General features: G+C 61.7%; 53 protein-coding genes, 2 tRNA genes and 2 pseudogenes. 41 read left to right on the forward strand and 16 right to left on the reverse strand.

All coding sequences use genetic code 11. The features are described from left to right. Window positions 1-311: hypothetical protein (locus tag ACQKRQ_RS31670; protein WP_427481412.1), on the forward strand; the 311-nt coding region annotated here is incomplete at its 5' end. Here the strand turns inward: ACQKRQ_RS31670 and ACQKRQ_RS31675 are convergent. After that, a complete protein-coding gene (locus ACQKRQ_RS31675; protein WP_427481413.1) occupies window positions 284-748 on the reverse strand; it encodes a hypothetical protein in 465 nt (154 codons plus the stop codon). The genes ACQKRQ_RS31670 and ACQKRQ_RS31675 overlap by 28 nt on opposite strands. Before the next feature lie 434 nt (window positions 749-1,182). Then, window positions 1,183-2,031 (reverse strand): FadR/GntR family transcriptional regulator, encoded by an 849-nt coding sequence (locus ACQKRQ_RS31680; protein WP_132381392.1) that lies wholly within the window; start codon window positions 2,029-2,031, stop codon window positions 1,183-1,185. Window positions 2,032-2,306: 275 nt separating this feature from the next. On the opposite strand from ACQKRQ_RS31680, the gene ACQKRQ_RS31685 reads away from it, so the two are divergent. The 9 genes from ACQKRQ_RS31685 to dhaK all read left to right on the forward strand — a co-directional run bounded on the left by ACQKRQ_RS31685 (window position 2,307) and on the right by dhaK (window position 11,934). Continuing rightward, entirely contained in the window at window positions 2,307-3,515 is a 1,209-nt protein-coding gene (locus ACQKRQ_RS31685; RefSeq protein ID WP_342960070.1) for an ABC transporter substrate-binding protein, read from the forward strand. 92 nt (window positions 3,516-3,607) lie between these two features. Further along, complete coding sequence (locus tag ACQKRQ_RS31690; RefSeq protein WP_427481414.1) at window positions 3,608-4,468, forward strand: branched-chain amino acid ABC transporter permease; 861 nt, start codon at window positions 3,608-3,610, stop codon at window positions 4,466-4,468. Then, window positions 4,465-5,520 (forward strand): branched-chain amino acid ABC transporter permease, encoded by a 1,056-nt coding sequence (locus tag ACQKRQ_RS31695; RefSeq protein WP_427481415.1) that lies wholly within the window; start codon window positions 4,465-4,467, stop codon window positions 5,518-5,520. The genes ACQKRQ_RS31690 and ACQKRQ_RS31695 overlap by 4 nt, the downstream gene beginning before the upstream one ends. Continuing rightward, the gene (locus ACQKRQ_RS31700) at window positions 5,517-6,284 is read left to right on the forward strand and encodes an ABC transporter ATP-binding protein (RefSeq protein ID WP_132381396.1); all 768 of its coding nucleotides are present in this window, start codon (window positions 5,517-5,519) and stop codon (window positions 6,282-6,284) included. Before ACQKRQ_RS31695 ends, ACQKRQ_RS31700 begins: the two co-directional genes overlap by 4 nt. Further along, window positions 6,281-6,982: an ABC transporter ATP-binding protein gene (locus tag ACQKRQ_RS31705; RefSeq protein ID WP_132381398.1), complete on the forward strand. Its 702-nt coding sequence runs from the start codon at window positions 6,281-6,283 to the stop codon at window positions 6,980-6,982. Before ACQKRQ_RS31700 ends, ACQKRQ_RS31705 begins: the two co-directional genes overlap by 4 nt. 33 nt (window positions 6,983-7,015) lie before the next feature. Next, entirely contained in the window at window positions 7,016-8,296 is a 1,281-nt protein-coding gene (locus ACQKRQ_RS31710; RefSeq protein WP_427481416.1) for a Zn-dependent hydrolase, read from the forward strand. Then, on the forward strand, window positions 8,293-9,783 hold the full coding sequence (locus tag ACQKRQ_RS31715; protein ID WP_427481417.1) for a M81 family metallopeptidase: 1,491 nt from the start codon (window positions 8,293-8,295) through the stop codon (window positions 9,781-9,783). Before ACQKRQ_RS31710 ends, ACQKRQ_RS31715 begins: the two co-directional genes overlap by 4 nt. 78 nt (window positions 9,784-9,861) lie before the next feature. Then, window positions 9,862-9,938: transfer RNA gene (locus ACQKRQ_RS31720), tRNA-Val, on the forward strand. 292 nt (window positions 9,939-10,230) lie between these two features. Beyond that, window positions 10,231-11,934: a dihydroxyacetone kinase subunit DhaK gene (gene dhaK, locus ACQKRQ_RS31725; RefSeq protein WP_427481418.1), complete on the forward strand. Its 1,704-nt coding sequence runs from the start codon at window positions 10,231-10,233 to the stop codon at window positions 11,932-11,934. A gap of 179 nt (window positions 11,935-12,113) precedes the next feature. Here the strand turns inward: dhaK and ACQKRQ_RS31730 are convergent, their stop codons facing one another. The 5 genes from ACQKRQ_RS31730 to ACQKRQ_RS31750 form a co-directional block, all read right to left on the reverse strand. Continuing rightward, window positions 12,114-12,248, reverse strand: a complete 135-nt coding sequence (locus tag ACQKRQ_RS31730) for a hypothetical protein (protein WP_258194915.1) — start codon at window positions 12,246-12,248, stop codon at window positions 12,114-12,116. A 3-nt stretch (window positions 12,249-12,251) separates the two neighbouring features. After that, window positions 12,252-13,307: a permease gene (locus ACQKRQ_RS31735; RefSeq protein WP_427481419.1), complete on the reverse strand. Its 1,056-nt coding sequence runs from the start codon at window positions 13,305-13,307 to the stop codon at window positions 12,252-12,254. 24 nt (window positions 13,308-13,331) lie between these two features. Continuing rightward, window positions 13,332-14,399 carry a tRNA 2-selenouridine(34) synthase MnmH gene (mnmH, locus tag ACQKRQ_RS31740; RefSeq protein ID WP_427481420.1) on the reverse strand — a complete coding sequence of 356 codons (1,068 nt, stop codon included), beginning with the start codon at window positions 14,397-14,399 and terminating at the stop codon, window positions 13,332-13,334. 129 nt (window positions 14,400-14,528) lie between these two features. Beyond that, on the reverse strand, window positions 14,529-15,593 hold the full coding sequence (selD, locus tag ACQKRQ_RS31745) for a selenide, water dikinase SelD (protein WP_427481421.1): 1,065 nt from the start codon (window positions 15,591-15,593) through the stop codon (window positions 14,529-14,531). Window positions 15,594-15,790: 197 nt separating this feature from the next. Next, window positions 15,791-16,246, reverse strand: coding sequence for a beta-xylosidase (locus tag ACQKRQ_RS31750; RefSeq protein ID WP_427481422.1), 456 nt, complete (start codon window positions 16,244-16,246; stop codon window positions 15,791-15,793). 99 nt (window positions 16,247-16,345) lie between these two features. On the opposite strand from ACQKRQ_RS31750, the gene fdnG reads away from it, so the two are divergent. The 24 genes and pseudogenes from fdnG to ACQKRQ_RS31870 all read left to right on the forward strand — a co-directional run bounded on the left by fdnG (window position 16,346) and on the right by ACQKRQ_RS31870 (window position 42,170). Further along, complete coding sequence (gene fdnG, locus ACQKRQ_RS31755; protein WP_427481423.1) at window positions 16,346-19,414, forward strand: formate dehydrogenase-N subunit alpha; 3,069 nt, start codon at window positions 16,346-16,348, stop codon at window positions 19,412-19,414. Between the two features lie 9 nt (window positions 19,415-19,423). Then, complete coding sequence (gene fdxH, locus ACQKRQ_RS31760) at window positions 19,424-20,356, forward strand: formate dehydrogenase subunit beta (RefSeq protein WP_408259338.1); 933 nt, start codon at window positions 19,424-19,426, stop codon at window positions 20,354-20,356. After that, entirely contained in the window at window positions 20,343-20,999 is a 657-nt protein-coding gene (locus tag ACQKRQ_RS31765; protein WP_132381418.1) for a formate dehydrogenase subunit gamma, read from the forward strand. Before fdxH ends, ACQKRQ_RS31765 begins: the two co-directional genes overlap by 14 nt. 110 nt (window positions 21,000-21,109) lie before the next feature. Beyond that, window positions 21,110-22,105: a formate dehydrogenase accessory protein FdhE gene (gene fdhE, locus ACQKRQ_RS31770; protein ID WP_427481424.1), complete on the forward strand. Its 996-nt coding sequence runs from the start codon at window positions 21,110-21,112 to the stop codon at window positions 22,103-22,105. Window positions 22,106-22,140: 35 nt separating this feature from the next. Continuing rightward, a complete protein-coding gene (gene selA / locus ACQKRQ_RS31775; protein ID WP_427481425.1) occupies window positions 22,141-23,571 on the forward strand; it encodes an L-seryl-tRNA(Sec) selenium transferase in 1,431 nt (476 codons plus the stop codon). Further along, window positions 23,568-25,481 carry a selenocysteine-specific translation elongation factor gene (gene selB, locus ACQKRQ_RS31780; protein ID WP_427481426.1) on the forward strand — a complete coding sequence of 638 codons (1,914 nt, stop codon included), beginning with the start codon at window positions 23,568-23,570 and terminating at the stop codon, window positions 25,479-25,481. Before selA ends, selB begins: the two co-directional genes overlap by 4 nt. Before the next feature lie 30 nt (window positions 25,482-25,511). After that, a tRNA-Sec gene (locus ACQKRQ_RS31785) sits at window positions 25,512-25,607 on the forward strand. Window positions 25,608-25,733: 126 nt separating this feature from the next. Beyond that, window positions 25,734-25,958, forward strand: a pseudogene (locus ACQKRQ_RS31790) (transposase); the annotation flags it as partial. Between the two features lie 456 nt (window positions 25,959-26,414). Further along, window positions 26,415-27,455: a porin gene (locus tag ACQKRQ_RS31795; protein WP_427481427.1), complete on the forward strand. Its 1,041-nt coding sequence runs from the start codon at window positions 26,415-26,417 to the stop codon at window positions 27,453-27,455. Between the two features lie 181 nt (window positions 27,456-27,636). Beyond that, window positions 27,637-28,380 carry a GntR family transcriptional regulator gene (locus ACQKRQ_RS31800; RefSeq protein ID WP_132381458.1) on the forward strand — a complete coding sequence of 248 codons (744 nt, stop codon included), beginning with the start codon at window positions 27,637-27,639 and terminating at the stop codon, window positions 28,378-28,380. After that, window positions 28,377-29,156, forward strand: coding sequence for an ABC transporter ATP-binding protein (locus ACQKRQ_RS31805; protein ID WP_408291950.1), 780 nt, complete (start codon window positions 28,377-28,379; stop codon window positions 29,154-29,156). The genes ACQKRQ_RS31800 and ACQKRQ_RS31805 overlap by 4 nt, the downstream gene beginning before the upstream one ends. A 10-nt stretch (window positions 29,157-29,166) precedes the next feature. Next, a complete protein-coding gene (locus tag ACQKRQ_RS31810) occupies window positions 29,167-29,976 on the forward strand; it encodes an ABC transporter permease (protein ID WP_132381462.1) in 810 nt (269 codons plus the stop codon). A 96-nt stretch (window positions 29,977-30,072) separates the two neighbouring features. Continuing rightward, window positions 30,073-31,086 (forward strand): zinc-binding dehydrogenase, encoded by a 1,014-nt coding sequence (locus ACQKRQ_RS31815; protein WP_132381464.1) that lies wholly within the window; start codon window positions 30,073-30,075, stop codon window positions 31,084-31,086. Between the two features lie 16 nt (window positions 31,087-31,102). Further along, window positions 31,103-31,537: a PaaI family thioesterase gene (locus ACQKRQ_RS31820; RefSeq protein WP_427481428.1), complete on the forward strand. Its 435-nt coding sequence runs from the start codon at window positions 31,103-31,105 to the stop codon at window positions 31,535-31,537. Next, window positions 31,534-32,436, forward strand: a complete 903-nt coding sequence (locus tag ACQKRQ_RS31825; RefSeq protein ID WP_427481429.1) for a VOC family protein — start codon at window positions 31,534-31,536, stop codon at window positions 32,434-32,436. Before ACQKRQ_RS31820 ends, ACQKRQ_RS31825 begins: the two co-directional genes overlap by 4 nt. After that, window positions 32,423-33,958, forward strand: coding sequence for a class I adenylate-forming enzyme family protein (locus ACQKRQ_RS31830; protein ID WP_427481430.1), 1,536 nt, complete (start codon window positions 32,423-32,425; stop codon window positions 33,956-33,958). Before ACQKRQ_RS31825 ends, ACQKRQ_RS31830 begins: the two co-directional genes overlap by 14 nt. Before the next feature lie 38 nt (window positions 33,959-33,996). Beyond that, complete coding sequence (locus ACQKRQ_RS31835; protein WP_427481431.1) at window positions 33,997-35,592, forward strand: UbiD family decarboxylase; 1,596 nt, start codon at window positions 33,997-33,999, stop codon at window positions 35,590-35,592. A gap of 71 nt (window positions 35,593-35,663) precedes the next feature. Continuing rightward, window positions 35,664-36,668 (forward strand): ABC transporter substrate-binding protein, encoded by a 1,005-nt coding sequence (locus ACQKRQ_RS31840; protein ID WP_427481651.1) that lies wholly within the window; start codon window positions 35,664-35,666, stop codon window positions 36,666-36,668. Window positions 36,669-36,720: 52 nt separating this feature from the next. After that, window positions 36,721-37,308: a UbiX family flavin prenyltransferase gene (locus ACQKRQ_RS31845; protein ID WP_427481432.1), complete on the forward strand. Its 588-nt coding sequence runs from the start codon at window positions 36,721-36,723 to the stop codon at window positions 37,306-37,308. A 136-nt stretch (window positions 37,309-37,444) separates the two neighbouring features. Then, entirely contained in the window at window positions 37,445-38,173 is a 729-nt protein-coding gene (locus tag ACQKRQ_RS31850) for a GntR family transcriptional regulator (RefSeq protein ID WP_427481433.1), read from the forward strand. A gap of 142 nt (window positions 38,174-38,315) precedes the next feature. Next, window positions 38,316-39,311: an ABC transporter substrate-binding protein gene (locus tag ACQKRQ_RS31855; RefSeq protein WP_427481434.1), complete on the forward strand. Its 996-nt coding sequence runs from the start codon at window positions 38,316-38,318 to the stop codon at window positions 39,309-39,311. Window positions 39,312-39,384: 73 nt separating this feature from the next. Then, the gene (locus tag ACQKRQ_RS31860; protein WP_427481435.1) at window positions 39,385-40,659 is read left to right on the forward strand and encodes an aromatic ring-hydroxylating dioxygenase subunit alpha; all 1,275 of its coding nucleotides are present in this window, start codon (window positions 39,385-39,387) and stop codon (window positions 40,657-40,659) included. Continuing rightward, complete coding sequence (locus ACQKRQ_RS31865; protein WP_132381481.1) at window positions 40,652-41,155, forward strand: aromatic-ring-hydroxylating dioxygenase subunit beta; 504 nt, start codon at window positions 40,652-40,654, stop codon at window positions 41,153-41,155. Before ACQKRQ_RS31860 ends, ACQKRQ_RS31865 begins: the two co-directional genes overlap by 8 nt. Window positions 41,156-41,168: 13 nt before the next feature. Further along, a complete protein-coding gene (locus ACQKRQ_RS31870; RefSeq protein ID WP_427481436.1) occupies window positions 41,169-42,170 on the forward strand; it encodes a D-2-hydroxyacid dehydrogenase in 1,002 nt (333 codons plus the stop codon). 69 nt (window positions 42,171-42,239) lie between these two features. Here ACQKRQ_RS31870 and ACQKRQ_RS31875 read toward each other — a convergent pair whose 3' ends face one another. Continuing rightward, window positions 42,240-43,160: an AEC family transporter gene (locus ACQKRQ_RS31875; RefSeq protein ID WP_427481437.1), complete on the reverse strand. Its 921-nt coding sequence runs from the start codon at window positions 43,158-43,160 to the stop codon at window positions 42,240-42,242. A gap of 246 nt (window positions 43,161-43,406) precedes the next feature. Further along, window positions 43,407-43,655 carry a hypothetical protein gene (locus ACQKRQ_RS31880; protein WP_132381486.1) on the reverse strand — a complete coding sequence of 83 codons (249 nt, stop codon included), beginning with the start codon at window positions 43,653-43,655 and terminating at the stop codon, window positions 43,407-43,409. Window positions 43,656-43,962: 307 nt separating this feature from the next. Here ACQKRQ_RS31880 and ACQKRQ_RS31885 point away from each other — a divergent pair, with 307 nt between their 5' ends. Next, window positions 43,963-44,409: a DUF1772 domain-containing protein gene (locus tag ACQKRQ_RS31885; RefSeq protein WP_427481438.1), complete on the forward strand. Its 447-nt coding sequence runs from the start codon at window positions 43,963-43,965 to the stop codon at window positions 44,407-44,409. A gap of 67 nt (window positions 44,410-44,476) precedes the next feature. Here the strand turns inward: ACQKRQ_RS31885 and ACQKRQ_RS31890 are convergent, their stop codons facing one another. After that, window positions 44,477-44,881, reverse strand: a complete 405-nt coding sequence (locus tag ACQKRQ_RS31890; protein WP_427481439.1) for a GFA family protein — start codon at window positions 44,879-44,881, stop codon at window positions 44,477-44,479. A 387-nt stretch (window positions 44,882-45,268) separates the two neighbouring features. Beyond that, window positions 45,269-46,006, reverse strand: a complete 738-nt coding sequence (locus ACQKRQ_RS31895; RefSeq protein ID WP_408291966.1) for a hypothetical protein — start codon at window positions 46,004-46,006, stop codon at window positions 45,269-45,271. 401 nt (window positions 46,007-46,407) lie between these two features. On the opposite strand from ACQKRQ_RS31895, the gene ACQKRQ_RS31900 reads away from it, so the two are divergent. Continuing rightward, the gene (locus ACQKRQ_RS31900) at window positions 46,408-47,211 is read left to right on the forward strand and encodes a hypothetical protein (RefSeq protein WP_427481440.1); all 804 of its coding nucleotides are present in this window, start codon (window positions 46,408-46,410) and stop codon (window positions 47,209-47,211) included. Here the strand turns inward: ACQKRQ_RS31900 and ACQKRQ_RS31905 are convergent. Continuing rightward, window positions 47,132-47,775: pseudogene (locus ACQKRQ_RS31905) on the reverse strand (LysR substrate-binding domain-containing protein). The gene ACQKRQ_RS31900 and the pseudogene ACQKRQ_RS31905 overlap by 80 nt on opposite strands. Here ACQKRQ_RS31905 and ACQKRQ_RS31910 point away from each other — a divergent pair. The 3 genes from ACQKRQ_RS31910 (at window position 47,736) to ACQKRQ_RS31920 (ending at window position 50,243) form a co-directional block, all read left to right on the forward strand. Then, the gene (locus ACQKRQ_RS31910; RefSeq protein WP_427481666.1) at window positions 47,736-47,960 is read left to right on the forward strand and encodes a hypothetical protein; all 225 of its coding nucleotides are present in this window, start codon (window positions 47,736-47,738) and stop codon (window positions 47,958-47,960) included. The pseudogene ACQKRQ_RS31905 and the gene ACQKRQ_RS31910 overlap by 40 nt on opposite strands. After that, window positions 47,941-49,137, forward strand: coding sequence for an MFS transporter (locus ACQKRQ_RS31915; protein WP_427481441.1), 1,197 nt, complete (start codon window positions 47,941-47,943; stop codon window positions 49,135-49,137). Before ACQKRQ_RS31910 ends, ACQKRQ_RS31915 begins: the two co-directional genes overlap by 20 nt. 92 nt (window positions 49,138-49,229) lie before the next feature. Beyond that, on the forward strand, window positions 49,230-50,243 hold the full coding sequence (locus ACQKRQ_RS31920; protein ID WP_427481442.1) for an MBL fold metallo-hydrolase: 1,014 nt from the start codon (window positions 49,230-49,232) through the stop codon (window positions 50,241-50,243). A gap of 549 nt (window positions 50,244-50,792) precedes the next feature. On the opposite strand, the gene ACQKRQ_RS31925 is transcribed toward ACQKRQ_RS31920, so the two are convergent. The 3 genes from ACQKRQ_RS31925 to ACQKRQ_RS31935 are packed head-to-tail and all read right to left on the reverse strand — an operon-like array spanning window position 50,793 to window position 54,648. Continuing rightward, window positions 50,793-52,148: a c-type cytochrome gene (locus ACQKRQ_RS31925; protein ID WP_427481443.1), complete on the reverse strand. Its 1,356-nt coding sequence runs from the start codon at window positions 52,146-52,148 to the stop codon at window positions 50,793-50,795. Next, window positions 52,145-53,923 (reverse strand): GMC family oxidoreductase, encoded by a 1,779-nt coding sequence (locus ACQKRQ_RS31930; protein WP_427481444.1) that lies wholly within the window; start codon window positions 53,921-53,923, stop codon window positions 52,145-52,147. Before ACQKRQ_RS31930 ends, ACQKRQ_RS31925 begins: the two co-directional genes overlap by 4 nt. Next, window positions 53,923-54,648 carry a gluconate 2-dehydrogenase subunit 3 family protein gene (locus tag ACQKRQ_RS31935; RefSeq protein ID WP_427481445.1) on the reverse strand — a complete coding sequence of 242 codons (726 nt, stop codon included), beginning with the start codon at window positions 54,646-54,648 and terminating at the stop codon, window positions 53,923-53,925. The genes ACQKRQ_RS31930 and ACQKRQ_RS31935 overlap by 1 nt, the downstream gene beginning before the upstream one ends. Window positions 54,649-55,145: 497 nt before the next feature. On the opposite strand from ACQKRQ_RS31935, the gene ACQKRQ_RS31940 reads away from it, so the two are divergent. Both ACQKRQ_RS31940 and ACQKRQ_RS31945 read left to right on the forward strand, forming a co-directional pair. After that, window positions 55,146-55,412: a hypothetical protein gene (locus ACQKRQ_RS31940; protein WP_427481446.1), complete on the forward strand. Its 267-nt coding sequence runs from the start codon at window positions 55,146-55,148 to the stop codon at window positions 55,410-55,412. A gap of 142 nt (window positions 55,413-55,554) precedes the next feature. Continuing rightward, window positions 55,555-55,743, forward strand: a complete 189-nt coding sequence (locus ACQKRQ_RS31945) for a hypothetical protein (protein WP_132381510.1) — start codon at window positions 55,555-55,557, stop codon at window positions 55,741-55,743. Here the strand turns inward: ACQKRQ_RS31945 and ACQKRQ_RS31950 are convergent. Beyond that, entirely contained in the window at window positions 55,725-55,979 is a 255-nt protein-coding gene (locus ACQKRQ_RS31950) for an H-NS family nucleoid-associated regulatory protein (protein WP_408182014.1), read from the reverse strand. The two genes, ACQKRQ_RS31945 and ACQKRQ_RS31950, sit on opposite strands and share 19 nt — an antisense overlap. Between the last annotated feature and the right edge of the window lie 103 nt (window positions 55,980-56,082).

The following is a 56,082-nucleotide window of genomic DNA, read 5'->3' on the forward strand; positions in this document are numbered from 1 at the left end:
CCCGTGTGAAAGTAGGTAATCGTCAGGCTCCCCCGCAGCAAACAGAAACCCCACCCCAAAAAGGTGGGGTTTCTGCGTTTACGCAGCCGGAAAAAACAGGCGAAGAACGAACGGGAAAACCGCCCTCAATCCCTCCCCATCCGCAGCGCGTTCGCGTAGCCCGTCAATACATCTACGCCTTCGCGGCTCACCGCGTCGCGCCCACCCAGTACACTGTGCGCCTCACCAGTCGCATGAACCTCGTCGACGAGGCTTCCCTCGTCGTCTCACATCACGTGATCAATCAAGCCCGCTTACGCGCCGGCGTCTGATACGACATGCCCGCGGTAAACCGATCGAGTCGTTCGCTCGCATCGGTGATCGCCCAAAGGGGCGCGCTGTGCAACTGCCGGTCGTAATTCGTCGCGATCGTCGCAAAAAGCGCGAATCCGGCGTCATCCAGTTTCCAATTGCCGGTTTCACGGCCGATATCGAACACCGCCGATACTGCGCGTTCCGCCGCACCCAGTTGCTCACCGGTCGCCGAGCCGAAACCCGATTCCGCCAGAAAGCCCGTCAACAGCATGATCTGCGTGAGCGTTTGCGCGTCGGTCATGCCGCCGGCGCCGCGGCGCAAGGCGTCGAGTGCCAGATGGACCCGCAGTGCGAGGTCGTCGGCGGTCTGCCGGGCGATCGGCAACAGCATGGCCTTGGCATGCCGGGCACGCGCAGCGCCAGTGTGGCGGGAGAACGGAATAGGTTGTGCCATGAAGGTCCAATGTTTATGCCTGTGCAGATGCAATAACGGCGCGGCTCGCAAAAGATTGAGCCCTCCGTCGTGCACGCGACAGGCGGACCGACTGGAACGCCGACTAGCTGCTGCTTTCGCCACGATTCTTTCTCGCGGAGCCCGCCGCGTGCGCCCTTCTAACCTGAGCGCGATGCCTTTCGATCTTCCTTTATGCGAAAGGCATTTCACCCACCCGGATCCCGCGCTACGTGGCGCCGATATCGCGAGCGCGCCAAGCCTTCTGCCCTATGCCGGGCGCATCAAACCATTTGCATCGCTTCGTCAGAGCAGATGGTCTCCGCTCTCCCAGCAAGACGCCCAACCGGCATCCATAGCGGAATTGCCTTCGGCTTGAAACCCGCAACTCGCAACCCACCCGCAACCCACCCGCAAGCCGCATCGAAACCCCCGCTTCACTCCTCATCACCCTCATCCGCAGACGGCGCCACACTTCGCGCCCGCACGCGCCGCCGAATCTCCGAATCCAGGATGAGACGTCCACGCAGCTTCCCCTTCATCCGCTTCACATAGCGTGGCGCCTCGGTCATATGAATCACCATCAACTCACGCACCTTCTCCACATCACGCTCACGCGCTGCCTTCGTAATCGCTTTGTGAATCTTGACGTTGGCCTGACCGAACCGCTCATGCTCAGCTTGCGGCGTGTCGTTACGAAACTCGATGAGTTGACGGATCATTTCATTGATCAACTCGCAACTAAAACGCAGGAACGGATTCGGATTCGCCGCCGCGAGGATGTCGTGGAAATTCACGTCCTCCTGACGTTGCCGCACGATGTCCTGCCCGCCGTGTGACGAGGCCGGTCGATCGCAACACGCAATGCTCGCGTCGAGCGCCTCGAAGTCCTGCTCCGTCAGATGCGGCACGGCCCCTGCCGCGAGCTCGGGCTCCAGCAGTTTGCGCACGGTATAGATGTCGTCGATCGATACGTCCTTGAAGAACAGATAGTTTTGCAGAAGTTGCAACGTGCGATCGAGCGGCACTTCCACCACCATGCCGCCGCCGCTCGGGCCGGTGGTCACTTTGATGAGACCTTGCACCTCGAGCGATTTCAACGCCTCGCGGATCGTGCTTTTGCTCACCGAAAAGAGCTGCTGCAATTCCACCTCGCGCGGCAGCCGGTCGCCTGGCTTCAGGTCTTTCTCGGTGATGAGCCGCTTGATTTCTTCCGCGACCAGATCGCCGCGTTTTTGCTGTTTGATCTCAATCGCGGCGCCAGCCTTGGCGCGGTCCATGGCCATATTCGATGCTCCCAGTTTGTCCTGCACGATCGTCGACCGATTCGCCGGCGCAGTCGCAGCCCGGCAGGCTGCCTCGATGCCGCCAGGAATTTTGCCTTATTGACACCCGAATTTATTGTACCTACGATCAAGTCCAACCTATTTATCATGATAAATAGAACAAAGCCGATGCGGTGGAAAACTTCACGGCGGCCAGCAAGCTCAAGTAGTCGTTCGCGCAATGCGTGCAGTTTCGTAGTCGGTCAGTGCGTGTCTCTTTCCTAAGGAGCGTCATTTTGAATCGCCGAAATATGTTGAAGCTGGCCGCGTTGTCGGCCGTTCCGGGGACGTTGGGTTCGCTGGTCGCGCGAAGCGCGTTCGCGCAGGCCGGCACCTTGCAGTTCGCCTGTCCGGTGCCGATGTCGGGTCCATTCGCGGCGAACGGCAAATACGCCGACCTCGGCATGAAGCTCGCTATCGAGCAATACGGCAAGGTGCTGGGTCAACCGCTTGCATATACGGTGCTCGACACGGAAGGCAAGCCCGCAACCGCCGTGCGCCGTGTGCAGGAAATCGCGCAACAGAAGAATGCGCGCTTCTTTGCCGGCGGTATTCTGTCCTCCGAAGCATTGGCAATGGGCAAGGAAGTCCAGAAAGCAGGCGGCATTTTCATCACGACGGCAGGCGCGGACGAAATCACCGGCAAGGACTGCAACGACGCCACGTTCCGCTGGTCCGTGCCGACCTACGGCGCGATCGAGCAGACCGTGCGTCCACTGATCCAGATGATGCCCAAAGCGAAACGCTGGTACACCATCACGCCGCAATACGTGTTCGGCGACGGCTTGCTCTCGGCAGCCAAGGCGATCTTCAAAGAGAAGGGCATCGAGCATGTGGGCAACAGCTACCACTCGCTCAATGAGAAGGAGTTCAGCGGCTACCTGACGAACGCAGTCGCTGCGAAGCCTGACGTGCTGCTGATTCTGAACTTCGGCTCGCAATCGTCCGATACGTTGCGCCAGGCCGTGAGCTTCGGCATGAAGAACAATTGCACGATTCTGATGGCGTGGGCGTCCGGACTCGAGCAATTCGAATCGCTCGGCGCGGACCTGTGCGAAGGTGTCTATTTCGGCGCACAGTATTGGCACGATATCGATTCGCCGCTCAATCGCGATCTCGTCAAACGTTCGAACGCCGCATTCAAGGCAAACCCCAACTACAGCCTCGCAGGCTCGTATATTTGCACGAAGATCCTGCTCGACGGCATCGTAAAAGCAGGCAACGTCGATCCGAAGAAAGTGGTCGCCGCCCTCGAAGGCATGAAATACGACGGTTTGACGGGTCCGGAAGAAGTCCGCAAAGGCGACCATCAGGTGCTGAAGAACTATTATCTGTTAAAGGGCAAGGCGAAGAACAAGATGAAAAACGCCGACGACTACGCAGATATCGTGAGCTCGGGCCAATCGTTCCTTCCGCTCGACAAGACCGGCTGCAAGATGGCCTGACGCATCCGTGCCGCACGCGAGCGCGGCGTAGCGCGAAAAAATCGCAACACCGCACCGTGACTCCCCTTCGCACCACCCTTTAGACGGACGCCATGAACGTTTATCTCCTGCAGATCGTCAACGGTATCGGAGTGGGGATGCTGTATTTCCTGCTCGCCGTCGGTTTGTCGATCGTGTTCGGCCTGTTGCGCTTCGTGAACTTCGCGCACGGTGCGTTCTATCTGCTCGGCGCGTACTTCTGCTATCAGGCGATGCAGTGGTCGATGAGCTTCTGGACCGCGCTCGTGGTCGTGCCGATCGTCGTGGGCGCGCTTGCGTGGGTCGTCGAGAAACTGATTCTGCGCCACGTCTATGCGCAGCAGCATGAGTTTCATATTCTCGTGACCGTGGGTCTCGCGCTCGTCGTGCAGGAATGCGCGATCCTGATCTGGGGACCGCTCGGCGATAACGTGGCCGTGCCCGACGTGCTGAACGGCGTGGTGATCTGGGGCAGCTTCGTCTATCCGAAGTACCGTCTCTTCGTGATCGGCTTCACGGCGATATTGGCCGCGCTTTTGTGGTGGGTGCTGGAAGGCACGCGGCTCGGTAGCGCGGTGCGTGCGGGCAGCGAATCGACGGAGATGGTCTCGCTGCTCGGCATCAACGTGCTGCGCGTTTTCAGCCTCGTGTTCGCGCTCGGCGCTGCGACTGCCGCGTTGGCGGGCGTGCTCGCCGCGCCGATTCGCGGCGTCGATCCGTTCATGGGTATCGAAGCGCTCAGCGTCGCGTTCGTCGTGGTGGTGGTCGGCGGTATGGGTAATTTTCTTGGCGCGCTGGTCGGCGGATTGCTGGTGGGGATCGTGCAAAGCGTGATGAGCACGTTGTGGCCGGAAGGCGCGCGATTGATGATCTATGTCGCGATGGCCGCTGTCCTGTTGCTGCGACCGAACGGTTTGCTCGGGAGGGCGGCATGATCGATACGTCGAAACCTATCGTGCAGAGCGCTTCTTCCGCAAGGGCTCAATCGGGCCTGAAGCATTCATTGCATCGCTATCGTTTCCTGCTGCTGGCGTTGCTGGTCGTGTGCGTGTTGCCGCTGACGCTGCGCTCCGGATCGCTGGCTACTGAAGTGCTCGTGTTCGCACTTGCCGCCCTCGGCTGCAATTTGCTGCTTGGGCACACAGGCTTGCTTTCGTTTGGACAGGGCATTTTCTTCGGGCTCGGCAGCTATTGCGCGGGACTGGTCCTCACCAAAGCGGGCTTGCCGGTGTCTGTGGCGTTGCTTGCATCGGCAGTGATCGGCGCGGCGGCCGCGGCGTTGGTCGGCTGGTTTTCGATTCGCCAGCGCGGCACCTACTTCGTCATGCTGACGCTCGCGTTCGGACAACTGTTCTACTTCCTCGCCTACACCACGCCCGATCTGACCGGCGGCGACAACGGCTTGCTCGACATCCCGCGCCCGGCGCTCGGACTATTCGGCAAAACGATCGTGCCGTTGACCTCGCCGTGGCAGTACTACGGTTTCGTGGCCGTGTTGTTCCTCGTGGTGTTCTGGCTGTTGATGCGTGTATCGCACTCTGTATTCGGCCGCACGTTGCTCGCGATTCGCGACAACGAAGCGCGCGCCGCTGCGGTCGGCTACGACGTCAAACGTTTCAAGCTGATGGCGTTCGTGATCTCCGGCGCGGTCACGGGTCTGGCGGGCGCGCTGCACGCGCTGATGACCGGCATCGCGCCGCTCTCCAACATCGACTATCACACGAGCGAGATGATTCTCGTGATGACTGTGATCGGCGGCACAGGCAATCTGTTCGCCTCCGTATTGGGTGCCGCCTTCTACGTGCTGTTCGCCGACTGGCTTTCCACATTGTGGCCGCGCTGGCTGTTGCTGCTCGGCATCGTGCTGATTGCCGTCAGTCTGTTCATGCAGCGCGGTCTGTGGGGATTGGGCGAACGCATCTGGCAATCGCTACGCCGCAAATCATCCGCCGACGCAGGCAACGACGCAGACAAGGAGCCCGTATGAGCGAAGCCATTCTGCGAGCGAGTGGCGTTGTGAAGCGCTACGGCAAATTCACGGCGCTCTCCGATGTCACTTTGAACATCATGCCGCGCACGGTGCATTCCGTGATCGGTCCGAACGGCGCGGGCAAAACCACGCTTTTTCACGTGTTGACCGGCACGCTGCCGATCACCGAAGGCAAGATCGTTTTCGACGGCCACGACGTCACGCACGAGCCGGACCATAAACGCGTACGGCGCGGCGTCGCGCGTTCGTTTCAGGTGACGAGCCTGTTCGCCAATTTGAGTGTGCGAGAAAATCTACGGCTCGCCGCGCAAGGTGTCGACGCGGTGCGGGCGTTGAATGCGTGGACGCCGCCGCACGGCGCGCTCACGCATGCGGACATCGTCGACAGCGTGCTTGAGCGGCTCGCGTTGCAGCGGTTCAGCGAGGTGTCGGCGGGCGCGCTGTCGCACGGTCAGCAGCGACGGCTTGAAGTCGGCATGGCGCTCGCCGCGCGCCCCAAGGCGATCTTTCTCGACGAGCCGACCTCGGGCATGGGCATCGACGACCTTGACGACATGAAGCAGTTGATTCGTGGTCTGCGCGACGACTACACGGTCGTGCTGATCGAACACAACATGGGCATCGTGATGGACATCTCCGACACGATCACCGTCATGCAGCAAGGGCGAGTGCTGGTGGAAGGCCGTCCCGACGACATTCGCGGCGACGAGCGCGTACGCAGCGCCTATCTCGGCAACATGATCACCGGAGGCCGCGCATGATTCTCGACGTGCAGCAGATTCACGGCTTCTACGGCAAGAGCCACATCCTGCAGGGCGTGTCCTTGCAGATCAACGATGGTGAAACGGTCACGCTACTGGGCCGCAACGGCGCAGGCAAATCGACCACGCTGAAAGCGATCGCCGGTGTCGTCGCGCCGCAGCGCGGCACGGTCACGTTCAACGATGCCAGGATCAGCGGCCTGCCGCCGCACAAGATCGCGTCGCGAGGCGTCTGCTTTGTGCCCGAGCATCGCGGTATCTTTCGTCTGCTCACGGTCGAAGAAAACTTGCGGCTCGGCGCTCGCAAAGATTCGCCGTGGCAACTCGACGACATCTACCGCATTTTTCCGCGCTTAAAGGAACGGCGTACGAATGGGGGCGCGCAGCTCTCCGGCGGCGAACAGCAGATGCTCGCCATCGGCCGCGCGCTGATGAATCACCCGCGTTTGCTGATGCTCGACGAACCCGTCGAAGGCCTCGCGCCGGTGATCGTCGAAGAAATCGTCGCGCAACTCAAGCTGATTCGCGAGGCGGGCGTGGCGATTCTGCTGGTCGAGCAGAACCTCGAAGTCTGCACGCAACTCGCGGATCGGCACTACATCATCGAACAAGGCGTGATCGTCTATGCAGGCGACAACGCGTCGTTTGCCGCGGACGACTCGATCAAGGACCGTTATCTCGGCGTCGGCGTGGTCTGACGCGCACTCAGTCTTCAACATGAGGAAGCATCGATGCAAGTTCATGAATCAACAACCGTCGCGACGTTCGCCGATCTGCGAGTCGACGGCGCGCGGCTCTGGGACAGTCTCATGCAACTCGCGCGGATCGGCGCCACCGCGAAAGGCGGTGTGTGCCGGCTCGCACTCACGGAGTTGGACCGTCAGGCGCGCGACCTCTTTATCGCGTGGGCGAAGGAGATCGGCTGCAGCGTTCGGATCGACGCCATCGGCAATATCTTCGCGCGTCGCGCGGGTCTGCGTGACGACTTGCCGCCCGTGATGACCGGTAGCCACATCGACACGCAGCCTACAGGCGGCAAGTTCGACGGTAATTACGGCGTGCTCGCGGGACTCGAAGTGTTGCGCACGCTAACCGACGCCAACGTGCAGACGCTCGCGCCTCTGGAAGTCGCCGTGTGGACCAACGAGGAGGGCTCGCGTTTCGTGCCGGTGATGATGGGTTCCGGCGTGTTCGCCGGTGCATTCACCCTGGAGCATGCGCTCGAACAACACGATCGAGAAGGCATCACCGTACGTGACGCGCTATCTCAGATCGGATATGCCGGTGAAACCACAAAACCACATGCGGTAGGCGCCTATTTCGAAGCGCACATCGAACAAGGCCCCGTCCTGGAAGCACACGATAAAACAATCGGCGTGGTGCAAGGCGCGCTCGGCCAACGCTGGTACGATGTGACGGTACACGGCATGGAAGCGCACGCCGGCCCGACGCCGATGGAACTGCGCCGTGACGCGCTGCTGGTCGCCGCCGATCTGATTCACGCCGTCAATCGCATCGCGCTCGATCACGCGCCTCACGGCCGCGGCACGGTCGGCTGGCTCGACGTGCATCCGAATTCACGCAATGTGATTCCAGGCCGCGTGACGCTCACCGTCGATCTGCGCGCCGCCGACGATGCCTCGCTCACAGCAATGGACAGCGCGTTGCGCGCCGCATGCTCGGTGGCAGGCGAGAAAAGCGGCATCACGGTGGACGTCGAACAGGTGGTGTATTTCCCGCCGCAACCGTTCGCCGCGGAACTGGTCGGTGCCGTAAAGCAGGGCGCGGACACGCTCGGCTTTTCATCGATGGATGTGATCAGCGGCGCCGGCCACGACGCTGTCTATCTTGCGAGAGTCGCGCCCGCGGCGATGATCTTCGTGCCGTGCAAAGACGGCATCAGCCACAACGAAATCGAAGACGCACGCGCGGATCATCTCGAAGCCGGTTGCAACGTGCTGTTGCAGGCCATGCTGAGCGCCGCGCAGAAAGCGGGGAGCGCAGACGCATGAAGATCCTTATCGCGCGAATGAATCACGAGACCAATACGTTTTCGCCGGTGGCCACGCCGTTGGCGGCATTCGGCCGTAACGGTCCGACCTATGGCGAAGACGCGTTCGACGACAACAAAGGCATGCAGACGGCGATGGCCGCGTTCATCGACGCAGCCGAGCGTGAGCATGCCGACATCGTAACGCCTGTGTCGGCGTCGGCGAATCCGAGCGGGCCGGTCGAAGCCGCCGCTTACGATGCAATCTGCGAAGCGATCGTGTCGGCCGCGACAGGTTGCGACGCCGTCATGCTCGATCTGCACGGCGCGATGGTCGCCGAGAATTCCAACGATGGTGAAGGCGACTTGCTCGAACGCGTGCGCGCGTTGCTGCCGGATGCGCCGATCGCCGTCGCCCTCGATCTGCACGGCAACGTCACGCAAAAGATGATCGACAATGCGGACGTGATCGTCAGTTTCAAGACTTATCCGCACGTGGATATGTACGAGACCGGCGCACATGCGGCGCGTCTGATGTTCGATCTGATCCACGGCAAGGCGGAGCCCGTGATCGCATGGCGCCAGCCGCCGCTGCTCACGCATACGCTGCGCAGCGCGACTGCCGAAGGCGCGATGAAGCGCGCTGTGGATGCCGCGCGCGCCGCCGAGGCCGACGGCATGCTCGCGGTGTCGGTGCTGTCGGGCTTCTCGCTCGCTGATATCGAGGCGCCGTGCATCAGCGTCGTGGTGGTGGGCAATGGCGATCGCACTCACGCCGAAGAGGTAGCGGAGCGCATCGCGCGGCAGATCTGGAACGAGCGCGAAGACTTCGTGTATCGCAGCGCGCCGCTCGCTGAATCCGTCGCACAAGCCGCCGTGCTCGCGGTGGACGCCGACAAGCCCGTGCTGCTGCTCGATCACGGCGACAACTGCATGTCGGGCGGCACATGCGACACGATGGATCTGCTCGAAGAAGCCTTGAAGCAGAAGCTCGACGGCATCGTTAGCGGGCCGTTGTGCGATCCGCAAGCGGTCGCGGCGTTGATGTCGGCCGGCGTCGGCAGTACGGTGACGGTGACCATCGGCAACAAGGTCGCGAGCGATGCGCTCAAGCCACGTCCGCCGCTTGCCGTGACCGGCGTGGTGCGCGCGCTGACCGACGGCGAGTACGTGATCAGCGGCCCGACGTACACCGGACAGCGCGCCTTCATGGGACGCGCCGCGGTCCTCGACACAGGCACCGTCAAGCTCGTGATGACCGAACGCACGCACGAACCGTGGGACCTCGGCGTGTTCGAGAGCGTCGGCATCGATCCGCGTCGCGCGCGTTTCCTGTTGCTCAAATCACGCATGTACTGCCGGCCGGTGTTCGTGCCGATCGCCGCGGCGCTGGTGGAATGCGACAGCCGCGGCGTGACGAGTTCGGACTATGGCCTGTTCGCTTTCAAGCGCGTGAAGCGGCCGGTTTTTCCGCTCGATGGGCAGACCGAGTGGGCATCCACGAACTGAGTGCAACGCGCTAGTCGACAGAAGCGCCCTTAGGGGCTTGTGCTGAGCGTGCGGGTTCTCTATAATTCGCGCCTCTAAAGGCTCGTAGCTCAGTTGGTTAGAGCACCACCTTGACATGGTGGGGGTCGTTGGTTCGAATCCAATCGAGCCTACCAACGCATCCGTGACGTAGACGAAAGCGGCTTCGCTTTCGTCTACTGTCAGGTTCTCGCATCGCCTCGGCGCACAGTTCGTTGTGCCGCTGTCCTGTCAGTTTCTCCCCTCTCCATAGCCTTGAACTCGCCGCAGCGTCACTCGTGCGCCGCGAATGCCTTGTGCGTTCAACGTTGCCGTATCACGTCGTCTTTCGCCAATGCGCGGTACAGTTAAGCCTTCCTGTTTCGCCACTGAATAAACTGCCGTCAGCGCGGGACGAAAGCGCGGGCAGCTTAAAAGGAAGCTGACGCAATGAAGAAGCTCATCAACGAGGTCTCCGCGATCGTCCCGGACATGCTCGACGGACTCGCGGCGCTCAACCCCAATCTCTGCCTGTTGCAAGGCAGCACGATCGTCGTGCGGGCGGATGCCGAGGCCGCAGCGGCGCGCGGCGAAGTCGCGCTGATCTCGGGCGGCGGCTCGGGCCATGAGCCCGCCCACGGCGGTTATGTGGGCTCCGGCATGCTGAGCGCAGCGGTCGCGGGTGAAATCTTCACGTCGCCGTCCACCGACGCCGTACTCGACGCGATCCGTGCGGTGGCCGGTAAGGCAGGCGCCTTGCTGATCGTGAAGAACTACACGGGCGACCGCTTCAACTTCGGCCTCGCGGCCGAGATCGCGCGCGCCGAAGGCATCGCCACGGAAATGGTGATCGTCGCCGACGACGTCGCGCTGACGGCAAGCGGTGATCACGCGGGCCGTCGCGGGCTCGCGGGGACCGTACTGGTTCACAAGATTGCAGGCGCGGCTGCCACGGCGGGCCGCCCACTGGCGGAAGTCGCGCAGATCGCGCGCGACGTGGCGGCTTCGCTCGGCACGATGGGCGTCGCGCTCACCGCGTGCACGGTGCCGGCTGCGGGCAAGCCGGGCTTCGAGCTGGCGGACGGCGAGATCGAATGGGGTCTCGGCATTCACGGCGAACCGGGTGTGGAGCGCGGTGCGATGGAGCCTGCCGCCGCGATCGTCGACAAGCTGCTGGCGAAGATCGTCGGCGATCTGTCGTTGCAGGCCGGTGAGCGGGTGGCGTTGCTGGTGAACAATTTAGGCGGCACGCCGTCGAGCGAATTGAGCATTGTGGCCGGTTCCGCGCTGCGTTATCTGGCGAGCCGCGGCATCAAGGTGGAACGCGCCTGGGCCGGCACGTTCCTGAGCGCGCTGGAAATGGCGGGCATCTCGCTGACGCTGCTGCGCGTGGACGACCAACGGCTCCGCTGGCTCGACGCCGCCGCGCATACGAGTGCGTGGCCCGCGCTGAGCGGCCGCATCGCGCAGGTTTCCGTGCGGCCCGCGCCTGCCGAACCGGAGCGCGCAAGCGGTGCGTCGCTGTCGCGTGAAGCGACGTTGCGCCGCGTGATCGAAGCCGTTTGCGCGTGCCTGCTGAAAGCCGAGCCGGCGTTGACTGACATGGATCAACGCGTCGGCGACGGCGATCTCGGCATCAGTCTTTCGCGTGGCGCGCGCGCGATACTTCAGGAACTCGATGGCTATCCGGCTGAGACAATACCAGGCGCCGTATTGCGCGGCATGTCGGCGACGCTGCGGCGCGTGATCGGCGGCACGTCGGGCCCGCTTTACGCGGTGATGCTGGTGCGCGCGGCGGTCGCGCTCGAACGATCAGACGGATCGACGCCGAAGGAATGGGCGGCGGCGTTCAGCGCGGGTGTCGACGGCTTGATGGAACTGGGCGGTGCGCATCCCGGCGATCGCACGATGGTCGATGCATTGAAGCCGGCCGCCGACGCGTTGCAATCCGCTCTCGCGCGCCAGGAGGCATTGGATGCCGCGTTGAACGCGGCCGTCGACGCGGCAACCGAAGGTGCCTCGCAAACGGCGTCGATGCATCCACGGCGCGGGCGCTCGAGTTATGTCGGCGATCGCGCGCTAGGTCACGTGGATCCGGGTGCGCATGCGGTGGCGTTGTGGCTCGCTGCGATTTGCGAGGCGTTGAAGAAGTAAGCGAACTCGCGCAAACGCTCGATTGCGCGAAACAAAAAACGGCTAACAGCAGAGCAGAGGTCTCATGCTGTTAGCCGTGCGATCCGAGCGCCGACGCTCATGTCTCTACAAATAAGACGCGCCGTCGAAATACGCTTCGCGTAAGCGATCCACGCTCACGCTTTCGCATCAGCGCGCGATCATGGACGAAGCAGATCGAACCCAGCCAGCGCAACAACCCCGCTCACCACGATCAGCGCCACCGAATGCTGTCCGAAGTAAAGCAGGCCGGCAGCCGACCAGCACGTCAAAGCAAATGCGGCAATACGTTTCATGCTTTAAAACCCCAATGCGACAGCCAGCAACCCGCTGATCACACCACACACCACGACGGCCAACGCCACCACCGTCAGCACACGCCGCGGAAACGAGCGTCCGAGCATGGCCATCGACGGGACGCTGATCAGCGGCAGCGTCATCAGCAACGCGCCAGCCGGGCCGGCCGCCATACCGAACGAGAGCATGGCCTGGATGATCGGCACTTCGCCCGCTGTCGGAATCACGAACAGCGTGCCGGCGACGGACAGCGCGACGATCCACAGCAGGCTGTTGTCGATATCCGGTCCGACATGCGGAAACAGCCACGTGCGCGCCGCGCCGAGAATCAGCACGAGCACGATGTATTCGGGAATGAGCCGCAGCGTCATCGTGCCGAGGATTTTCACCCAGCGTGCGAAGGCAGTGCCGGGCACATCGCCGGTGACCAGTTGCGCCATCGCTTCGCGCGACGCTTCGGCTTCCTTCGGCGTAACCATCCGGTTCACCAGATAGCCGAGACCGAACACCATCACGATGCCCAGGGCGAGGCGCAGGCCCATCCACTGCCAGCCGAGCACGAAGCCCATGAAGATCAGCGTAGCCGGATTCAACGCGGTATTGCCGAGCCAGAACGCGATCGCCGCGCCCGGCGCCGCCTGACGCGCCCGCAAGCCCGCCACGACCGGCGCCGCGCAGCACGTGCACATCATGCCCGGCAACGACAGCAGGCCACCCTTCACGACGCTGCTGAAATCGGTGCGGCCGAGCGCGCGCGCGACCCATTGCGGCGGAATCAGCGCTTGCACCGCCGAACCGAGCAGCAGCCCGAGCACCATCGCTTGCCAGATCGCTTTGCCGTAGGCGAAGGCGTAATTGATGGCAGCCTGCCACGATGCCGCCGGCGCGCTCGCCGACGTGCCCATCAGGATGGATTTGCCGATGGAGTGCTGGCTCGCGGCCACGAACGCGCGGTTGTAGTACGGGAACCACTTCACATAGAAGAGGCCGACCACAGCGATCAGCAGAAAGACGATCCAGCCAAGAGCGACTCGTGGTTGTCGAAGGGTTGATTGCATGGTGGTCTTGAACGTTGGTTTTAATCAGTTGACAGCGAGCGCGCTGCTGTCGAGCTGTACGAGCAGTGCTTTTGCCTGGTCGACGACATCGGCGTCGTTGGGGCGGAAATTCCATTGCAATGCGCGCGGCAACTGGACGAAATGCTGATGGCTGCTGCGCGCATACGCCGGATCGTAGTGACGCCCGATCAACTCGTGCGCGAGCTCGGCACGGCGGTTGTCGTCGACGAGCTTTTGCCAGCCCGTGACACGTTCCCGGCTATGCAAACCGATCATCCGTTGCAGTTGCCCCTTCAGCGAATCGGGATCGTCGAACAGATGGGCGTAGTCGTGCAGCAGGAATGCCGCGCGATCTTCGCGGCTCGAGATCACCTCGACGCAGCGGCCCTGATGAAACGTCTCGAGCAGCGCGAGCGGCAGCGCGACGGAGCCGATGCGCCGGCTCTCCGCTTCAACGAACACCGGCCGTGCCCGATCGAACGTGCGCAACGCGCTCACGAGCAGCGTATCGAAACGCTTCTGCGACGGCTGCGCCACGCCGGCCCAGGCGCCGAGCAGCGAGCCGCGATGCGCGGCCAACGCTTCGAGATCCAGCGTCTGCGCGCCCGCGGCGTGCAGGGCCGCGAGCAGGCGCGTCTTGCCGCTGCCGGTCGGGCCCACCAGCGCGATGTACGAGAACGTCTTCGGCAAGGTGGCGAGCGTGTCGAGCGTGGCCCGCCGATAGGTTTTGTAGCCGCCATCGAGTTGGCGCGCCTGCCAGCCGATCATATTGAACAGCGTGGTCACCGAACCCGAGCGTTTGCCGCCGCGCCAGCAATAGATCAGCGGCCGCCAGTTGCGCGGCCGGTCGGCGAAAGTCGTTTCCAGATGGTGCGCGATATTGCGCGCGACCAGCGCCGCACCGATCCGCGTGGCTTCGAACGGCGATACCTGCTTGTACGTCGTGCCGACCAGCACGCGCTCTTCATTGCTCAGCACGGGCGCGTTGAGCGCGCCCGGAATATGGTCTTCCGCAAATTCGAGAGGCGTGCGCACATCGATGATTTCATCGAAATCACCTGCTTTTTCGAGGCTGACGAGTAGGTTTTTCAAGGAGTTAGGGACAAAACGGGCCGGCGGGAAGGGTGAAATTATCGCACGCGCCGTGAATAGCGGCCGGCGGAGCACTCAGCGCTGTTTCCCGGCCGCGCGCCCCGCATCCTTCCTTCTTCCGCTCGCGGCTCAGATGACCTCGACGCGTCCTTCTCCACTGACCATTTCGCCGATCACGCACGCCTCGCCGAACCCGTCGGCGCGGAACAGGGCGAGAACCTCGTCGACGGCTTGCGGCGCGCACGAGACCAGCAAGCCGCCCGAGGTTTGCGGATCGGTGAGCAGCGTGCGCGCCGTCGCAGGAAATGAGGAGGGCAGAACGATGTTTTTGCCGTATGCGTCCCAGTTGCGTCCCGACGCGCCGGTAAAAATGCCGGCTTCCGCGAGGCTCACCACGTCTGGCAGCCACGGCAGATCCGCATAGCGCACGCGCGCGGTCAGGTTCGAGCCGCGCGCCAGCTCTAGCGTATGGCCGAGCAGGCCGAAGCCGGTGATATCCGTGAGCGCGTGCACGCCGTCGAGTCTGGACAGGTCCGCGCCAGGCCGGTTGAGCTTGGTCGTCGCGCCGATCATGGCGGCGTAGCCGGCGGCGTCGAGCCGGTCTTTCTTCAGGGCTGCCGACAGAATGCCCACGCCGAGCGGCTTGCCGAGGATCAGCACATCGCCCGCTTGCCCGCCCGCGTTGCGTTTGACGCGCTTCGGATCGACCACGCCAATGGCGACGAGGCCGTAGATCGGCTCGACCGAATCGATCGAATGGCCGCCGGCGAGCGGGATGCCGGCCTCGGCGCACACGGATTCGCCGCCCTTCAGCACGGCTGCGATCACGTCGTGCGGCAGCACATTGATCGGCATGCCGACGATGGCCAGCGCCATCAGCGGCTTGCCGCCCATCGCGTAGACGTCGGACAGCGCATTGGTCGCGGCGATGCGGCCGAAGTCGAACGGGTCGTCGACGATCGGCATGAAGAAGTCGGTGGTGGCGACGATCGCCTGCTCGTCGTTGAGTTTATAGACGGCGGCGTCGTCGGCCGTGTCGTTACCGACCAGCAGATCGGGAAAGAACGGCAGCGGCGCGCTGCGCTTGAGCAGATCGGCAAGCAGGCCGGGCGCGATCTTGCAGCCGCAACCGCCGCCGTGCGACAGACTGGTCAGACGGGGCGAAGCGCTTGTGTGGCTGGGGGTATTGGTCATTGTGGCGGGCATTTCAGGCTACGAATGACCGCCATTATGATGGTTGTTCGTGCAATGCGCAGGGACCGGCGGTCGCCGAAGCGATCCGGACAGAACGCGAAACACGCCGTGCATTCCTCCGCGCCTGCCCACAAAGCGCCGCACGGTCGCAATGCGCTTGACGCAAAAGTGCGACAAAAGCGCGGCAAACTCACTCGCTATTTGTTGCTGCCGGCCCCGGTGCCATAGAGGCCGTTATCGAAGCCGCCCGCGCCTTGGGATTTGTGGCTCTTCCCGTCAGTCTTGCCGCGCGAGTTCGCCGAACCGCCATCTTTTGTCTGCGGCTTGTGCGATTCATGGACGGCGGACGCGGATGAATCGGGCGCCGATCCCATCGAAGAAGTGCGGTTCTCCTGCTGCGACGAACCGCTGCCTTGTGTGATCTGAGCAATACCGGGCGGACTCAGCGCGAGTATCGCGGCACCCAGCGCAAGCGAGACAACGCCGACCGACGCACACGATTTCACGGCGCCGTAAAGATTGCCTGCGAGAGAAGATTTGAGAAGGGGATAGGTCATAAGTGCCCAAAGATCTGGAGTAAGTGTCGGTGCGTGACTCACTGACTCAGCAATAACAATGCCTCGACTTTGTTGAAATCGGCTGTGGCATTTCATATTTAGTTGCACTGTAGAAGGCCTAAGTTCTCGCTGCAGGAATTCATACCGGTCTCTATAATCGTTATCAGTGTCCCCATAAAGAGCCGAGGCCATTCAATGACCCATATGTCCCGGCGACAATTTCTGAAGGTCTCCGCCACCACGCTAGCCGGATCGAGTCTCGCCCTCATGGGCTTCTCACCGACGCCCGCGTTAGCGGAAGTCCGTCAGTACAAGTTGTCGCGCACAACCGAAACCCGCAATACCTGCCCGTACTGTTCGGTAGGCTGCGGCATCCTGATGTACGGACTCGGCGACAACGCCAAGAACGCAAAGTCCAGCATCATCCACATCGAAGGCGATCCCGATCACCCGGTCAATCGCGGCACGCTGTGCCCGAAGGGCGCGAGCCTGATCGACTTCATTCACAGCCCGAGCCGTCTGAAGTATCCGGAGTACCGAGCGGCCGGCTCGAATGAATGGAAGCGCATGTCGTGGGAAGACGCACTCGATCGCATTGCGAAATTGATGAAGGAAGATCGCGACGCCAACTTCGTCGAGACAACGGCAGACGGCAAGAAGGTCAACCGCTGGCTGACCACCGGCATGCTCGCAGCATCGGCCGGTAGCAATGAAGTCGGTTATTTGACGCACAAGACTGTCCGCAGTCTTGGCATGCTCGCATTCGACAATCAAGCACGTGTCTGACACGGCCCGACGGTGGCAGGTCTTGCCCCGACGTTTGGCCGTGGAGCGATGACGAACCATTGGGTCGACATCAAGAACGCGGATGTGATTCTGGTGATGGGCGGCAATGCGGCCGAGGCGCACCCGTGCGGTTTCAAATGGGTCACTGAGGCCAAGGCGCATCGCAAGGCGAGGTTGATCGTGGTCGATCCGCGCTTTACGCGCACGGCATCGGTTGCGGACTATTACGCGCAGATTCGGACCGGCTCGGACATCGTGTTCCTGGGCGGGGTGATCAACTATCTGCTCACCAACGACAAGATCCAGCACGAGTATGTAAAGAACTACACGGACATGCCGTTCATCGTTCGTGAGGATTTCTCATTTACCGACGGTCTCTATTCCGGCTACGACGCCGACAAGCGCAAGTACGACCAGAGTTCGTGGGACTACGAACGCGGCGACGACGGCTTTGCCAAAGTCGATCCGACGCTGCAGCACCCGCGCTGCGTCTATCAACTGATGAAGCAGCACTACTCGCGCTACACGCCCGAGCAGGTCGAGAGCACCTGCGGCACGCCTAAGGAAAAATTCCTCAAGGTGTGCGAGATGCTCGCATCGACGGCTGTCCCGGGGCGCGCCGGCACGATCCTGTACGCACTCGGCTGGACGCATCACTCGATCGGCGCGCAGATCATCCGCACCGGCGCGATGGTGCAATTGCTGCTAGGCAATATCGGCATTGCGGGCGGCGGCATGAATGCGCTGCGCGGTCACTCGAACATTCAGGGTTTGACCGACCTCGGCCTGATGTCGAATCTGTTGCCGGGTTACATGACGCTGCCGCTGGAAGCCGAACAGGACTTCGACGCCTACATCGCGAAGCGCGCGAGCCAGCCGTTGCGGCCGAATCAGTTGAGCTACTGGCGCAACTATCGCGCTTTCCATGTCAGTTTCATGAAGTCATGGTGGGGCGATAACGCGACCGCCGAGAACAACTTCGGTTTCGATTACCTGCCGAAGCTCGATAAGTCATACGACATGCTGCAGGTCTTCGAGCTGATGAATCAAGGCAAGATGACCGGCTACATCGCGCAGGGCTTCAACCCTCTCGCCGCGGCGCCGAACAAGGCGAAGATCGGCGCGAGTCTGGCCAAGCTGAAGTGGCTCGTCATCATGGATCCGCTCGCCACCGAAACCTCCGAGTTCTGGAAGAATTTCGGCGAGTTCAACGACGTCGATCCCACTTCGATCGCGACCGAAGTGTTCCGTTTGCCGACCACCTGTTTCGCGGAAGAGCGCGGTTCGCTGGTCAGCTCCAGCCGCGTGCTGCAATGGCACTGGCAGGGCGCGGACGGCCCCGGAGAAGCGAAGAGCGATCTCGAGATCATGTCGGGCTTGTGGCTGCGCATCCGCGAGGCCTACAGGAAGAACGGCGGCAAGTATCCCGATCCGATTCTCAAGATGAGTTGGCCGTATGCCGACCCGGAAAGCCCGACGCCTGAAGAGATCGCCATGGAGTTCAGCGGCAAGGCGCTTGCCGACGTCACCGACCCGACCGACAAAACCAAGGTGCTTGCCAAAAAGGGCGAGCAACTGGCGAGCTTCGCACAGTTGCGCGACGACGGCAGTACCGCGAGCGGTTGCTGGATCTTCTGCGGCGCATGGACCCAGGCGGGCAACCAGATGGGCCGCCGCGACAATTCCGACCCGACCGGCATCGGCAATACGCTGAACTGGGCGTGGGCCTGGCCGGCGAACCGGCGGATTCTGTACAACCGTGCTTCGTGCGACGTCAGCGGCAAGCCGTTCGATCCGACGCGCAAGCTGATCGCCTGGAACGGCAAGGCGTGGACGGGCGCGGACATTCCCGACTTCAAGGCGGACGAACCGCCGGAAAACGGCATGAATCCGTTCATCATGAACGCGGAAGGCGTGGCGCGCTTCTTCTCGCGCGATGGTCTGGTGGAAGGGCCATTCCCGGAGCACTACGAACCGTTTGAAACGCCGCTCGGCTACAACCCGCTGCATCCGAACAACAAGGCGGTCGTCAGCAGTCCGGCGGCACGCGTGTTCCCCGATGACCGGGCCGCGTTCGGCACGCATGAGAAATTCCCGCATACGGCGACCACGTATCGTCTGACGGAGCATTTCCACTACTGGACCAAGCACGCGCGCCTGAATGCGATCGTGCAGCCGCAACAGTTCGTGGAGATCGGCGAGGATCTGGCGAAGGAGGTGGGCGTGGTGGCCGGGGATCGCGTCAAGGTGTCGTCCAATCGCGGGCACATCATTGCCGTGGCGCTCGTCACCAAGCGGATCAAACCGCTGATGATCGAAGGAAAGAAAGTCCAGACAGTCGGATTGCCGCTGCATTGGGGCTTCAAGGGACTCGCGAAGCCAGGCTATCTCGTCAATACGCTGACGCCCTCCGTGGGCGATGGGAATTCGCAAACACCGGAATTCAAATCGTTCCTCGTCAAGGTCGAAAAGGCATAGGGAGAAGAGATGGCACTGCAATCACTGGACATCAAACGCCTCTCGGCCACGACCTTGCCTGAACCGCAAGTGCGTGAGCCGGTCACGGGCACGGTCGCCAAGCTCATCGACGTGTCGAAGTGCATTGGCTGCAAGGCGTGTCAGACCGCCTGCATGGAATGGAACGATCTGCGCGATGAAATCGGCACGACAACCGGCATCTACGACAACCCGCGCGACCTGAGCGAGCATTCGTGGACCGTCATGCGGTTCTCGGAATACGAGAACACCGAAGGCGATCTCGAGTGGCTGATCCGCAAGGACGGCTGCATGCACTGCGAGGATCCCGGTTGTCTGAAGGCTTGTCCGTCGCCGGGCGCGATCGTGCAGTACACCAACGGCATCGTGGATTTTCACGAGGAAAACTGCATCGGCTGCGGCTATTGCATCACCGGTTGCCCGTTCAACGTGCCGCGCATTTCGAAGAAGGACAACCGGGCGTACAAGTGCACGCTGTGTTCGGACCGCGTGGCGGTCGGCCAGGAACCGGCTTGCGTGAAGACGTGCCCGACCGGCGCGATCATGTTCGGCACCAAGGAGGACATGAAGCAGCAGGCCGCGGACCGGGTTGAAGATCTGAAGGAACGCGGTTTCCAGAACGCCGGTTTGTACGATCCTGCCGGCGTGGGCGGCACGCACGTCATGTACGTGCTGCATCACGCGGACAAGGCCAACCTGTATCACGGTTTGCCGCAGAATCCGAAGATCAGCGCGATGGTTGCCGTGTGGAAGGGGCTGGCCAAGCCGCTGGCGCTGGCGGGCATTGCGTTCGCGGCCATAGCCGGGTTCTTCCACTACACGCGCGTCGGTCCGAATGAGGTGTCGGAGGCGGATGAAGCCGAAGCCCAGCACGAAGCCGACGAGGCACGCCGTTCGCGGGAGGCATCCAATGAAGCACCCTGAGCATACCGATCTGAAGGACGTGAAGGGCAACAGTCTGATCGTGCGCTACACGCCGAACGAGCGTACGAATCACTGGATCACCGCGATCACGTTCGTTCTGCTGGCGCTGTCCGGCCTCGCCATGTTTCATCCGGCCATGTCGTGGCTCTACGCGATCTTCGGCGGCGGGCAATGGACGCGGATTTTGCATCCGTTCGTCGGCTGCGTGATGTTCCTGTCGTTTCTGATTCTTGCGTTGCGCTTCTGGCATCACAACTATCTCGACAAGGCCGACCTTCAGTGGATGAGGCAGATCGACGACGTGCTCAACAATCGCGAGGAAAAGCTCCCCGCGATCGGTAAGTACAACGCCGGTCAAAAGCTGTTATTTTTCACCATGGTGATCTGCCTGCTGCTGTTGCTGGCGAGTGGTATCGTGATCTGGCGCCGCTATTTCTCGTTCTATTTTCCGATCGAGATCATCCGGCTCGCGGCGCTCGTGCATGCCGCGGCGGCGTTCGTGCTGATCGTCGGGATCGTCGTGCATATTTATGCGGCGCTGTGGATCAAGGGGTCGATCGGCGCCATGACGCGCGGCACGGTGACCTACGGCTGGGCGCGGAAACATCATCCGAACTGGTTCAAGGAAATCATCGGTAAATAGCGGGCCACGCATAGGCAACCCAGGCAGCGCGGATTCCGGCGCGCTGCACCCGAGCCGCCGTCCTTGTTCGATGAACGGCGGCGGCTCCTTAGTTTTCAGAGGTCGATACTGTGGTTCAACGTATTCTCGAAGCCGGCGATATCGAATCGCTCGATCATTCGGCGATTCCGCGCATTCGCACGCCGGAACGGCTCGCGGTGTTTTCCGCCCGCGCCGCGCGGCTGCGCCAGCTTGCGGCGCTCAACAATCCGATCGCCGGCTATTTGCGCCTGATGGCCGTGCTCGCCGATGCGCAGCAAGCCGTGATGACGAGCTTCAAGGCGCAGCCGCCCAGCCCCGAGTTGATCGCGAGTGCGCAGCAGCATTCCATGCCGCTGATTCCGGCGCTTTCCGGCGTGCGCGACCCGGCGTGGCGCCACGTGCTGCGCCAGTTGCTCGACAAGGTGGCAACCGCGGGCCCGCTCACGCCGCCGCTCGAAGCGCTGATTGCCAGGCTGCGCACGCTCGACACCGCTAGGCTCGAATTCCAGGCCGACGCAATCTTTGCGCAGCGCTTCGAAGAGGTCGATCCGGCGAGCGCGCCGTTCATCGTGGCCGCGCTGCAAGTGGTGTGGACCGACCTCGCTGCCGATATCGACAAGCGCGAGGTGCCGTACATCGAGACACTCGGCCTGTGTCCCGTGTGCGGATCGCATCCGGTGGCGAGCATCGTGCGTGTGGGCGGCGCGTATGACAATTACCGCTACCTGCAATGCGGCCTGTGCTCGACCGAGTGGCACATGGTTCGCACGAAGTGCTCGAACTGCGATTCGACCAAGGGCATCGCTTATCACACGGTCGGCTCGCCCGATGCCGACGAGGCTACGCGCGAAGCGGAATCGAAGAACGCCGCGCTGAAAGCGGAATCGTGCGACGAATGCCATACTTATCGAAAGATCGGCCTTCAGTCGAAAGACTACGATTTCGAACCGTTCGCGGACGATCTCGCCAGTCTCACGCTGGATCTGTTGATGGGGGCGGAAGGTTACCGGCGCGCGTCGCCGCATCCGTGGCTGTGGCCCGAACAGGGTGTCGGTGCGGATGACTCTTCCGGCGAGTCCGACTAGCAGCGAGTGGATGCGACTAGAAAAGGGATGGCCTCGTGAGCGATGTAAGCGGCTCTGAATTGCAGGCGCTGATGGCGCGCGTGCCGTCGGTGGAAAAGGTGCTGGCGTCGGTCGAGTTCGCGGCATTGATCGGCGAATACGGCCGCACCCAGGTGTTGAGCGCGGTGCGCGAAGCGCTCGACACCTGGCGCGCCGGCGCGCAGTCGGGCGATGCGTCTGTGAGCGCGCTCGACGTCGCGCAACTGAAGCGTTCAGTCGAAGCCGCGCTACGCAAGCGCAACGAGTCGCGCTTGCGCAGCGTTTTCAATCTGACCGGCACGGTGTTGCATACCAATCTCGGCCGCGCATTGCTGCCCGACGAAGCGGTGCAGGCCGTGATGAAAGCGCTCACGCAACCCGCCAACCTCGAGTTCGATCTGGCCACCGGCAAGCGCGGCGATCGCGACGATCTGATCGACGCGCTCATCTGCGAACTGACCGGCGCCGAAGCGGCCACCGTGGTCAACAACAACGCGGCCGCCGTGCTGCTCACGCTGTCCGCGTTGGCTTCGAAGAAAGAAGTCATCGTGTCGCGCGGCGAGCTGGTTGAAATCGGCGGCGCGTTTCGCATTCCCGACATCATGAGCCGCGCGGGCGCGAAACTGCGCGAAGTGGGCACGACGAACCGCACGCATCTGAAGGACTACGAGGAAGCCATCGGCCCGCAAACCGCGCTGCTGATGAAAGTCCACGCGAGCAACTATGCGATCAGCGGCTTCACCAAAGAGGTTGGTCTGGATGAAATCGCGCCACTTGCCCATGCGCGCGGTCTTGCGGTTGCAGTGGACCTCGGCAGCGGCACGCTGGTCGATCTGAGCCAATGGGGCTTGCCGCGCGAAACGACGGTGCGTGAAACCGTCGAAGCCGGCGCCGACCTCGTCACGTTCAGCGGCGACAAGTTGCTCGGCGGTCCGCAAGCCGGTTTGATCGTCGGGCGGCGCGATCTGATCGCGAAGATCAAGAAGCATCCGCTCAAGCGCGCGTTGCGCGTCGGCAAACTGACGCTCGCGGCGCTGGAGCCCGTGCTGCAGTTGTACCGTGCGCCGGAGAAGCTCACGGAGCGGCTCACCACGTTGCGCTTGTTGACCCGTCCAGCCGACCACATCCGGCTCGCCGCGGAGCGCGTGCAACCCGCGTTGCAGCGCGCATTCGGCGAACGCTATGCGGTGACGGCGGAGCCGATGTTCAGCCAGATCGGCAGCGGCGCTTTGCCGGTCGACGTGCTGCCGAGTTACGGCCTCGTCGTCAGAATGGCGGACGGCAAACGCGGTGGCCGTCAATTAGTCGCGCTTGAAAAGCGGCTGCGCGAGATGACGAGGCCCGTGATCGGCCGTATCGCGGACGATGCATTGCGCCTCGATCTGCGCTGTCTCGAAGCCGCCGATGAAGCGCAATTGATCGAGCAGCTGAAGGGCGTGCGCGCATGATCGTCGGTACGGCGGGACATATCGACCACGGTAAGACGAGCCTGGTGAAAGTGCTGTCGGGCGTCGATACGGACCGGCTCAAAGAAGAGAAGGCGCGCGGCATTTCGATCGAATTGGGCTACGCGTACGTGCCGCTCGAGAATGGCGACGTGCTCGGCCTGATCGACGTGCCGGGCCACGAAAAGCTCGTGCATACCATGACCGCGGGTGCGAGCGGCATCGATTTCGCACTGCTCGTGATTGCCGCCGACGACGGTGTGATGCCGCAAACGCGTGAGCATCTGGCGATCATCGAGCTGCTAGGTATTCGGCAAGGTGCCGTCGCGTTGACCAAGGTAGACCGCGTGGACGCGCAGCGTCTGCGCGAAGTGCACGACGAAGTCAGCGCGTTTCTAAGCGGAAGCGTGCTCGAGGACGCACCCGTGTTCGATACTTGCGCGGTGCGCACCGACGATCCCGGCGTGGCCGCGTTGACGGCGCACCTGCACGCGGCCGCCGCGGCGTGGCGGATGAAGCGCGACGACGGCCTGTTCCGTCTCGCGGTCGATCGTGTCTTCACGCTCTCGGGCCAGGGCACGATCGTGACCGGCACCGTGGTGTCGGGCCGCGTGGCGGTCGGCGACACGATGCTGCTCGCGCCGAAGAATCAACCGGTGCGCGTGCGCAGCATTCATGCGCAGAATCGTCCGGCGCAAAGCGGCCGCGCCGGTGAGCGCTGCGCATTGAACCTCGCGGGCATCGAGAAGAGCGCGATCGATCGTGGCGACTGGATCGTCGATCCGCGGCTTTCGCAGGCGTCGCAGCGAATCGACGTCATGCTGACGCTGCTTGCCGATGCACCGCTTACGTTGGAGCATTGGGCGCCGTTGCACGTGCATCTGGGCACGCAGCACCAGGTCGCGCATGTCGCGTTGCTCGATGGCGACACGCTCGGCGCCGGTCAGCGTGCCCGCGTTCAACTCGTGTTCGAGCGGCCGGTTTGCGCGCTGCCGGGCGATCGGTTCGTGGTGCGCAACGCGCAGGCCAATCGCACGATCGGCGGTGGCCATGTACTCGATCCGTTCGCGCCGTCGCGCAAGCGTCGTTCGGCCGAGCGGTTGGCGTGGCTCGACGCGCTTCAGACGATGCTCGACACCGGCACGCTCGACGCCATCTTTGCGAGAGCGCCGCATGGCTTGTCGCGCTCGCTGCTGGAAAGTTTGACGGGCATGCCGGCGGCCGTGCTCGCGTTGCCGTCCAACATGCGTGTAGTGGAACTGCCAGGCGAGGACGCATTGCTAGTCGCCGACGCGCTTTGGCAAGCGCTCAATAAGCGATTGACGACGACGCTCGCGCAGTACCACGAACGCTCGCCGGACGAGTTGGGCCCGGACATCTCGCGCTTGCGACGCATTGCCGCGCCGCTGGTGGACGACGCGCTGTGGCGCGCGCTTGTCGACGATGCCGCGACGCGTGGCGAGATCGTCAAACGCGGGCCTTGGCTTCATCTGCCGGGCCACACGGTGACGCTCGACGACGCTGATCGCGCGCTCGCGGCTACGTTGCTGCCCGCAGTCAAAGCGGGGCGTTTCGATCCGCCGTGGGTACGCGATCTGGCCAGCGCGCACGGCGTATCCGAGGAGCGTGTGCGTCAATTGATGCGCAAGCTCGCGCGGCAGGGCGAGCTGTTTCAGGTCGTGCGCGATCTCTTCTATCACCCGGAGATGATTCGCGAACTGGCTTCGATTGCGGCTGCCGAGGCGCAAAAGAATGCCGGCACGGTTGCGGCCGCACCGTTTCGCGACGTCACCGGATTGGGCCGCAAACGCGCGATTCAGCTTTTGGAATTCTTCGACCGGGTTGGGTATACTCGCTTCCACCGTGGCCTGCATCTGCTGCGCACGGATAGTCGCTGGCTCGATCTGCTCTGATCATCGGCAACGTGTAGTTCAATCACCGTAGGAAGGCATTCGTGTCCGGTGGCGCGGCTGGGCTTCAAACCCAGTTGAGGGCGTCAGACGCTCTCAGGTCGGTTCGACTCCGGCTGCCTTCCGCCAGTTAAGGCTTTAAAGGCCGGCAGAATTTCATTTCCCTTGACCCAGCTGTGCGCTTCCGCGCCAGCGAGCAGCAAGACTTGACCTATCCTTTGTGAGGCAGTTCGCAATTGGCCTCGACAACTTTCTGCTCATAGAAGTCATCAGCCGACGTGCGAACGCGAGCGACGCATGCGTGGCTTCCGCGATCCTGAAAGCACGCAGGTTTTCTTAGCCAGCTTCGGTCCGATGCGTCAGCACTTCGCGCTCAAGCGACACCTTCTACGCACCTCACTCTATCGCAAACAGCTCGCCGCACGCTTCACCACCAGGCATCGTTCACCGAGGCCACCCAAGTTCAGTCCATTTTTCTGAGCAAGCGTGTCCTCTCCGCTATGTGTCGCGCGCAATTTAACGTGACAGCGCCCCAACGGTTGCCCCTCCCAGTTGTTGCCCGGCTTTTAGGCGATGTTCACGTAATAGCCCGCCCAGTAGCAGCTCCGCGTGGCGGTCTCTTGCCGTGCAGTTCAACCTGCAGCAGCGAGCCACTCACCCGACACCGCGCGGAAAAATAGTGAAGCCTGATCGAGAGGGCGCGATCCGCGCGTAAGCATCTCACGCTTGAGATGTCCAGAAATAGTTGTTGTGCTTCTCTTTTTTGTCGTTCTAAAGTCAATTGTCGAGCGCTTACCGGTTATTTGTAAGCACCTCACGGATGTGCGTTTCTCCTACGCGTCACATGGAAATATTAATCGACAGAGCATTTCACGACGAGATGTTTAGTAATCCGACATTAACCATTTACCGAAACGGGAATTTGAAATGCGCAAGATGGCTTTGGCTTGTTCTGCAGCGCTCGTTGCACTCGGCACCGTGACAATGACGCCGGCCCGAGCCGATGTCACGCTGTACGGTATTCTCGATACGTACCTGGGTTACACGAACGCAGGCGGCAAAGGTGCACAGACTGCGATGCAGAGCGGCGGTTTGTCGGCAAGCCGCATAGGGATCAGAGGAAGTGAAGATCTCGGCGGCGGCCTGCGTGCGACGTTCGACCTAGAGAACGGCATTCTCACGAACTCCGGGGCCGCGACAGATTCCACGCTCGCCTTCAGTCGCAGTGCGTGGGTCGGTCTCGGCACGCCGTATGGCGAATTCCGTTTCGGACGCCAGAACTCGGTGCTGCTGCTGATGCACAGCAAGTTCGACGCATTTTCCGGCGGTACGTACGGCTCGTTTCTTCACAACGCTTCGATGTTCGTATTCCGCTACGACAACATGATCACGTACTGGTCGCCGAACGTCGCGGGATTCACGTTCTCCGCGGGTGCGAGCCTGGGCGGTCAGACGTCGCCGCATGACGCGTTGAACGCCTATGTCGGTTCGATCGATTATCAGCGCGGGCCGCTATACCTCGGCGTCAGCCACGCGGAACAGAATGGCGCGAACGGAAAAATCAATACGAAGACGACGTTCGCCGGCGGCAGCTATCAGTTCGGCAGTTTGACGGGTTATTTCGGCTACTACCGCGGCAACAACCTCGGCTCGAATACCGCAACCAATGTCGAAGGCAAATATCACAGCGTCTATTCGCTATCGACGACGTACAACCTCACGCCCGCGCTACGACTCGCGGCCGGCATCGGCTACGCGCAGGACAGCTCAGGCCAGCATAACAACGCGGGCGAAGTAAGCGTTGGCGCGTTTTACAGCTTGAGCAAGCGGACGCTCATCTATGGAACGCTTGAGCGGCTCGTGAACCGTCACGGCGCGACCTATGCGCTGATCGCCAACGGCCCCATCACACCGAACACGCCGGCGCGTGGAGACGGGGTGACGGGCGCACAGCTCGGCATTCTGCATTCGTTCTAAGGGCATGAGCGCGCCGTGAGCGTCATGCGTATATGGCATGCGATAGGGCTCAACGCATTGGCTGAACAGCTCAGAAGTCACGTTTTTTTTCCGTGCATTTTTTTAATGGCTGTTCTAAGTTAACTCATCACCTGCCCACGCAGATCCACGTGAGCAGCTTACGAGACGAAGGAGAGGTGTCGTGAAAGATCCTGCAGCTCCGACGGTGGAATTGATCGACTGTTCGAACGAAGCAAAACTTCTCAGTGAGCGGGCGTGTTCGGCGATCCGTCAGGACATTCTGTCCTGCGTAATCGAACCGGCCGCCACGCTGACAGAAAGCGCGCTGACCGCACGCTACGGCATCGGCAAGGCAACCTGCAGGGTGGCGCTGCAGCGTCTCGCGCAGGAAGGCTTTGTGCGCATCGTGCCGCGTCAGGGTTACGTGGTGACGCCGATTACGTTGAAGGACGTCGAAGAAGTGTTTGCGCTTCGCCTGGAACTCGAACCGCTATCGGCGCGCCTCGCCGCAGGCAAGGCCGATATCGACCTGTTGAACCGGCTGGAGCGCGCGTGTCGCAACGACGATACGTCGCTTGGCATCGGCAGCCGGATCGGCATCTTTATGGATGCGAATGCCGCTTTCCATATGGCGATCGCCGAATGTTCGGGCAACAGCCGGCTGGTTCGCATGCTGGGTGGCCTGCTCAACGATATGGCGCGGCTCGTGTCGCTCGGCTTCGGCGTGCAGAACACGAAGCCGGAGATCCGGCATGACCACACGGCGATGATCAGCGCGCTCGCGAGCGGCGACGGCAAGCGTGCCGAGCAGATCGCGCACCGGCATGTGGCGACGTTCCGCGACATGACGATGGAAAAGGTCATGGCGAGCCTGCGCGACACGCATGCAGGCGCACCGATCGTCCCGTTGCGAGGCGCACGATGAACGCGGTAACTACCCAGGCCATGTTTGAGAAGGCCGCCACCGCGCGCAACGCGGTGGAAGTCGAGCACGTCTCGAAGCACTACGGCAGGCTGGCGGTGCTCGAAGACATCAGCCTGACCGCGCCTTCGGGTTCGGTGCTAGCGATCGTCGGCGCGTCCGGATGCGGCAAGAGCACGTTGCTCAACATCATCGCGGGACTGGTGCAGGCGGACCAGGGCGGCGTGCGGATCGACGGAGTTGCCGGCGAGCCGACTCACGATACACGCGTGGTCAGCTACATGTTCCAGGAAGACCGCCTGCTGCCGTGGCGCACTATCGTGGCGAATACGGAGTTCGGTCTCGAAGCGGGCTCGCTCAACGCCGAACGGCGGCGCGAACGCGCGCTGGCCGCGCTGAAGATGACCGGCCTTGAAGGATTCGAACACGCTTATCCGCACGAACTCTCGGGCGGCATGCGTAGCCGGGTGGCACTCGCGCGCAGCCTCGTCGTGAAGCCATACATCCTGTTGATGGACGAGCCGTTTTCCAAGCTCGATCCGCAGATGCGCTCGCAGATGCACGCGGAACTGCTGCGAATCCGCGAGCAGTTGAAGATGACCGTCGTATTCGTCACGCACGACGTGGAAGAAGCCATCGTCCTTGCGGACAAGGTGGTTGTCCTGCGTCCGCGGCCGGGACGTGTGCGCGATGCGCTGATGATCGACCTGCCGCGTCCGCGCGATCCGCTCGCCGCCGAAGTCGCGGAAACGGTGCGCCGCGTGCGCGCCCTCATTTAAGGACGTTGCGATGTCTTCTGTTTCGACCGCCAGTACGGTTTTTCCCGCACGGTTTGGCCGCCTGACCCGCTTCGCGAAAGTCGCCGGTCAACGTCTTTCGCTGCTCGCCATATTCCTGATCCTGTGGTGGCTGGCGGCGCAACGCGTGCCTGCCTTCATCCTGCCCGGCCCGGGAAAAACGTGGAACGCGCTGCTTGACCTGATCGCCACCGGCACCTTTGCCGAGGACCTCGGCATTACGCTGTACCGCGTCGTTGCGGGCTTCCTGCTGGCCGCGCTCGTCGGCACGCCGCTCGGCATCCTGCTCGGCGCGAACCGGCGCCTCGGTAGTTTCTGCGAGCCGGTGCTGTCGGTGGTCAACACGGTCTCCGCCGCGATCTGGGCCATCTTCGCGTTGATCTGGTTCGGTATCTCGAACGGCACGACCATCTTCGTCGTGTTCATGGAAGCGATGCCGCTGATTCTCACGAACGTGTGGCAGGGCGCGCAAAGCGTCAACGCCGAATACGTAGAGCTTGCCCGCAGCTTTCAGATGTCGCGCAGCAAGGTGATGACCAAGATCTATCTGCCCACCGTGCTGCCGTATTTCTTCTCCGGTGCGCGCCTTGCGTTCGGCTTCGGCTGGCGGGTGTCGCTGGTGGCGGAGACGATCGGTTCGTCGAACGGCGTCGGCTACCGGCTGCGTCAGGCGGCGGACCTTGTTCAGACCGATCAGGTGTTCGCATGGACGCTCACCATGGTCGTGCTGATGGTGGTGCTCGAGTACGGCATTCTCAAGCCGCTTGAAAACCACCTGTTCCGCTGGAAGAAGCGAGCATAAAGAATGGCTCGCGGCGCACTGCTGCCGCGCCGCGGGCTGAAGTAATCGAAATTTACGAAGAAGTAGCGCGTTTGCATTCTATAAATAGGAGTACATATGAGCGGTACGATGAAGGCTTTGATTCTCTCTGAACACGGTGACGTGGACAAACTCCATGTCGGTGAGCTACCGATGCCGAAGGCGGTGCCGGGTCACGTGGTCATCCGCGTGCGCGCGTCGTCTTTCAACTATCACGACGTCTTTACGGTGAAGGGCATGCCGGGCATCAAGGTGCCGCTGCCTGTGGTCATCGGTCTGGATATGGCGGGAGAGATCACGGAGGTTGGCGACAACGTCGAAAACTGGTCGGTCGGTGCGCGCGTGCTTGTCAATCCGCTCAACAAGAAGAAAGGTCTGATGGGCGAAATGCTCGACGGCGGCATGGCGCAGTATTGCCTCGTCAGCGCGGACCAGTTGATCGCAATGCCAGAAGGCGTGACCTTCGAAGAAGCGGCGTCTTTGCCGGTCGCCTACGGTACAGCGCACCGGATGCTCGTCACGCACAACACCATCAAGCCGGGCGATCGTGTGGTCATTCTGGGTGCGAGCGGCGGTGTCGGAACCGGCTGCGTGACGCTTGCCAAAATGCTCGGCGCGGAAGTGATCGCGGCCGCCGGCAGCGCGGACAAGGCTGAACGGCTCAAGGCCATGGGCGCCGACCACGTCATCAACTATCGCGACACCGATTTCTCGAAATGGGTCATCGAGAAGTACGGCAAGCCACAACGCCGGAGCTATGAAGGCGGTGCGGATGTCGTGATCAATTTCACCGGTGGCGATACGTGGGTGCCGTCGCTCAAATGCATCAAACGCGGCGGTAGTCTGCTCGTCTGCGGCGCGACCGCGGGCCACGATCCCAAGGAAGACCTTCGCTACATCTGGAGCTTCGAGATTCGCGTGATCGGTTCGAACAGTTTCTATGACGACAACCTCTCTGCACTGATGGAATTGATCCGTACCAGGAAGATTGCAGTGCAGATCGACAAGGTGTTGCCGCTCGAACAGGCCGCCGAAGGCCTGCGCATGATTCGCGATCGGGAAGTGCTCGGCAAGATTGTCGTTACCCCATAAAAATACGGAGACTCGAATGGCTGATAACCAGCAACTTACCGCGGAGCAGGTTCAGGCAATGCTCACGCGCGGTCCTTATCATCAGTGGCTCGGTCTGCGTGTGCTCGAAGTCGGCGACGACTCAATCGAAATCGCCGCGACGTGGCGCGAAGAGTGGGTCGTGAACCCCGAACGCCGCTATACGCACGGCGGCATTCTTGCCGCGCTGGTCGACCTCACGGCCGACTGGGCGCTGGTGTCGAAAACGGGCCGCGGCGTACCGACGATCGATCTGCGCGTCGACTATCACCGCGCGGCGATGCCCGGCGACCTCATCGCGTGCGGCAAGGTCGTGAAGTTCGGCAGCGCGATTTCGGTTGCGGAGGCGCACATCTATGACCAGTCCGGCGCGCTGCTCGCAAGCGGCCGGGGCGTCTATTCGACCGCGCCGGCACCCGCGCCGAAGGCATGATGAACACGGCGACATCGACGCTCGACCATGTCGTCGTGAACGCGATGTTCGAAACCGACGCCGCGGCGTCGTGTTTCGAAGCGCTCGGCTTCGCGCTGACGCCGCGCGGCTATCACTCGCTTGGCTCGGTCAATCACCTGATGATGTTCGATGGACATTATCTCGAACTGGTTGGCCTGCCGCCCGGCGCCACCACGTTGCGACGCGAGATTCTCGAAAGCCGTCTAGGTATAGACGGTCTCGTGTTCAAGACGGACGACGCGCAGGAAACCTATGCGCGTTTAATCGACGCCGGCGTGCGCGCCAGTGAACCGCAGTCGTTCACGCGACCCGTCGATATTGAAGGCGTCGAGCAGATCGCCCGTTTCAGGACGACCCGGCTCGCGGCCGAAGAACTGTCCGCCGGGCGCGTCTATTTCTGCGAGCACCTGACGCCGGAATGGGTCTTCCGTGCCGAATGGACGAAGCATCCGAACGGCGCGCAGCGCTTGAGGGAATGTGTGATCGTGAGTGACGATCCGCAGCACGAAGCGCGCCGTTATGCGCTGATCGCTGGGGAGTCGGATCTCAAATCGCCGTCCGCCCGGCACTCGCGCATTGCGTTGGGTGATTTCGGTCTGGACTTTGTCGATGGCGCGGCCTACCGCGCGCGCTATGGCGACCTCGTATGTAACGCAGCTGGGCGCGACAGCTATTTTGGCGCGGTCGTCGTCGAGGTAAGAGACCTTGCCGCGATGCGTGCACGTCTGGACGCGCTCACGTCCCATGCCGACGAGAGCGTCGTGCGACTGATGCCGTCGGCCCATGCGCAGAGTGACGCATCGTCCGTAGCCGTGCTGTTAGGCGAACTCAATACTGTCATTGAATTTATCGGAGCAGTTGAACATGCCCACGCCTGAGAATCTCGGCGATCTGATCGAAGCCGACGGCGATCCGTGCAAGCTTGCAGTGATCGCGCTTGGGGAACCGGATGAAACAGGTTGCGCGTGGCACGATACGCGCATGACCTACGGGGAACTCGACGCGCTGGCTGACGGCGTCGCGCGTGCACTGGTGCAGCGCGGCCTGAAAGTCGGCGAACGCGTCGCCATTCTTGCGGCGAATCGCGCCGAGTATGTCGCGGCGCTGCTCGGTATCATGCGCGCGGGAATGGTCGCGGTGCCGGTCAACTACAGGTTTCCGCCCGCGCTCTCCACTTTTGTGATCCGCGATAGCGGTGCACGTCTGGTATTTTGCGACGCCGCGCGACTTGCCGATTGCCCGGACGATCTGCCGACAGTCGTATTCGATTCGACCGGAGAGGAAAGTTTCGCTTCATTCGTCGAACCGGGCCCGTTCGAGACTTTCGTGCCGACGCCCAACATGCCGGCAATGTTTCTCTATACGTCCGGCTCGACCGGCAAGCCGAAGGGCGTGATGCTCTCGCACGGCAGCCATCTGTGGGTGGCGCGTACGCGTGCGCGCGCGCAGCCACCGGCGGCGCATCGCTTTCTGGTGGCCGCGCCGATGTATCACATGAACGCGCTGACGCTCGTGCTGATGTCGCTGTACGGGAACGGTACGGTCGTGCTGCTTCCGCAATTCACCGCGCGCATGTACATCACGGCAATCGAGCGCTATCGGGTCACGTGGCTCACCTCCGTCCCGCCAATGATCGCGATGATGCTGCGCGAAAGGGAGTTGCTTGCGCGCACGGATCTTTCGTCGGTGCGCTTCATCCGGATGGGCTCGGCGCCCGTTAGCGAGAGTCTGCTTGCGCAAATCGGCGAGGTACTGCCGAATGCGAAGCTCACTAACGTCTACGGCACGACCGAGGGCGGGCCGATCGTGTTCGGGCCCCATCCGCAAGGGATCGAACCGCCTTTGCTGTCGGTCGGATATCCGCATCCCGAAGTCAGCGTGAAGTTGCTCGACGCACCGCCGACAGGTGTGGCGACCGGCGTGCTGGCTGTAAAAAGCCCTGCCGTCATGCTCGGCTACCACAACCGGCCGGACCTGCCGCTACCGGTGACAGCAGATGGCTTCTATATAACGGGCGACGTATTTCACCGCGACGAAGAGGGCTTCTATGCGTTCGTCGGCCGTGCGGACGACATGTTCGTGTCGGGTGGCGAAAACATATTTCCGGGTGAAGTCGAGCAGATGCTGGAGACACACCCGGATATTGTCCAGGCTTGCGTGGTACCGGTTGCCGACGACATCAAGGGAACCAAGCCGGTGGCGTTCGTCGTGCGGCGCGCGGGCGCGTCGCTAACGGAAGAGCAAGCCAAACAGCACGCGCTGACTCATGCGCCCGCATACCAGCACCCGCGACGCGTGTGGTTCGTCGATGCATTGCCGCTTGCGTCGACGAACAAGATCGATCGCGCCGCATTGAAAGCGATAGCGCTTGCGTCGTTGCAGGATAGCGAGACCGCATAAGTGAAACCGACACGACATTCAACATTATGGAGTTCAGTATGAACGAGAACTTTCGCGAGTTCCTGGAACGGCTGCGCGCGGCACAGCAACTGATCGATATACGGCAGCCCGTCGACATCCGCCACGTGGGCACGCTCGTCGACCAGAGCGACAAGGCGCTGCTGTTTCATAACGTGATCGGCTACGACATGCCGCTGCTGTCGGGCATCATCCGCACGCAGGAGCGCGCGATGATGGCAATGGGCTGCGACAGCTACTCGGAAATCGAGAAGATGCTGGCGCATGGCATCCAGAACCCGATTCCGCCTAAATACGTCGCCACGTCGGCCACGAAGGAAGTGATCTACAAAGGCGACGATGTCGATCTGTTCCGCCTGCCCATTCCGATGTCTTCGATTTTCGACGGTGGCCCGATGATTACCGCGGGTATCGTGATTTCGCGCGATCCGGAGTACGGCCTGAACAGCGGCATCTATCGCTTCATGGTGAAGGAAAAAGCGCTGAGTGGCATCGACATCGTGACGCCGAACAATATGCGCATGTTCGCGCAGCGTGCGTATGAACAAGGACATCCGTGCCCGATTTCCATTTCGATCGGTAACCACCCGATGGAAATCATGGGCGCCGGCTATCGCGCGCCGATCGGTGTCGATGAGATGGCGATCGCGGGCGGCATTCGTGGCGTGCCGGTCGAACTGGCGCCTTGCGAGACCGTCGATCTGCCGTATATCGCCGACTCGGAAATCGTGATCGAAGCAGAAATCCTGCCGACGGGCTGGACGCAACCGGAAGGCCGTTTCGGCGAATTCACCGCATTGATGGGCGGGCTGCACTGGAATCCGGATGTGCGGATCAAGGCGATCATGCATCGGCGCGATGCGATGTATTACTCGCTGCACATGCCGTGGGAAAACACGTGGCTCGCGGCACCGACGCGCTATCAGGCGATTCGCAGCGCGCTGCGCACGGCAGGCGTGCAGGTAAAGGACATCAACGTAACGTTGGGTGGCCGCGCATTCTGGCACGCGGTTATTTCGATCAGGAAGCAGGCCGGCGAAGGCAAGAACGCGCTGCTGGCGGCGCTGTCGGTGATGGATCTGAAGCACGTGGTGGTCGTTGATGACGACATCGACGTGTTCAACGGCGAACAGGTCGAATGGGCGATCGCGACGCGCGTGCAGGGTGACCGCGATCTGATCGTGATCCCCGGCGCACGCGCGAAGCCGCTCGACCCGAGCCTGCCGGTGATGCCGCCTGGCACGGTGCCGACGGGCGCCAAGGTCGGTGTGGACGCAACGATCTCGGAAGGCATTCCGCACGAGCGTTATGAGCGCATTTCGTATGCGTACGCAGACACGGCGAAGATCGCGGACTACGTCGGCGGCAAGGCCGATATGGTGCATGTGTCGGAGCCGGAACAGGTGGAGGCTGCCGCAGCCGAAGCGATCGCGCTCATCGGCGACACGCCGCTTTACTACACCGAACTCGCCGAGCGGCTGTCGAAATACGACTTCCGCACGCTGGCCCGCGCGCTCGGCGAACTGCATGAACGCAAGCAGTTGTGGAAAACCGCGGAAGGCAAGTTGTGCGTGCGCGGTTCGCGCTTCGACGCCGTGCCGCCGACGCGGCGCTGATTGCCGCGATGTCCTTCAGTGCGCTGCGCAGGCCGGCAGCGCTCCATTCACCCCGTTGATGAGCTGACGTGATGCAACCTTACCTGCTTGCAAGGCGTGTGCTGTTCGCCGCCGTGATTTCCGTGCTTGCGCTTTCCGCGCAAGCCGCGCCGCTGCGCATCGGCTACTGGACGAGCGGCGTGAGCCTCGGCCTCGGCGCCGTGCTGGAAACTGGCGACTTCCTGAAGAAAGCCGGCATCGACGACGCGCGTTTCGTGCACTTCGCCGAGGTCAACGCACCGGCGAGCGGCCTCGCCGCCAACGTGATCGACGTGAGCTTCAGCGTGGCAGGCGCGAGCGCGTTCAGCATCGCGGCGACCGGCGTGCCGGTCAAGATCTTCGGTGCAACAGCGCCGGCCGATGTCACATTTGTCACACCTGCCGACTCGCAGATCCAATCGATTGCGCAGTTGCGCGGCAAGAAGATCGGTATGTCACCGTCGGGAAGTTCGGTCGCGCTGATGACGGCCGCGGTGCTGAAAGCGAACTATGGCTTCAACGCCGGCGATTATTCACTGGTGCCGGGCAACGAGGCACGTCTCGCGCAGTTTCTCGTACAGCATCAGGTCGACGCCGCGGCGCTGCGCTCCGTCACGGTCGCGCAATTGACTGAAGTGAAGACGCGGCGTCTGGGCACGCTGGTGGAAGAATGGCACAAGCTGACGAAGTCCGATGCGATGCCTTATCTGGGTGTGGCTGCGGCACGCACGGAATTGATCCAGCGCGATCCGCAATCCGTCGCGAAACTGATCGTTGCGATTCACAATGCAATCGCCTGGGGCAACGCGCATCCGGACCAGGTCGCGACGATCCTGCAGAAAGTAGCGAATCTGCCTGCAAGCGACGCGCAGATCTATGCCGCGCATTGGGCCGAATTGAACAGCATTTCCTTCGAACCAGTCGATATCGATACGCTCAAGCGCGAGCAGCAGATCTTCGCGGCGAGCGGCGCGATCAAAGGGACGCTTCCGCCCGATGTATTCGTCACCGGGCCGTACGAAACGGCAAAGAAGATCATAGCGGGTCAAAAGCCATGATGACGCGTTTGCGCGGGCAATGGCCGCATCCGGTGGATAACGGAGGTATCGCATGAAATCCCAATCCGCCGCACGGCGACGCCTCGTGGTCGGTATCAGCGGCGCGTCGGGCGCGATCTACGGCGTGCGTCTGCTGCATCTGTTACGCGAGTTGGAGGTCGAGTCGCATCTGGTGGTCAGCCGTTCGGCGCAGGTGACACTCGCACAGGAAACGCAAATGCGGCTCGCCGATCTGCAGGCGCTCGCTGACGTCAACTATCCGAACACCGATATCGGTGCGGCCATTTCGAGCGGCTCGTTTCGCGTCGACGGCATGATCGTTGCGCCGTGCTCGATCAAGACGCTGTCGGAAGTGGCTACCGGCTGCACCAGTTCGCTGCTGTCGCGAGCGGCAGACGTGATGCTGAAAGAACGTCGCCGTCTCGTGCTGATGGTGCGCGAAACGCCGTTGCATGCCGGTCATATCCGCAGCCTCGCCGCCGTCACGGACGCCGGTGCGATCGTCTATCCGCCAGTGCCGGCGTTCTATGCGCTGCCGGAAACGCTCGATCAGATGGTCGATCATACGCTCGGGCGCGTGCTCGACCTGTTCGATATCGAATCACGAACCGTGCGCCGATGGAGCGGCACTGCCGGCTGATACGCGGTGTGCTTTTTTGTGTCCAGTTTACTTCCCTATATGCATCTCCTAGAATGAGTTGAGGTTGGTGAGGTGCCTACAGAAAGACGTAAGCATAATACACAGCCATTCCAGGATAGAGCGCACGGGGGGCCACATGGAAGGAAAAGTAATTTCTGGGGGCAAGGCGGCGGCCGAGGGCAAGTTGCTGGGCGAGTCGACTTATCTGGCGATGAGGCAGGCGATACTGTCCTGTTCGCTGAAACCGGGCAGCATGCTGACCGAGGCTGCGCTGATGGATCAATACGGCGTCGGCAAGTCGACATGCCGGCTGGCGCTTGCGCGTCTCACGCACGAAGGGTTGGTACGTTCGGTTCCGCGACACGGCTACGTCGTCGTGCCGGTCACGCTGAAGGATGTCGAGGAGGTGTTTGCGCTGCGACTCATTCTCGAACCCGAAGCCGCGCGGCTCGCGGCCGGCAAGGTGGACGCGAAGGCGTTGATGCGGATCGACCGCACAGCGCGCGGCAATACGGCGTCGAAGAATCACGGCAACCGGATCGGCTTTTTCCTCGATGCGAACCGTGAATTTCATCTGGTGATTGCAATGGCGTCGGGCAACGACCGTCTGGTGCGCAGCATCTCGGTGCTGTTCGACGAAATGACGCGACTGGTGGCGCTCGGTTTCAGCGACGAAGACGACAGCCCGGAAATTTCCGACGATCACCGCCAACTGGTCGAGGTGCTGGCGGCAGGCGACGGCAAGGCAGGCGCGCGCATTGCGCGCCGGCACATCGAGAAGTTTCGCGACATGACGATGGAGCGTGTGCTCCGCAGCATGAAACAGGACTTCGAGCACACGCCGCTGGTAGCGATCGGCAAGTGATACGGAGGTTCCGCCTTTGCTTTCAGGCGGAACCTCTCGATGGATGGTTGCACCGTGCTTCATGTTTTGATAAGGACATTTAGTAATCCTTTAAAGACGATGCCAGGGAGACCGACGGCGTCGCTATTTCAGGCAGAGCACAATGAAATCGTTTCGTTCCGTTCTAAAGGCAGTATGCGCACTCGCATTAGTCGGCGTGTGCCTCACCAGTGTGTATGCGGCGCCGTTGCGAGTGGGCTACTGGACCAGTGGCACCAGCCTCGGTTTCGGTGCCGTGCTCGAAGCGCAGAAGTTCTTTGAGAAGCAGGGCCTGCAGGTGCAGTTTGTCCACTTTCCGGACGTGAATGGACCGACTACCGCGTTGGCTTCGAACGCGATCGATCTGGCATTCGGCACCAGCCTCGCGGGGGCATTCAGCCTGAGCCAGCAGGGTGTGCCGGTCCGGATGGTGGCCGCCACGCAGATCGTCGATGCGCAAATCGTCGTGCTTGCCGATTCGCCCATCCATTCCGCGGGTGAACTGCGCGGCAAGAAAATCGGCATGTCGCCAATCGGCAGTGCGACCACTGGCGTCGGCACCGCCGTGCTCGACGGCAATTACGGACTCAAGCTTGCCGACTATCGCCTGGTGGCGGGCGACGAGCCGCGTCTTGCGCAGTTCCTCGTTCAGAAGAACGTGGATGCCGCCGTCATGCGTCCCACCACGGTGGCGCAAGTGCCGGACAGTGCGCAGAAAGTCCGCGTGATCACGACATTGTCCGATCAATGGAAACAGATGACGAAGGCGAGCACACCGCCCTATATCGGTGTCGCCGTGATGCGCAGCGAGTGGCTTAAGGACAACTCGGCGGATGCGGTGAAGGTGCTCGCGGCGATGCGCCAGGCGCTGGCCTTCGGCGCGGCCAATCCCGACGCGGTCGTGGCGATTCTGAAGAAGGCCGGCAACATGAGCGACCAGGGAGCGCGTTTTTACGGCGACCACTGGACGACCATGAATACGGTCTCGTTCAAATCGGGTGACATCGACACACTGAAACGCACATTCGAAGTTTTCAAGGCCGCCGGCACGCTGAAGGGCGAGCTTCCCGCGGATCTCTTCTATCAGAAGCCTTATCTCGACTCGGAAGCAGTCAAATGAGCGGATATTGGGAATGGGCCCGTGGCCGCTGTGGCCACACCGGAGTACGGGCCTTCATCAACGGAGCAGCAATATGACGGAAAAGTGCGACGGTACGGTCGCGACCATTGGATTTCCCGCTAGTCGGATCCGCTGGCCGGAAGAGGGCATTACGCGCGTGCCGCTGCGTGTGTTCTCCGATGCGGCGACCTACGAGCGCGAGCAGGATGCCGTGTTCCGTGGGCCCACATGGAGTTTCCTCTGCCTCGACATCGAGATTCCCAAACCGGGTGACTACATTACGACCAAGGTCGGTCATACCTCGGTAATTGTTGTGCACCAGCAGGACGGCACCATTGGTGCGCTTGTGAACAAGTGCGTGCACAAGGGCTCAGTGCTTTGCTATGAAGCGCAGGGTCACCGCAAGCGTCCGAACTTCGTTTGCCCCTATCACAACTGGGTCTATAACTTCGACGGTGAACTGACGAGCGTCGCATTCGAGAAGGGCGTGCAGGGTAAAGGTGGTATGCCCGAGGATTTCGACAAGTCGAAGTTCCGTTTGACGAAGCTGCGCGTGGAGACCATCCGCGGCCTTGTGTTCGGCACTTTCTCCGACGAGGCCCCTGCACTGAAGGACTATCTCGGGCCAACGATGGTGCGGCACATGGAGCGCACGCTATATGGACGCGTAAAAATACTTGGCCGCTATAGCCAGGTGATGCACAACAACTGGAAGCTCTACGTCGAGAATAGCCGCGACAACTATCACCCGAGCCTGCTGCACGCGTTTTTCTCGACCTTCAAGATCAACCGGCTGTCGGCGGAAGGCGGCACTTTGCAGGATGAAGACAGCCGGCATCACATCACCTTTACGAAGCGCTATACCGACATCGGCGATCAGGCATACGACTCCGGTGTGATTCGTGCCATGCGCGACGATTTTGGTCTGAAGGATCCTTCGCTGATCGATCAGTGGATGGAGTATCCCGACCAGATCACGAACGCGATCCAGAGCATTTTCCCCGGCTTCGTGCTGCATCAGATCATGAATTCGATAGGCGTGCGGCAGGTGGTGCCGCTCGGCGTGGATCGATGCGAACTGATCTGGACGGTGCTCGGTTTCGAGGAAGACACGCCGGAGCAAACGCTCATCCGGCGCAAGCAAAGCAATCTGGTCGGCCCCGCGGGTTATGTGTCGATGGAAGACGGCACGATCGGCGCGTTCGTCGAAAAGGGCATTCGCGGCGATCTTGACGACGCTGCGGTGATCGAGATGGGCGGCAAGGGCACCGGCCCGATGGCGACCCGCGCAACCGAAACCTCGGTGCGCGGCTTCTGGAAATTCTATAGAGAGCTGATGGATGTCTAGTGTTGCGCGCTATCCTGACCTGGAGGTCAGCACCCAGACGGGCGCGTGTATCGCACGCCTGATGACCCACTATTGCAGTTCGATCGACAATGGCGATCTCGGCCGCTGGCCGGAGTTCTTCACTGAAGATTGCACTTACCGCATTCTCACGCGCACCGATTTCGAAGCGGGCCGCGATTTTGGTATCTGGTTCTGCAACACGCGCGGCATGCTGCTGGATCGCGTCAGTTCGATCCAGTCGGTCAATGTGTTCGAGCCGCATGTCTACCGTCACGTGCTTGGGCCGACCGAAGTCGTCAGCGTCGAAGACGGGCTGATCGGTTGCGAAACCAGCTACATGGTCGTGCGAACCGGCTATGAAGGTGGGATGGTCGTGTTTAGCGCGGGGCGTTACGTCGATCAGGTCGTTCTCGCGGGCGGCCGCGCGTTGCTGCATGAGCGCACGGTCGTCACGGATTCGTGCCGCTACGACACGCTCGTTGCACTTCCTCTCTAAGGATGCTGCCCGGATGACCGAGCCCACCCGCCGTTACCGGCTGCACCTCGAAAGTCAGCGGCGTCAGCCGCCACCTTTCCATCTTCATGAAACCGTGTGGCAGGCCGCCTGCGCGCGGCATCCCGATCTCGCACAACGCATCGATGTGACGTTCGGTTGGGACGGCGAACGGTTCGCGCGTCCGCTCGACGACGTCGACTTCCTGCTGGCGTCGAGATTTCCGCATGACGTGGTGAACGACGCGCCACGTCTACGCTGGATTCACACGACGGGCGCTGGCGTCGATCATCTGATGCCGCTCGATCGCTTGCGTTCCGACTTGATCCTGACGAACAGTAGCGGCGTTCATAGTGAGAAAGCCTTCGAGTACACGCAGATGGCATTATTGATGCTGAATGCGCAACTGCCGGCCGTGTTTCAGGCGCAGCGGGCGCATCGCTGGGACGTGCGGCTGACCACATCGATTCGCGGCAAGACGGCGCTGATAATCGGCTTCGGCGATCTGGGCATGGCGGCGAGCCGCGCAGCACGTTTGCTCGGCCTGCGAGCGATTGCCTTGAACCGGAGCGGCGCCGCGCCGACGGCGGAAGCGGTCGATGTGCTCGCAACGATCTCCACACTCGACGACTGGCTGCCTCAAGCCGACTTCGTCGTTGTCACCGCGCCGCTTACGCTCGCCACACGCGGTCTTCTTTCCGCCGAGCGCCTCGCCCGCATGCGGCCCGGTGCGGGCATCGTCAACCTCTCACGCGCAGCGCTGATCGACTATGCCGCACTGTTCGAGCGGCTGCATTCGGGCGAGTGCGGCGGCGCGCTGCTCGACGTGTTCGACCCTGAACCCTTGCCGACGGAGCATGCGGCGTGGGACGTGCCGGGACTCGTCGTCACGCCGCACATTTCGTGCGATGCGCCCGATTACAATCTGCGGGTGCTTGAACTCTGGCTGGGCAACTTCGCGCGATTCCTGCGCGGCGAGCTGCTGACGAACATCGTCGACCGCACACGCGGTTATTGACCCGGAAGAAGTTCGACATCTCGGTTATCACGGTCCGAAGAAAGGTTCTGCGACCATGGCGACTCCGCGCTACAAAACGTAAAGCCAAGCGAGCAGCGTGACGACTGAAAACAGCGTAGTCATCGAGATCACTGCGCCCACTACGGCCTTTTCGACGTCGTATTCAACCGCGAGCACGTACGCGCTCTTGGCGGTGGGCACGGCAGAGCACACGACGGCGGCGACGGTCGCAGTCCGGTCGAGGTCTGCCGCAAGGCAAAGCGCGTAGACCACGAGCGGCATGATGGCCAGTTTGAGCGCCGTCAGCAACGCATAGAGACCCAGCCGCTCGCGCAGTTCGGCGATTGTTAGATCAAGTCCAATTGCGAACAGCGCGCATGGCGTCAACGCTTCTCCGAGCACCGTGAGAAATGACTTGACCGGTCCGGACAGTTCCGAACCGAGCATCGACCAAAGCAGTCCGAAAATCGTGGCAAGGATGACGGGATTGGTGGCGATCTGCCGCAACAGCGCCGCCGTCCGTATGTTGCGCGATGTATCGTATCGCCCGATCTCGAGCAGCAGTACCAGTATCGGAAACATGATGGCGCCGACGAAGACGGTTGCGATCGCAGCCGCGAGCACGCCCGGTGGGCCAAAAAGCGACTTCAATATAGGGAGCGCAACGAATCCGGTGTTCGTCATCGACACGGCAGCAGCCAATATTCCGCTCTTTCCGACGCCTGCGCCCCACGCGATTCGCACAAACATCATCACAGCCACAAAGCAAATCATGGAACCGCCGCCGAACGCAGCAAGAAAGCGCCAGTCAAGGAGGGAGTGAAGCGACTGATCGGCGATCGTCAGGAAGACCAGGGAGGGCATCGCCACGTAGTAGGCAAAGCGCATCAGCGGTGCGGCCAGCGCGCGCGGCATGTAGCCGGAGGCGCCGGCAAACCATCCCGTTAGAATGATGGCAAAGATCGGAAGTATGGTGCCGGCGAGATGCATAGTGACCTCCCATAGCTATGGGACTTGGGCGCATCAACGCTCATCCCTGACTGGGCGTCATTATCCGAGAAAACCTGGCGCGACGCGCGGTGAAGTCGCAATTGATCTCCCGCTAAGACCGGGCCGCTGACCGTCGACATTTTTCACAACGCGAATAACTCGGATTCGCTGCATTGCATCTGGGCGGACTGCATGGCGATGCCGTTTCGTTTTTTGTCCGTTGCTTTGCCGGACACGCGACGCAGTTCAAGCCGCAAGCAGATAACCGGTCATCGACGGTTGCGCGATCCGGGGAGGAAATACGCACCAGCGGCCGTCATCGTGCCGAAAGAAAAAGATTGCACGCGAGCCGGCCGGAGCCGACGCCTCGACATGCACATAGCGGCCGCCGTCAGCACGCATACGACCGAACTGAACCACGCGGATCCGCACCGGCGGAACGGGTGCAAGCCACTTTTCGACCACGTAATGCAGGGACTTCTCGGCGGTGTTCATGACCCTCTCCTTCGGCCTCGCCCCGGTCACGCTGCCGGCGGCTCGAGCGCTGCAAGCGAGGCACGACGTGAGGGGTGACTAGAGAGTAGGATCAGCTTGAAATTTACGATAGTTAATGTTTTTCATGGTAACGATAATCAATAGGTTATGCATTTTTCGACCCGACCAAATCGGGGTGCCGCGAACCTATCAGGCCATGCATGCTGCGACCGGACGTAGGCGGCCACAAGTTGCGGGTCTTTGGAAAGGCATAGAGGTATGTATCAATCAGGATGTTCATCGGCCATCGCCCTATAGGGAGGCTTGCATGCTGGGAGTTGCGCAATTCATCGCCACGCTGGGTTGTACGGTTTTTTCTGGGGCGGCGATCTACATCAGTCTCGTCGAACATCCAGCCCGGATGCAATGCGACACCAGGACGGCTGCGACGGTCTGGGCGCCGAGCTACCGTCGGGCGACGATCATGCAAGCACCGTTGGCCGTTTTGAGCTGCATTGCCGGTATCGTGGCATGGTGGCTCGAGGGAGCCGCATTATGGCTAGTCGGTGCGCTGCTCATAGGCAGTGTCGTACCGTTCACCTTGATCATCATTAAGCCCACCAACGCACAGCTTTTAGCGCAAGGGCGGGATCTCGCGTCGGCTGAAACGAGGGCGTTGCTCGACAAGTGGGGCAGACTTCATGCAGTGCGCAGCGTGTCGAGCCTTGCCGCATCGCTGATCTTTCTGACGGCCGCATTGATGCAGCACGTGTGAGCCGCAGGCGTCGTGAACCGCCCGAGCCGTCTGAACCGAACGGACTTTCGAGATTCCGCGAAGCGGGCTACGCGCCGTCCTGATACTTCGGCAAGTCGTCGCTCAACGAGAGGCCAGGAAACATGCTCGCGCACCACACGTGCCATGACGGGCGGACTCTTGTGGGATCGTCGAGCGTCGCGTAGTTGATTTCGACCGTTTGCGGCGCCGCCGACTCGCGATACTCGAGTTGCGTACCGCAATGACCGCAGAAGCGCCGTTCGCCCCAGGTGCTCGACTCATACACCCGCGGCTCACCCCGGACGTACTTGAACTCGCCAATCGGCACCGACGCGGATGCGGTCACCGCTGCGCCGGTGGTCTTCTGGCACAAGCGGCAGTGGCAAAAGCCGGCGTCGGTCGGAACAACGGTGACCTGATAGCGGATAGCGCCGCATGCGCAGCCTCCTTCCAATACGTTGTCGGTCTTCATCCTCGTCTCCGCATGTTCTGTCGCGAACGTCTTCAAGGATACGACGCAGGCGCGGGCAATGCAGGCGTATGAGTAATGCAGCCATATCGGCGGCCTGCCGCTTCATTCGAGTGTCGTCCCGGCATGTCCCGGAGCGCCCAATCGACAATGCCCGCTCCGTTGCGATCGTTCGACGGCCCGCGATCGCACGAATGGTTTTCTGGTTGACCGCTACGAGCCGATAGGTACGAGCAGCTTTCGCCGGATCCGCTGGTTGATCCCTCTTTTTCACCGCGCGTCGCGATACGGTCCGGCGTTGAATGCAGCGGGGACGTCGCCCATCTCCGACGCTCACTCCCACAAATGCAGAGCTATTGACGCACTGGGTTTCTGCGGAGCGCCAAATGCTTAGGCGGTGCCTAGGCGCGATTCGGCAATCCGCTTCAGATCATCGGGGGTTGAAGCAGATCCGGCCAACTGCTCAAGCAGGTCCGCGGCTCTCTTTTCGTCTTTGGGCCCACCATCGCCAAGCGTCAAACTCGTCGCCAGGTTAAGTATCGACCGGGGCAGCCCTCGCGAGGCCAAAGCCTCAAGGAGGTGACGAGCCACTTCGGGCTCCCGGTTTCGGTTGCCGCTTAGCAACTCATCAGCAATCGTTTCTACAAACCTCAGCGAGCTTTCGTTTTCCGTTCTGTGTATGCCGGTCACGAGCGCTTGTTCGAAGTGGCCGACGGAATGCTGCCCGGCGTGAGCCAACGTGCTAAGCGCCTCTTGAAAACTCAGATCTTCCTTCGAACCGGCAAACGGCGTTTCTGGCGCGTTGCGACCTTCTTCGTGCGCATGCGCGGCCGATGGTTGCCACCATCGAACAAAGTCGTCCGCGGATTCGCCGTGAAGATCAACTGACGATGCGAGCAATTGCGACACCTGATAGACGCGTCTCTCGGTTAGCGTCGCGCTGTCACACGCCTCGTCGAGCGCGGAAGCTGCTTTGCTGCCCAGCTCGCTGTGGAGGTCGGTCCAGTCTCTATAGCCGAAGACTTCGGAGGTCACCTGGCGCGCCTGGGATTCCTTTAGAGAAAGGCGGTATTTGAGTCGATTGGCGGCCCGCGTCGGGATGGACGCGTTCTGGAAGTAGATACGCATGGCTTCGGTCCGAGTATCCGTGCCGACGAGCCTTCACAGCCGGCACGGAACCGAAATGAACTGTGAGGCGGCGCAGGGGGCGTGATGCCCCGTCAGAAAAAATACCGTTGGTTTCGCATGCAGTCAATCCTATTCTAAGAAACAGGCATTTTGCGCGATAACGCCCAATCTGAGCGCCAAGCGGTGTTCAAGATAGAAGCGGCAGCATTTGAATGGCCGCTTTACATATACCTGATGGACCGTCGTGGGTCGATGTTGGTCTGTCGGGCCGGTCATTGCTGAGCCAGCAGGGCTCCGCCTGGCTTGATTGGAGAGGGCCGATCCATCGGTTTGAACGATCGCCATGTCGTCCACGGAACAATCCGCAACTTGGAACTATACTGGGGCACCTGGAGGTTTCAATGACCGATCACGACAGACTGCATCCACTACGTCCACTCCTGAAAAATTGGGTTTGGGAACATGGTCGAATCGGGACTCGCTATTTGGACTGCGTCGATGGCGAGATCAAGTTTGATGAAGGCAAGAAATCGCATTTCGCAGCCGAGAAATACACCTACGTGCCCCTTGGTAAGGACGCTCGAGACGATGTATCTGTGGATGGGCCTGCGATCCAGGAGGCGGGACTTGCGCGGTTTTTGCGGGCTGCGCAGTTGGGCAAGCCAGAGGAGGCTGGTTCTGTAGCGGAGGTTCAACGCGCAGTGCAGGACTGCGTTGAACTCGGCCTGTTCAGCGCATATCAATTGGCGGCGCGAGAGGCATTTGCCCGCTACGCGCAGGAACCCATGTTCGAGGACGAGATCCGCGCGGCGGTTGTCGACGACATCCGGCGTAGTTACGCCGGCATGCCGGAACAACTGGCGCTGTACGATTTCAGTGTGCTTTACGGCTTGCCCACGCCGCTGCTTATCAGCGAGACACCCTTCATCGACTGGCGCGTGCGCGCCAGTCCGGCGCTTCCGTTTGTATCGCTTCCACTGGGACCGTACTGCCTGCTTGTAGGCGCGCCATCGGGCAGGCGAAGCCGAATCGGCTCGGTGGTCTGGAAGGCAGCCGCCGCGATGGGCCCGTTGAAGGACCACAACCGCCAGATTGCGGAGCACGCACGTCTATGGCTGGTGGCGACTACTGATGACCAACTCGTCGCTGCACAAAGCCGCATTGCTGCGGCCCTGGGTTCCAGGCAAGACGATACGAAGCGCTGACCACCGCGAAAAAGGAGACGTCGGCGGCGGGTGACTGTTGCTGGATGATCCCGCTGATCGAATTGGCCCCGATCGCAATTTGGGGTTTGACGCGTTGTGCCTGGCAATAGCGGTCTATATGTTCACGTGTCGAAGAATCGCTGCTCAGCAGCACGAGCGATTCCTTTTCGAACTCACGAATGGATAACGGGCGTCGTCGGGTTGCGCAAGAAGGGTCTCGACGCGCTGCCGGTTCATTTCCGTAACGCTGGGATTGATCCTCGGATAGCGCGCGTTGAAGTTCTCTACCACCGGGCCAATCAGAGATGCGGTGAGCGACGGCGTCATCGCCAATCGAAGCTCACCGCGAGTCAGTCCCTGCACCTCATGAATGGCCCGCCTTCCGGCATCCGGATCCTGCAGTGCACGGCGGGCGTACCGTGCATAACCTCTGCCTGCATCAGTGAGCCGGATCGTGCGTCCTGACCGCTCCAGGAGTTGCGCACCCATTGCGTATTCCAACTGCTTGATCCGTTGCGACAGTGTTGGAAGTCGCGAATGTGCCGCAGCAGCAAGACGCCTCAACTATAGGAGATGCTTATTGGCCGAATAGTAAACCGATCTTGGACGCTATAGCCAACGCCCATCATTATCTCGTCAACCCCTGGCTTGAGGCGATGACGGTGCAAAAGCTGATCGACGGTTTTCCGACCACACCTGACGCGGCTCGCACTCGTGACGAGGACATTCATGTCTGCCCGAACACCTGATCTGACGAGACGGCTGACGCTACTGTTTGCGCTTGCTTCCGGCGTCATTGTCGCGAACATCTACTATGCACAGCCGCTATTGGCCGCTATTGCGAGTACCTTCGGCTATAGTCCGGCCCGGGTTGGCTTCCTGGTTACGCTCACCCAGCTCGGCTACGCGTGTGGCTTGCTATTGATCGTGCCACTCGGCGACGTATTGAATCGGCGCACACTCATCGTATCCTTGCTTCTGCTCACGGTGCTCGCGTTGCTCGCAGTGGCTCTGAGCCCTGACTTCAAGCTGTTTGCCGCGGCAAGCATGCTACTCGGTGCCACCTCGTGCGCTGCACAGTTGCAAGTTCCGTTCGCCGCTTCGCTCGCATCAGACGACGAGCGTGGACGCGTAGTAGGCACCGTAATGAGCGGTTTGCTTCTCGGCATCCTGCTGGCACGAACAGTCTCCGGAACCATCGCGCAATTGGCGGGCTGGCGAATCGTTTATGGTGTCGCCGCATTTTTGATCCTGCTTCTCACCTTGTGCCTTTTGCGAGCATTGCCGCAAGACCGAAGAAGTGATCAAGCCTGGCGCTATGGTCAGTTGCTGCGGTCTCTGCTGACACTGCTGGATCAACACCCAACGATCGGCCTGCGCTCACTGTATGGCGCTCTGGGCTATGCCTGCTTCAGTATCTTCTGGACCGCACTGACATTTCTTCTCAATGCCGCTCCCTACCACTACTCCGAGGCGAAGATCGGAGTGTTTGGTCTGGCCGGTGCCGCTGGTGCGCTCGCGGCCGGCTCGGCGGGGCGTATGGCAGATCGCGGGCATGGGCATCGTGCGACCGGACTTTTCAGCAGCGCGATTCTGGCGTCGTTCGTGTTCATTTACCTTGGTGCGCACTCGCTGACTTCATTGATCGTTGGCGTTCTGCTTTTGGACGTGGGCGTACAGGGCTTGCACATTTCCAACCAGGGTGTGATCTATGCACTCGCTCCAGACGCGCGGAGCCGAATCACGACCATTTATCTGACCTGCTATTTCTTTGGCGGCGCAATCGGTTCAAGTGCGGCTAGCGTGGCTTATTACAAGGCGGGCTGGTCAGGAGTTTGCGTTGCCGGTGCTTTTTTTTCGACCCTATTGATCGGCAGCTGGCTGGCGGCGCATCGGCAGCAATGCCGCAGGCTCTGCCTTCAATGAAGTCGGGCAGTTCACCGTTATCGCGAAACCGGCTATCCCCATACTCGACACACATGCAGACGATTGAGTCTGCTCAACGAAGGCGAAGAACCATGAATACGTTTTTCAAGTTAGCAGAAAGATCAGGCGCACTGTCCAAACTGTTGTGTGTAGCGATCGTCATTGCTGCCGGTTTACCGTTGACCTCTACGGTAGCCTTCGCCGAAACCGGCAATCAGTCTTCGTCAAGAAAGGACGCCGCGCCAGACGACTATTTTCATACCGGTGCGGGCGCCCGGTATTTACGCCGTGCCGATGGGGATATCGTCGTGGAGCCCCTGCGCGGAAATATCACCGTGCTAATGGGTTCGGGCGGCAACATTACCGTCCTGTCGGGCAAGGAAGGCAAGTTTCTGGTTGACGCGGGCATCAGCAAATCGCAGGAAAAACTGCAAGCCGCGCTCGACAAGATCAGTCCCGCGCCGCTGAAATACGTGGTGAACACGCATTGGCATTGGGACCATACCGATGGCAATGCGTGGATGCATGCAGCTGGCGCCACCATCGTTGCACACAAGAATACCTTGAGGCGTCTGACCGAGACGACGCATGTCGATGCCTGGAATTGGACCTTCGATCCGGTGCCGGCAGGCGCGCGCCCGACGCTGATCGTCAATGATGAAAAGACCTTCACCTTCGCGGGAACGAACATCGAAGTGGAAAACTTCGGTCATGGCCATACCGATGGCGATCTATGGGTGTACTTCGAAAACGCTGACGTACTAGCGCTGGGAGACACCTTCTGGAACGGAATCTATCCGTATATCGACAATGAAGACGGCGGCAACATCGACGGTGCGATCCAATGGGCCAACAAGGCTGTGGCGTTTGCGACAGACCACACCATCGTCGTTCCCGGCCACGGCGCAGTGGGTACACGCGCCCAACTAATCGAATTCCGCGACATGTTGGTCACGGTACGCAACAACGTTGCAGCCTTGAAATCGCAAGGTAAATCATTGGAAGAAATTATTGCCGCCAAGCCGACGGCGGCCTTCGACGCCAAATGGGGGAATTTTGTGTTCAACGGCAGTCAATTTACGAAGATGGTCTACGACGGCCTGTAATAAGACGTATCCAATTCCTGGTTTGCCGCTGGGTTGGCTGGTGCGCGAAAACACCAACGGCCAAATCCTCGTGGGCTGGCATCCCGCCCCGGCGATGACAAGTGCGGTGGTTCTTACCAACGAACAACTGGCGGGCTAGGCAGCTCTCGCGACGGGCTGGAGCTACACGTGAAGGGATCTTTTAAAGGTCCCTTCCTCGGTTTGCACCGGAAAGTGAGCGCGACTTGAGGAGCTTAAAGAAGGCCTCAAAGTCGCAGATGAGATTTCTTTCGGGCGGCCGATCATACGGGCGATTCATCACGGCAGGGGGCACAGGATCGGCAATGGTTTGTCTCAACCAGACATTGCCGGAATCGCGATGGGAACGCGCATGCCGATGTTGCTTCACGGTGTAGCGAGGCAGATCGTACGACATCACCAAATGAAGGATTGGTTCGCGGGATTACATGGCCAGTGCGTAATAGCGTGGCACGGCGACAAAACCCATCGACAGCGCGTGCCTCGCGACGCGTCCCGAAGCGGGGGCACGCCACTCAAGGCCGCGTGCGATCAATGGCTCAAGGCGGCGCCCGGCGGCATCTCCGGCGCGTGCACCGTGACGGTCTTGCGGACTTTCGCCACATCCGTCGCGCTGACCATCGGCGCCGCGTTGCCCCAACTGTTGCGCACGAAGTTTGTCACATCCGCGACTTCCTGATCGTTCAGGCGCCAGCCGAAGGCGGGCATCGTGAACGCGGAGGGCGCGGTCTTCGTGCCTTCGAGCGTGCTGCCGCTGAGCAGCACGTGAACCAGCGAGGTCGCATCCTTGCCCTGCACGACCGGATTGCCGCCCAGCGCCGGAAACACGCGGTTGTAACCGCGGCCGTCGCTGCGGTGGCAGGCCGTGCAGTTGTCGCGATAGACGGACGCGCCCGGCGCGGTGGCGTCGCCCGTGCGCAGGGCGCGCGCGGCCGTGTCGTCGTACGCGTAGGGCGTTTCCTTCGGATCCGTCGACGGCAGCGTCTTCAGATAACGCGCAATCGCGGTCAGATCGGCGTCGCTCATGTGCTGCATGCTGTGCTGCACGACGTCCGTCATGCCGCCGAAGGCCGCACTGTGCTGCGTGCGTCCGGTCTTCAGGAATTGCACGAGATCGGCTTCGCTCCACGCGCCGATGCCGGTGCGCGGATTGCCGCGCAGGCTCGACGGAATCCAGCCGTCGATCGTCGCGCCGCCCGCGAGAAACGCCGGACCATCGAGGTCGCTCAATGCGCGTTCCTGCATCGTCGCCGCGCGCGGCGTGTGGCACGCACCGCAATGGCCGAGCCCTTGCACGAGATAGGCGCCACGCGCGATAACCGGATCGGCGTAATGCTTCGCGTCGAACGAAACCGGTCCGGGCGCGAACAGGTGACGCCAGATACCGAGCGGCCAGCGCATCGACAGCGGCCAGACGATATCGACCGGACGGTTCGTCTGGTTCACCGGTGCGACGCCTTGCGTGAAGTACGCATACAGCGCGTGCATGTCGTCTTCGCTCAGGCGTGCATACGACGGGAACGGCATGGCCGGATACAGCGTATCGCCGTTCGGCTTCACGCCGGCGCGCACCGCGCGATCGAACTGCGCGAAGGTCCACGCGCCGATCCCGGTGTTGCGGTCCGGCGTGATATTGGTCGAGTAGATCGCGCCGATCGGCGTGTCGAACTTCAGGCCGCCGGCGAAGGGCTTGCCCGCGGGCGCGGAGTGACACGCGATGCAGTCGCCGGCCCGCGCGAGATATTGGCCGTGCGCGATCAGTGCCGCGTCGTTCTGGTTCTGTGGCGCTGCCGCGTGCGCCGCCAGTGTGGTCATGCCCAGCACAGCCGCCGGGCCCACGCGTTTCATCGCCCGCATGAGGCGCTGGATATCGGTCGTCTTCGTCATGCGCTCACCAGCGGCCCGGGGTTCTTCAGATACTGCGTGCGGATCGCCCGCGCCGACCAGTAGGCCAGCGCCGCGACGAGGCCGGTCGGGTTGTAGCCGATGCCCTGCGGAAACGCCGACGCGCCCATCACGAACACGTTGTGCACGTCCCAGCTTTGCAGGTAACGGTTCAGCACGCTCGTCTTCGGATCGGTGCCCATCACCGCGCCGCCCACCAGGTGCGTGGTCTGATAGCGGCGCGAGTCGAAGTGCGCGCCGAATTCGCGCGTATAGACGTTGATCGACTTCGGACCCATCTGCTGCGCGATCTTCTGCATCTGGCCGGTCACGTAGCGCGCCATCCTGATGTCGTTGTCCTTCCAGTCGAAGGTCATGCGCAACAGCGGCTGGCCGTACGAATCGCGGTAGGTCGGATCGAGGTCGAGGAACACGTCGCGGTACGACATGTTGCTGCCGTGCGCGTCCATCGAAATGGTGTGCGCGTAGTGGTCCTTCACCGACTTCTTCCAGTCGGCGCCCCAGTTCGGCGTGCCGGCGGGCGTGGCGATGCCGCTGACCGGCTTGGTGCCCGCCTGGTTCACCCACAACGGCGAACCGCCGACGAAGCCGAGCGGGCCGTGATCGAAGTTGTCGGCGTTGAAGTCGTCGACCGCGACGCCGTTGCCGCCCGCGCCGATGAACGGATTGGTGAAGGTGTCCCGGTCGAAGAACGCGGTGATGGTCGAGAGGTTCTGGTACGCGAAATTGCGGCCGACCACGCCTTCGCCCGAGACCGGGTCGTACGGTTTGCCGATGCCCGACAGCAGAAGCAGGTGGACGTTGTGATACTGGAACGCCGCGACGATCACCAGATCGGCCGGCTGGAACACTTCGTTGCCGGCCGGATCGACATAGGTCACGCCTCTGGCGCGTTTTTTTGTGTCGTCGAGTTCGACGCGCAGCACGTGGCAGCGCGAGCGCAGTTCGAAGTCCGGCGACTGTTTGAGCGCGGGCAGAATGTTCAGGTTCGGCGACGCCTTCGAATACATGTAGCACGCGTAGCCGCTGCAGAAGCCGCAGAAGTTGCACGGGCCCATCTGCACGCCGTACGGGTTCGTGTACGGCCCCGACGTATTCGCCGAGGGCAGACGGTACGGGTTCAGCCCGAGTTCGCGCGCGGCCTTGCCGAAGCGCTCGGCCGAATACGTGTTCAGTTGGGCGGCGAGCGGAAAGTTGTCGCTGCGCGGCGCTTCGAACACGTTGCCGTCGCCGACCACCTTGCCGTTGACCTTGTACGCCTGGCCCGAGGTGCCGAACACCTTCTCGGCGAAGTCGAAATGCGGTTCGAGTTCGTCGTAGCTGACGCCGTAGTCCTGGATCGTCATGCCTTCGGGAATGAAGCGCCTGCCGTAGCGTTCCTCGTAGTGGCTCTTCAGGCGCAGCTCTTCCGGCGTGATGCGGAAGTGCACGCCCGACCAGTGCAGGCCCGCGCCGCCGACGCCTTCGCCCGGCAGAAACGCGGCCAACTGGCGATACGGCAAGGCGGTATCGTTCGGCGCATGGCGGATCGAGACAGTGGTCTTCGAGAGATCGAGGAACAGCTTCTTGCGCACGTTATAGGTCAGCTCGTCGATGGTGTTCGGATACGCGCCGTCCGGATAGGTGTCGCGATATTCGCCGCGTTCGAGCGCGACGACCTTGAGGCCCGCTTCGGTGAGTTCCTTCGCGAGAATCGCACCGGTCCAGCCGAAGCCGATGATTACCGCGTCGACGTGCGGTTTGGTTTGGGTAGACATCAGGTGCGCTTTCCTTCGATCGACACGGGGCCATACGGATAGGCCGCGCCGTTCTGATTGACGAAGTCCATGAAATCGGCGCGCGCGCCGGGAAAGCCGATCATCTTCCAGCCGCCCATGTCGCGATTGCCGCCGTGGACCGGATCGCAGAAGTAGCCTTCGCGGGTGTTCTGCAGCAGCTGTCCGAAGAACACCTCGGCCGGCACGTCGGCGAGATCGACCTTGCCTTTCTCGAGCGTGCCGAGCACGGTGTCACGCGTGGCAGCATCAAGGGCATCGAAGGGGTGTGCGTAGGTCTTCGTGCAGTACGCGTTGACTGCCGCGATGCCGAGGCGGTACAGATCGCGCGGCACCAGCTTCAACTGATAGCCGAGTTCGGGCGCGCCCTGCGTGAACGGAGCCTGCATGTACCAGAGCGCGCCATGCGCGTACGGCGTCTCCATCTGCCGGTCGATGAATTCGGGCACGCCCGCTTCGACGGCGCCGGGGCCTTCGCTGTCCGGCGGAATCAGACGGTCGACCGCGGCATGGATGAACGCCCATTCCTTCGCGTCGAAGAAACGCGGCTTGTAGTCCGCGCCGGACGCGCGGTCCGCGGACGCGTTCGAATCTGGCGCGGACGTGCCGGACGACTTCAGATCGCACGCGGCGAGCGTTCCTGCCGGAACCAGAGCGACGGCCGAGCGAAAGAAGCCTCGGCGCGACGTAAGGGGAAATGGAGGCATGTTGTTCGAGTCCGCAGGTCGGGCCGCAAATGCGCTCCCGGACAGTCATTGGATTGCGTTAGCAATGATGTTGGCACCGGCTCCAGAAGTACCTACTATCGGGCGCGGTACGAATCAGTCCCGCTGTGCGGGGATGCACGCGATGCCTAGGCAATGACATACCAGCGGCTGGAGCATTGAACGCTCACCGAGCTGGGGTTCACTTCGGGACACTACCTTGTCTTCATGATAGTGAGCAGGAAGAAAAACCGCTATTACATAAAGCTGGAGTTCGCGCCGTTCGCCGGTGGGGCAGGCGGGTGGCCCGCGCGTCTCGCGCGAGCGGGAAGACGTGGATGACGTCGAAGCCCCGGAGGGCGGCTCGGGGATTGGGGTGCGGCGGTTGGTCAGCGTTGTGGCAGGCGAACGGCGGCCCCTTTCTGAAGATCAGTCAAGAGGCCGGGCGTGCTGTCGCGAACCGCTCAAACAGCATACGGGGCAGGACCAGTCCGACGGTCATGGCCAAGCCCTTGTTCATCTCCGGCGGCTCTTCGGTCGGCCAACTCGACCTCGGCGCGACGCCCGGTCCGAACCACTTGCCGACCGGCGTTCGCAAGCACTTCTCGCCGGAACCCGTCCCGCTCTCCTCTGACCGTGGCGTCGCCACCAGCGTTACTCATGGTAGTGAGCGCGACACGGGGTGGCTATTACATAAACCTGGAACCTTGGGGCGACGGCGCTGCGCATCGCATGTCTTCGATCAACCTATACAGATGGATGAGTGACCCATGCGAATGCACCATCCAGATGGCCGTTCGTAGAATGGTTTTGGACGCGCGTCGCGCGTACCTTTAAATCGTGACAAACGATTCATCCGCGGCGCGAGGATATCGTCATGAACAGGACAGCGAAGATCGGGAGACTGCAATGGACATCGTCAAGCTCGCAACAGACTCAGGCCTGCTGGTCGTGCTGGACGGCATGATCGGCAAAACGGAATACCGCAGCGTGCAAGGCTCGCTCGCTGCGCTCGAGCGCTTCGCCGATGCAGTCGGCAAGCAGATGGCGACACACACCCATTGCGCAAAGCGGGACGCTCAGCCGCAGCGGAAGTGATCGATGCTCTGGCCCGCCGCCACTGCGCGGCGCAGCCACTCGGGCATCTCGCCGAGACCCGTCCACACGTTGCCGTACGCATCGCGATAGCGAATCATCCGCTCGTCCTCGACATCGCGATTGAGCGCGTGTTCCAGCGCTTCGATCGTGATCTCGCTTTCCATCATGCGACGCCTGAGCCAACAGATCAGCCGCTCGCGCGCTTCTCCTTCAAGACGTTCAATGAGTGTCGACATAGGTCGCTCCTGGGCGTGAATTCTATTGTGCGGATCGAGAAGAGTGGGCCGCGAATGCATTATCTATTTCGCCAATGTAGCGGCTTTGCCCCAAGCATCGTTT

This window comes from Paraburkholderia sp. NPDC080076 (assembly GCF_050281145.1).
Classification (GTDB): Bacteria; Pseudomonadota; Gammaproteobacteria; order Burkholderiales; family Burkholderiaceae; genus Paraburkholderia.

Excerpts from the sequence above, each read along its gene's own strand:
- ACQKRQ_RS31675 (WP_427481413.1), bottom strand. The coding sequence starts at position 748 with ATGGCACAACCTATTCCGTTCTCCCGCCACACTGGCGCTGCGCGTGCC.
- ACQKRQ_RS31680 (WP_132381392.1), bottom strand. The coding sequence starts at position 2,031 with ATGGCCATGGACCGCGCCAAGGCTGGCGCCGCGATTGAGATCAAACAG.
- ACQKRQ_RS31690 (WP_427481414.1), top strand. The coding sequence starts at position 3,608 with ATGAACGTTTATCTCCTGCAGATCGTCAACGGTATCGGAGTGGGGATG.
- ACQKRQ_RS31695 (WP_427481415.1), top strand. The coding sequence starts at position 4,465 with ATGATCGATACGTCGAAACCTATCGTGCAGAGCGCTTCTTCCGCAAGG.
- ACQKRQ_RS31700 (WP_132381396.1), top strand. The coding sequence starts at position 5,517 with ATGAGCGAAGCCATTCTGCGAGCGAGTGGCGTTGTGAAGCGCTACGGC.
- ACQKRQ_RS31705 (WP_132381398.1), top strand. The coding sequence starts at position 6,281 with ATGATTCTCGACGTGCAGCAGATTCACGGCTTCTACGGCAAGAGCCAC.
- ACQKRQ_RS31710 (WP_427481416.1), top strand. The coding sequence starts at position 7,016 with ATGCAAGTTCATGAATCAACAACCGTCGCGACGTTCGCCGATCTGCGA.
- ACQKRQ_RS31715 (WP_427481417.1), top strand. The coding sequence starts at position 8,293 with ATGAAGATCCTTATCGCGCGAATGAATCACGAGACCAATACGTTTTCG.
- dhaK (WP_427481418.1), top strand. The coding sequence starts at position 10,231 with ATGAAGAAGCTCATCAACGAGGTCTCCGCGATCGTCCCGGACATGCTC.
- ACQKRQ_RS31730 (WP_258194915.1), bottom strand. The coding sequence starts at position 12,248 with ATGAAACGTATTGCCGCATTTGCTTTGACGTGCTGGTCGGCTGCCGGC.
- ACQKRQ_RS31735 (WP_427481419.1), bottom strand. The coding sequence starts at position 13,307 with ATGCAATCAACCCTTCGACAACCACGAGTCGCTCTTGGCTGGATCGTC.
- selD (WP_427481421.1), bottom strand. The coding sequence starts at position 15,593 with ATGACCAATACCCCCAGCCACACAAGCGCTTCGCCCCGTCTGACCAGT.
- ACQKRQ_RS31750 (WP_427481422.1), bottom strand. The coding sequence starts at position 16,246 with ATGAAATGCCACAGCCGATTTCAACAAAGTCGAGGCATTGTTATTGCT.
- fdxH (WP_408259338.1), top strand. The coding sequence starts at position 19,424 with ATGGCACTGCAATCACTGGACATCAAACGCCTCTCGGCCACGACCTTG.
- ACQKRQ_RS31765 (WP_132381418.1), top strand. The coding sequence starts at position 20,343 with ATGAAGCACCCTGAGCATACCGATCTGAAGGACGTGAAGGGCAACAGT.
- selB (WP_427481426.1), top strand. The coding sequence starts at position 23,568 with ATGATCGTCGGTACGGCGGGACATATCGACCACGGTAAGACGAGCCTG.
- ACQKRQ_RS31795 (WP_427481427.1), top strand. The coding sequence starts at position 26,415 with ATGGCTTTGGCTTGTTCTGCAGCGCTCGTTGCACTCGGCACCGTGACA.
- ACQKRQ_RS31805 (WP_408291950.1), top strand. The coding sequence starts at position 28,377 with ATGAACGCGGTAACTACCCAGGCCATGTTTGAGAAGGCCGCCACCGCG.
- ACQKRQ_RS31810 (WP_132381462.1), top strand. The coding sequence starts at position 29,167 with ATGTCTTCTGTTTCGACCGCCAGTACGGTTTTTCCCGCACGGTTTGGC.
- ACQKRQ_RS31815 (WP_132381464.1), top strand. The coding sequence starts at position 30,073 with ATGAGCGGTACGATGAAGGCTTTGATTCTCTCTGAACACGGTGACGTG.
- ACQKRQ_RS31820 (WP_427481428.1), top strand. The coding sequence starts at position 31,103 with ATGGCTGATAACCAGCAACTTACCGCGGAGCAGGTTCAGGCAATGCTC.
- ACQKRQ_RS31825 (WP_427481429.1), top strand. The coding sequence starts at position 31,534 with ATGATGAACACGGCGACATCGACGCTCGACCATGTCGTCGTGAACGCG.
- ACQKRQ_RS31830 (WP_427481430.1), top strand. The coding sequence starts at position 32,423 with ATGCCCACGCCTGAGAATCTCGGCGATCTGATCGAAGCCGACGGCGAT.
- ACQKRQ_RS31835 (WP_427481431.1), top strand. The coding sequence starts at position 33,997 with ATGAACGAGAACTTTCGCGAGTTCCTGGAACGGCTGCGCGCGGCACAG.
- ACQKRQ_RS31840 (WP_427481651.1), top strand. The coding sequence starts at position 35,664 with ATGCAACCTTACCTGCTTGCAAGGCGTGTGCTGTTCGCCGCCGTGATT.
- ACQKRQ_RS31845 (WP_427481432.1), top strand. The coding sequence starts at position 36,721 with ATGAAATCCCAATCCGCCGCACGGCGACGCCTCGTGGTCGGTATCAGC.
- ACQKRQ_RS31850 (WP_427481433.1), top strand. The coding sequence starts at position 37,445 with ATGGAAGGAAAAGTAATTTCTGGGGGCAAGGCGGCGGCCGAGGGCAAG.
- ACQKRQ_RS31855 (WP_427481434.1), top strand. The coding sequence starts at position 38,316 with ATGAAATCGTTTCGTTCCGTTCTAAAGGCAGTATGCGCACTCGCATTA.
- ACQKRQ_RS31860 (WP_427481435.1), top strand. The coding sequence starts at position 39,385 with ATGACGGAAAAGTGCGACGGTACGGTCGCGACCATTGGATTTCCCGCT.
- ACQKRQ_RS31865 (WP_132381481.1), top strand. The coding sequence starts at position 40,652 with ATGTCTAGTGTTGCGCGCTATCCTGACCTGGAGGTCAGCACCCAGACG.
- ACQKRQ_RS31870 (WP_427481436.1), top strand. The coding sequence starts at position 41,169 with ATGACCGAGCCCACCCGCCGTTACCGGCTGCACCTCGAAAGTCAGCGG.
- ACQKRQ_RS31875 (WP_427481437.1), bottom strand. The coding sequence starts at position 43,160 with ATGCATCTCGCCGGCACCATACTTCCGATCTTTGCCATCATTCTAACG.
- ACQKRQ_RS31880 (WP_132381486.1), bottom strand. The coding sequence starts at position 43,655 with ATGAACACCGCCGAGAAGTCCCTGCATTACGTGGTCGAAAAGTGGCTT.
- ACQKRQ_RS31885 (WP_427481438.1), top strand. The coding sequence starts at position 43,963 with ATGCTGGGAGTTGCGCAATTCATCGCCACGCTGGGTTGTACGGTTTTT.
- ACQKRQ_RS31890 (WP_427481439.1), bottom strand. The coding sequence starts at position 44,881 with ATGAAGACCGACAACGTATTGGAAGGAGGCTGCGCATGCGGCGCTATC.
- ACQKRQ_RS31895 (WP_408291966.1), bottom strand. The coding sequence starts at position 46,006 with ATGCGTATCTACTTCCAGAACGCGTCCATCCCGACGCGGGCCGCCAAT.
- ACQKRQ_RS31900 (WP_427481440.1), top strand. The coding sequence starts at position 46,408 with ATGACCGATCACGACAGACTGCATCCACTACGTCCACTCCTGAAAAAT.
- ACQKRQ_RS31915 (WP_427481441.1), top strand. The coding sequence starts at position 47,941 with ATGTCTGCCCGAACACCTGATCTGACGAGACGGCTGACGCTACTGTTT.
- ACQKRQ_RS31920 (WP_427481442.1), top strand. The coding sequence starts at position 49,230 with ATGAATACGTTTTTCAAGTTAGCAGAAAGATCAGGCGCACTGTCCAAA.
- ACQKRQ_RS31925 (WP_427481443.1), bottom strand. The coding sequence starts at position 52,148 with ATGACGAAGACGACCGATATCCAGCGCCTCATGCGGGCGATGAAACGC.
- ACQKRQ_RS31930 (WP_427481444.1), bottom strand. The coding sequence starts at position 53,923 with ATGTCTACCCAAACCAAACCGCACGTCGACGCGGTAATCATCGGCTTC.
- ACQKRQ_RS31935 (WP_427481445.1), bottom strand. The coding sequence starts at position 54,648 with ATGCCTCCATTTCCCCTTACGTCGCGCCGAGGCTTCTTTCGCTCGGCC.
- ACQKRQ_RS31940 (WP_427481446.1), top strand. The coding sequence starts at position 55,146 with ATGGCCAAGCCCTTGTTCATCTCCGGCGGCTCTTCGGTCGGCCAACTC.
- ACQKRQ_RS31945 (WP_132381510.1), top strand. The coding sequence starts at position 55,555 with ATGGACATCGTCAAGCTCGCAACAGACTCAGGCCTGCTGGTCGTGCTG.
- ACQKRQ_RS31950 (WP_408182014.1), bottom strand. The coding sequence starts at position 55,979 with ATGTCGACACTCATTGAACGTCTTGAAGGAGAAGCGCGCGAGCGGCTG.